This is a genomic window from Paenibacillus lautus, assembly GCF_050482385.1.
Lineage (GTDB): Bacteria > Bacillota > Bacilli > Paenibacillales > Paenibacillaceae > Paenibacillus_AQ > Paenibacillus_AQ lautus_B.
Genome location: NZ_JBCNHV010000026.1, coordinates 1 through 57,671 on the forward strand (window position 1 = coordinate 1; position 57,671 = coordinate 57,671).

Annotated in this window: 47 protein-coding genes (1 of these 47 running past the window's edge); all 47 read left to right on the top strand. The window is 45.3% G+C overall.

What is annotated here, in order from left to right:
* Positions 1–1,186, top strand: a 1,186-nt coding sequence (gene spoIID, locus ABEW73_RS27705; RefSeq protein ID WP_430206407.1) for a stage II sporulation protein D, incomplete at its 5' end; no start/stop codon positions are given.
* 60 nt (positions 1,187–1,246) lie between these two features.
* Complete coding sequence (locus ABEW73_RS27710) at positions 1,247–1,987, top strand: peptidoglycan DD-metalloendopeptidase family protein (RefSeq protein ID WP_430170553.1); 741 nt, start codon at positions 1,247–1,249, stop codon at positions 1,985–1,987.
* A gap of 263 nt (positions 1,988–2,250) precedes the next feature.
* Entirely contained in the window at positions 2,251–2,535 is a 285-nt protein-coding gene (gene spoIIID, locus ABEW73_RS27715; RefSeq protein WP_009594246.1) for a sporulation transcriptional regulator SpoIIID, read from the top strand.
* A gap of 196 nt (positions 2,536–2,731) precedes the next feature.
* Positions 2,732–3,730, top strand: a complete 999-nt coding sequence (locus tag ABEW73_RS27720; RefSeq protein WP_430170559.1) for a rod shape-determining protein — start codon at positions 2,732–2,734, stop codon at positions 3,728–3,730.
* 270 nt (positions 3,731–4,000) lie between these two features.
* On the top strand, positions 4,001–4,882 hold the full coding sequence (locus ABEW73_RS27725; RefSeq protein ID WP_430170558.1) for a flagellar hook-basal body protein: 882 nt from the start codon (positions 4,001–4,003) through the stop codon (positions 4,880–4,882).
* 66 nt (positions 4,883–4,948) lie between these two features.
* Positions 4,949–5,773, top strand: a complete 825-nt coding sequence (locus tag ABEW73_RS27730; RefSeq protein ID WP_430170551.1) for a flagellar hook-basal body protein — start codon at positions 4,949–4,951, stop codon at positions 5,771–5,773.
* Positions 5,774–5,782: 9 nt separating this feature from the next.
* Positions 5,783–5,983, top strand: coding sequence for a DNA-directed RNA polymerase subunit beta (locus ABEW73_RS27735; RefSeq protein ID WP_430170549.1), 201 nt, complete (start codon positions 5,783–5,785; stop codon positions 5,981–5,983).
* Between the two features lie 504 nt (positions 5,984–6,487).
* Positions 6,488–6,919, top strand: coding sequence for a 3-hydroxyacyl-ACP dehydratase FabZ (fabZ, locus tag ABEW73_RS27740; RefSeq protein ID WP_098749219.1), 432 nt, complete (start codon positions 6,488–6,490; stop codon positions 6,917–6,919).
* Between the two features lie 45 nt (positions 6,920–6,964).
* Positions 6,965–8,683, top strand: coding sequence for a phospho-sugar mutase (locus tag ABEW73_RS27745; RefSeq protein WP_430170547.1), 1,719 nt, complete (start codon positions 6,965–6,967; stop codon positions 8,681–8,683).
* 119 nt (positions 8,684–8,802) lie between these two features.
* Positions 8,803–10,827 (top strand): DUF5693 family protein, encoded by a 2,025-nt coding sequence (locus ABEW73_RS27750; protein ID WP_430170545.1) that lies wholly within the window; start codon positions 8,803–8,805, stop codon positions 10,825–10,827.
* Entirely contained in the window at positions 10,797–12,053 is a 1,257-nt protein-coding gene (gene csaB, locus ABEW73_RS27755; RefSeq protein WP_430170544.1) for a polysaccharide pyruvyl transferase CsaB, read from the top strand. Before ABEW73_RS27750 ends, csaB begins: the two co-directional genes overlap by 31 nt.
* 5 nt (positions 12,054–12,058) lie before the next feature.
* Entirely contained in the window at positions 12,059–12,817 is a 759-nt protein-coding gene (locus ABEW73_RS27760) for a WecB/TagA/CpsF family glycosyltransferase (protein WP_430170542.1), read from the top strand.
* 113 nt (positions 12,818–12,930) lie between these two features.
* Positions 12,931–14,055: a glycosyltransferase family 4 protein gene (locus ABEW73_RS27765; protein ID WP_430170540.1), complete on the top strand. Its 1,125-nt coding sequence runs from the start codon at positions 12,931–12,933 to the stop codon at positions 14,053–14,055.
* A gap of 217 nt (positions 14,056–14,272) precedes the next feature.
* Positions 14,273–17,911: an S-layer homology domain-containing protein gene (locus ABEW73_RS27770; protein WP_430170538.1), complete on the top strand. Its 3,639-nt coding sequence runs from the start codon at positions 14,273–14,275 to the stop codon at positions 17,909–17,911.
* Between the two features lie 250 nt (positions 17,912–18,161).
* Complete coding sequence (locus ABEW73_RS27775) at positions 18,162–18,506, top strand: hypothetical protein (RefSeq protein WP_127596360.1); 345 nt, start codon at positions 18,162–18,164, stop codon at positions 18,504–18,506.
* A 367-nt stretch (positions 18,507–18,873) separates the two neighbouring features.
* Positions 18,874–22,113: an S-layer protein gene (locus tag ABEW73_RS27780; protein ID WP_430170536.1), complete on the top strand. Its 3,240-nt coding sequence runs from the start codon at positions 18,874–18,876 to the stop codon at positions 22,111–22,113.
* 185 nt (positions 22,114–22,298) lie between these two features.
* Positions 22,299–22,808 (top strand): hypothetical protein, encoded by a 510-nt coding sequence (locus ABEW73_RS27785; RefSeq protein ID WP_430170534.1) that lies wholly within the window; start codon positions 22,299–22,301, stop codon positions 22,806–22,808.
* A 184-nt stretch (positions 22,809–22,992) separates the two neighbouring features.
* A complete protein-coding gene (locus ABEW73_RS27790) occupies positions 22,993–23,280 on the top strand; it encodes an alpha/beta-type small acid-soluble spore protein (protein ID WP_098749209.1) in 288 nt (95 codons plus the stop codon).
* A gap of 226 nt (positions 23,281–23,506) precedes the next feature.
* The gene (metK, locus tag ABEW73_RS27795; protein ID WP_430170533.1) at positions 23,507–24,712 is read left to right on the top strand and encodes a methionine adenosyltransferase; all 1,206 of its coding nucleotides are present in this window, start codon (positions 23,507–23,509) and stop codon (positions 24,710–24,712) included.
* Between the two features lie 453 nt (positions 24,713–25,165).
* The gene (locus ABEW73_RS27800) at positions 25,166–27,868 is read left to right on the top strand and encodes a stalk domain-containing protein (protein ID WP_430170532.1); all 2,703 of its coding nucleotides are present in this window, start codon (positions 25,166–25,168) and stop codon (positions 27,866–27,868) included.
* A gap of 45 nt (positions 27,869–27,913) precedes the next feature.
* Entirely contained in the window at positions 27,914–29,068 is a 1,155-nt protein-coding gene (locus tag ABEW73_RS27805) for a sensor histidine kinase (protein WP_213647022.1), read from the top strand.
* Between the two features lie 4 nt (positions 29,069–29,072).
* On the top strand, positions 29,073–29,795 hold the full coding sequence (locus tag ABEW73_RS27810) for a response regulator (protein ID WP_076324006.1): 723 nt from the start codon (positions 29,073–29,075) through the stop codon (positions 29,793–29,795).
* A gap of 289 nt (positions 29,796–30,084) precedes the next feature.
* Complete coding sequence (locus ABEW73_RS27815) at positions 30,085–30,507, top strand: hypothetical protein (RefSeq protein WP_430170531.1); 423 nt, start codon at positions 30,085–30,087, stop codon at positions 30,505–30,507.
* A gap of 130 nt (positions 30,508–30,637) precedes the next feature.
* Positions 30,638–32,536, top strand: coding sequence for a helicase-related protein (locus ABEW73_RS27820; RefSeq protein WP_430170529.1), 1,899 nt, complete (start codon positions 30,638–30,640; stop codon positions 32,534–32,536).
* Between the two features lie 601 nt (positions 32,537–33,137).
* Complete coding sequence (locus ABEW73_RS27825) at positions 33,138–33,614, top strand: ComF family protein (protein WP_430170528.1); 477 nt, start codon at positions 33,138–33,140, stop codon at positions 33,612–33,614.
* Between the two features lie 113 nt (positions 33,615–33,727).
* Positions 33,728–34,138 (top strand): TIGR03826 family flagellar region protein, encoded by a 411-nt coding sequence (locus ABEW73_RS27830; RefSeq protein ID WP_098749203.1) that lies wholly within the window; start codon positions 33,728–33,730, stop codon positions 34,136–34,138.
* 87 nt (positions 34,139–34,225) lie between these two features.
* On the top strand, positions 34,226–34,522 hold the full coding sequence (gene flgM, locus ABEW73_RS27835; RefSeq protein ID WP_098749202.1) for a flagellar biosynthesis anti-sigma factor FlgM: 297 nt from the start codon (positions 34,226–34,228) through the stop codon (positions 34,520–34,522).
* A complete protein-coding gene (locus ABEW73_RS27840; protein WP_260069447.1) occupies positions 34,519–35,019 on the top strand; it encodes a flagellar protein FlgN in 501 nt (166 codons plus the stop codon). Before flgM ends, ABEW73_RS27840 begins: the two co-directional genes overlap by 4 nt.
* Positions 35,020–35,037: 18 nt before the next feature.
* Entirely contained in the window at positions 35,038–36,612 is a 1,575-nt protein-coding gene (gene flgK / locus ABEW73_RS27845) for a flagellar hook-associated protein FlgK (protein ID WP_430170525.1), read from the top strand.
* A gap of 12 nt (positions 36,613–36,624) precedes the next feature.
* Positions 36,625–37,518, top strand: coding sequence for a flagellar hook-associated protein FlgL (flgL, locus tag ABEW73_RS27850; protein WP_430170523.1), 894 nt, complete (start codon positions 36,625–36,627; stop codon positions 37,516–37,518).
* A 12-nt stretch (positions 37,519–37,530) separates the two neighbouring features.
* The gene (locus ABEW73_RS27855; protein ID WP_430170521.1) at positions 37,531–38,106 is read left to right on the top strand and encodes a DUF6470 family protein; all 576 of its coding nucleotides are present in this window, start codon (positions 37,531–37,533) and stop codon (positions 38,104–38,106) included.
* A 73-nt stretch (positions 38,107–38,179) separates the two neighbouring features.
* Positions 38,180–38,644, top strand: a complete 465-nt coding sequence (fliW, locus tag ABEW73_RS27860; protein WP_430170520.1) for a flagellar assembly protein FliW — start codon at positions 38,180–38,182, stop codon at positions 38,642–38,644.
* A complete protein-coding gene (gene csrA / locus ABEW73_RS27865) occupies positions 38,622–38,858 on the top strand; it encodes a carbon storage regulator CsrA (RefSeq protein ID WP_430170518.1) in 237 nt (78 codons plus the stop codon). The genes fliW and csrA overlap by 23 nt, the downstream gene beginning before the upstream one ends.
* 167 nt (positions 38,859–39,025) lie before the next feature.
* Positions 39,026–39,853, top strand: coding sequence for a flagellin (locus ABEW73_RS27870; RefSeq protein ID WP_430170517.1), 828 nt, complete (start codon positions 39,026–39,028; stop codon positions 39,851–39,853).
* 75 nt (positions 39,854–39,928) lie between these two features.
* Positions 39,929–40,264 carry a flagellar protein FlaG gene (locus ABEW73_RS27875; RefSeq protein WP_430170515.1) on the top strand — a complete coding sequence of 112 codons (336 nt, stop codon included), beginning with the start codon at positions 39,929–39,931 and terminating at the stop codon, positions 40,262–40,264.
* 17 nt (positions 40,265–40,281) lie between these two features.
* On the top strand, positions 40,282–41,745 hold the full coding sequence (gene fliD / locus ABEW73_RS27880; protein WP_430170514.1) for a flagellar filament capping protein FliD: 1,464 nt from the start codon (positions 40,282–40,284) through the stop codon (positions 41,743–41,745).
* Between the two features lie 44 nt (positions 41,746–41,789).
* A complete protein-coding gene (gene fliS, locus ABEW73_RS27885) occupies positions 41,790–42,182 on the top strand; it encodes a flagellar export chaperone FliS (protein WP_430170512.1) in 393 nt (130 codons plus the stop codon).
* On the top strand, positions 42,175–42,519 hold the full coding sequence (locus tag ABEW73_RS27890) for a hypothetical protein (RefSeq protein WP_430170510.1): 345 nt from the start codon (positions 42,175–42,177) through the stop codon (positions 42,517–42,519). The genes fliS and ABEW73_RS27890 overlap by 8 nt, the downstream gene beginning before the upstream one ends.
* Positions 42,520–42,538: 19 nt before the next feature.
* Positions 42,539–47,065, top strand: coding sequence for an IPT/TIG domain-containing protein (locus ABEW73_RS27895; RefSeq protein ID WP_430170509.1), 4,527 nt, complete (start codon positions 42,539–42,541; stop codon positions 47,063–47,065).
* 58 nt (positions 47,066–47,123) lie between these two features.
* Positions 47,124–48,227, top strand: a complete 1,104-nt coding sequence (locus tag ABEW73_RS27900) for a tetratricopeptide repeat-containing glycosyltransferase family 2 protein (protein ID WP_430170507.1) — start codon at positions 47,124–47,126, stop codon at positions 48,225–48,227.
* 17 nt (positions 48,228–48,244) lie between these two features.
* Entirely contained in the window at positions 48,245–50,143 is a 1,899-nt protein-coding gene (locus ABEW73_RS27905) for a glycosyltransferase (protein WP_430170505.1), read from the top strand.
* Positions 50,140–51,879 carry a glycosyltransferase family 4 protein gene (locus ABEW73_RS27910; RefSeq protein ID WP_430170504.1) on the top strand — a complete coding sequence of 580 codons (1,740 nt, stop codon included), beginning with the start codon at positions 50,140–50,142 and terminating at the stop codon, positions 51,877–51,879. The genes ABEW73_RS27905 and ABEW73_RS27910 overlap by 4 nt, the downstream gene beginning before the upstream one ends.
* A gap of 27 nt (positions 51,880–51,906) precedes the next feature.
* The gene (locus ABEW73_RS27915) at positions 51,907–52,689 is read left to right on the top strand and encodes an FkbM family methyltransferase (protein WP_430170502.1); all 783 of its coding nucleotides are present in this window, start codon (positions 51,907–51,909) and stop codon (positions 52,687–52,689) included.
* A 117-nt stretch (positions 52,690–52,806) separates the two neighbouring features.
* On the top strand, positions 52,807–55,137 hold the full coding sequence (locus ABEW73_RS27920) for a fibronectin type III domain-containing protein (RefSeq protein WP_430170500.1): 2,331 nt from the start codon (positions 52,807–52,809) through the stop codon (positions 55,135–55,137).
* Between the two features lie 362 nt (positions 55,138–55,499).
* A complete protein-coding gene (locus tag ABEW73_RS27925; protein ID WP_009594275.1) occupies positions 55,500–55,697 on the top strand; it encodes a cold shock domain-containing protein in 198 nt (65 codons plus the stop codon).
* Between the two features lie 197 nt (positions 55,698–55,894).
* Entirely contained in the window at positions 55,895–56,461 is a 567-nt protein-coding gene (gene hpf, locus ABEW73_RS27930; RefSeq protein WP_430170498.1) for a ribosome hibernation-promoting factor, HPF/YfiA family, read from the top strand.
* Positions 56,462–57,174: 713 nt separating this feature from the next.
* Positions 57,175–57,671 carry the 5' portion of a preprotein translocase subunit SecA gene (gene secA / locus ABEW73_RS27935; RefSeq protein WP_430170497.1) on the top strand. Its footprint extends 2,017 nt past the window's final position, so 497 of the gene's 2,514 nt are visible here — the first part of the coding sequence; the start codon lies at positions 57,175–57,177; the stop codon falls past the right edge of the window.

Here is a 57,671-nt window from a genome sequence, read left to right on the forward strand (position 1 = left end):
GGGCCCGCATCCCGCGGCCGAGCCGCAGCGCTTCGCGCCAGCGGCAGCGGGCCGCGTGCCGCGCGGCGGCCGCACGTTCCGTGTGCGGCCTGCGCGCTGGGGGCGCCGCGGCTTTGCCGCGCGGCGCCCGGCCGCTGGAAGGCGGCGGGTGCGAGTGCACCCCGCCGTCTGGGCGGTGGCGGTGCTGCTGGCCTTGGCGCTGGCGCTGCCTCTGCTGGTGGTTGCCCCCGGCAACAACGCACCAGAGCCGCTGCCGCCCGGGCCGGCCCCGCTGCCTTCCGCCGAGCCGCAGGCGGCGGAAGAGCCCACGGTATCCGTCTATGTAACCAAGACGGATACCGTGGAGGAATTGCCGCTGGAACAATACCTCGTCGGCGTCCTGGCCGCCGAGATGCCGGCCGAGTTCCAGCTGGAGGCACTCAAGGCCCAGGCCATCGCGGCACGGACCTATATCGTGCAGCGGCTTGCATCCGGCGATCGCAGCGGCGTGCCGGACGGCAAGGCCGTGGTGACCGACACGGTCAGTCACCAGGCTTATATTGCCCAAGACGAACTTACGAAGGAATGGCAGCGACTGGGGAAGGTAGCAGAGCTGGCGAAGCTCCAGCAAGCGGTGAAGGAAACGGCAGGACTGGTAATGACGTATGAGGGGCAACCGATTACGGCTTCATTTTTCTCCACCAGTAACGGGTATACCGAAAATTCAGAGGATTATTGGAAGAACGAGATTCCCTATCTGCGAAGTGTAGAGAGTCCATGGGATAAACAGATTTCGCCGAAGTACAAGACAACAATCACGATGCCCCGTTCGGAATTCATAGGAAAGCTTGGCCTGACGGATGGAGCCGTACCGGTATCGGCAGGCGGGGATGGGGGGGCTTCTTTTTTGAAAGTACTCTCGTATACGCAAGGTCATCGAATTGAGAGGGTACGGGTTGGCGGCAAGAAGTTCACCGGTCGCGAGGTGAGAGAGAAGCTGGGGCTTCGATCCAGCCAATTCACCTTTCATATGAAAGACGGCGAGATGGAGATAACGACCTACGGCAACGGCCACGGCGTAGGCATGAGCCAATACGGAGCAGAGGGCATGGCCCGCGAAGGATATGAAGCTAAAGAGATTTTGGAGCACTATTATACGAATATTTCTTTTGACAAAACTTCAAATCTTCTCTCTTTAAAAAAATAATAGTTAGATTACGTATAAAAGAGTTGACCCCGGTAACAATGGTTACTGAGGTGATTGCAAATGAATGAACAGAACAAAAATAGTAAACCCCACGAAGAAACTCCTAAAACTGTGCAAGGAGATTCGGCGGTACCGTCATCTTCGTGGAAGAAAGCATTATCCAAACGGTGGGTGTTCCCGGCAGCATACTTAGCAGCAGCGGCAATTATACTAACCCTCGTGTGGGTCTACCAGGACGCCAGCCAAAAAACGCTGACACCACAAGGGGAAGAAACAACCGTATCAGAATCCGTACAAGGTTCAGAGAAACCTGCTGCAACGGAAGGCAATGATGGAGAAGCTGTAGAAGTGACGGCCAATGCGCAATCCATGATCTGGCCGGTAGCCGACGACGTGGCAGTCAGCATCGTCAAGCCTTACTTTGACGAGACGAACCCGGAAACGCATCAAGAGGCGATGGTGCAATATAATGACACCTTTACGCCGAATCTGGGAATCGACTTGGCTGCTGCGGATGACACGATGTTTGAAGTTCGTGCCGCACTGACAGGTAAAGTGACCCGTGTCGAGAATCATCCGGTTAACGGCAACGTCGTGGAAATTACGTCGGGTGATACGAAAACTGTGTACCAAAGCTTGAACGAAGTGAAAGTGAAGGAAGGCGCTGAAGTGAAGCAGGGCGATTCCATCGCGACTGCCGGACGCAGTGAGCTTGAGAAGGATCTCGGCAACCACGTGCACTTCGAAGTGTACGAGGGCGGGAAACTGGTCAACCCTGTGAGCGTGCTTCCGCAAAAATAATTTCATTTCTTTGTAGCCATGCGCCCACCGCGCACTTGAAGAGGGCAGGATCTTGTGATCCTGTCTTTTTTTTGTTGCGGGTTTGGACGGCAAGTCCAACCCTTGCTGCGCCTTGCATTGTGGACATTTTAGACTTGTCCGTCACGAGCATGTCCAGAAAATAAATGAGTCCAAGTAAGCTTGTCAGCCTTTGAAACCGCGAATATCCCGTCATGCCCCTCATATAATGTACCAAACTATCCACACAGTAGGGAGGCGGGAGCGTGCACGATTACATCAAAGAGCGGACCATTAAGATCGGACGCTGTATCGTGGAAACGAGGCATACGGTTCGAACTATAGCCAAAGAATTTGGCGTGTCGAAGAGCACGGTGCATAAGGACTTAACCGAACGTCTGCCGGAGATCAACCCGGACCTGGCGGATCAGGTGAAGCACATTCTCGAATACCACAAATCCATCCGCCATCTGAGAGGCGGAGAAGCTACCAAGATCAAGTACAAAAAAACCGGTAGCAACCGTGAACCGGTGGCCACGGCGAAATCCTGATTTTTTAGGGCTTTGGTCGCTAGATTGGCGTTGAATCCCTCCCCTAAAGTATGATATGTTAAAAGCTGGTATAGGATCGAAATATGGGACCTGTTTTGCTGAACATCATCATCGCTTGCTAGATTATGTCGAAGGATGGTTCGGTACAGAGAACAGACTCTTTTACCATAAAATAACACTTTGGGGGCTTTTCATGATGTTGAGCAAGGATATTGGAATCGATCTCGGAACGGCGAACGTGCTCATTCACGTAAAGGGGAAGGGGGTAGTGTTAGACGAACCTTCCGTTGTCACTATTGAGACCGACGCCAAACGAGTCCTTGCCGTCGGTGAGGAAGCACGGCGCATGATCGGGCGCACTCCCGGCAACATTACGGCGATCCGCCCGCTGAGGGACGGGGTCATCGCCGACTTCGAAATAACGGAAGCAATGCTGAAGTACTTTATTGATCGCGTGGGCGCGCGCAGTTGGCACAGCCGGCCCCGAATCCTCATCTGTGCACCGACGAACATTACTTCGGTGGAGCAGAAGGCGATACGGGAAGCGGCTGAGCGCAGCGGCGCAAGGGATGTGTTCCTGGAAGAAGAACCGAAGGCAGCGGCAATTGGCGCAGGGATGGATATTTTCCAACCGAGCGGTAACATGGTTGTGGACATCGGGGGCGGCACCACGGATGTGGCCGTCCTGTCCATGGGCGATGTTGTCACCGCTTCTTCGATTAAAATGGCAGGGGACAAGTTCGACGAGGCGATTACTAAGTACGTGAAGCAAAAATATAAATTACTGATCGGGGAACGAACGGCAGAAGATTTGAAGATGGCGATCGGAACGGTTCGTCCAGGCGGTAGACAAGCTGAGATGGATATTCGCGGACGCGATATGGTATCGGGACTGCCGTTTACCGTAACGGTGTCCTCAGCCGAAGTGCAGGAAGCTCTGTGGGATCCGGTGTCATCGATCGTACTCGCAGCCAAATCCGTATTGGAGCGGACGCCGCCGGAGCTGTCGGCGGACATTATCGATCGCGGCGTCATATTGACCGGCGGTGGCGCACTACTTCATGGTTTGGACGAGCTGTTGACCGACGAGCTGCGGGTGCCGGTGCTTGTGGCGGAGGATCCGATGCACTGTGTGGTTAAGGGAACGGGAATTATGCTGGATAATTTGGACAAGGTCGTAAAGAAAAAGTTCTAACCTTCCGATATAGATGATAGGAACGTGATGTTTGATTTTAAATCTGTATCCATACGATGCAGCTACATAAGTCTGCAACATACAATGGTCATGCTGAACAGCAGCGAAGAGGACGGAATTGTATTGGAAAAACGAAGTGGTCGCCTTTGTTTTCGGATTTCAACACTTGGGAAAATCAAACGAGAAATCCGAAAACAACAGCGATTGGAAATACAATCCGTCAGCGCAGCGGCCATTCATGCATCTATTTTTGGAAGGGAAGTGCCTTCATTGTTAAGAGGTCTATATACGGCAGCTTCAGGGATGATGACCCAGGAGCAGCGACATAATACGGTGACGCAGAACATTGCTAACGTCAACACGACGGGTTACAAGGCAACGAACAGCGTACAGCGTTCATTCCCCGAAGTGCTTGTCTCCATGATCGGCGGCAATGATTCGGCGAACGCGGGACGGAAGCTGGGCAAGTTCAACACCGGTGTTTACGCTGAGGAGAGCATATCGCTTTATACCGAGGGCGCGCTCCGGGAAACGGGCAAGACAACAGATTTTGCGCTGGTATCCTCTTTTACGGTACAGAATCCGGCAACGGGCCAAGCTTATCCGTTTGATGCTTCCGGCAGATATGTGGATGAGAACGGCGAGGTGATTTATCGGCCGGAAGGTTTTTTCACCGTTCGGAATGAGAACGGGGATATCCGTTACACCCGTAACGGCAGCTTCCGGGTTAGCCCGAATGGCAGCCTCTTGAGCGATAGTGGCTTTCAGGTTCTGGATAACAATAACAGACCGATTGTATTGACAGGTTCGGCGAGTAACTTTACAGTGAATGAGCAAGGAGAAATCATGGACGCAAAAGGCAATGGGACAGGCATCATTCTCGGAGTCAGCATCGTGAGCGAGCCTCATGGACTGATTCGTGAAGGTCACGGCGTGTTCCGCATGGCCGATCCGGACGGGGAAGTGCGTTTTATGGCACGCGGTGATAACGGAGTCATTCGTCAGGGATTTATTGAAGGGTCCAACGTGGACCCAACGCAATCGATGGTGGAATTGACTGCTGCGCTGCGCGCGTATGAAACGAACCAAAAAATCGTTCAGTATTACGACAGAACGCTGGAGAAGGCGGTCAATGAGATCGGCCGAGTCTAAGTTTGTCTGTAAGCAAGTAGGCAGCGCGCTGCTGTATGAAAATGTGAGCCCAATGGGAGGTAAGTGATGAACAACTCGATGATTAGCGCCATGGTGTCGATGAATGCCCTCCAGCAGCGGTTGGATGTCATTGCGGACAATATAGCAAACGTCAATACGGCTGGTTATAAAAAAAAGGAGGCTTCCTTTGAAGATGTGCTGACGCAGGTTCAGCGGCATCACAAGGATTTCGACCGGACGGGCCGTGCGACACCGCTTGGCTATACACTCGGGTATGGCATGAGACTATCTTCCGTTGTGCAGAACATGGAGCAGGGAGCCATGAAGGAAACCGGAAATCCGCTTGATCTGATGATTGATGGACAAGCCATGTTTGCCGTTCAGGGAGATGGCGCGATTGGATATACCCGCGAAGGCGGATTCCATGTATCTCCGGATGCTCGTAACCCTAAAAACCTGCTCCTGGTCAATTCACAAGGCTATCCTGTACTTGACGTGAACAATAAGCCAATCTCGCTTCCGGCCAAAGGGAAAGTTGCCATTAACGAGAAAGGACAGATTATCGTGGAGACCCCCACGGGACGTACGGCTCCTTATGCAACCTTGAAGCTGGTCGAGCTTGAGCGTCCGGAGGGCTTGGTCGCTGTCGGCGATAACCTGTTCGTCGTAGGAAACGGTTTGGCGGAAGGCGATGTATTCGATTTGACACCGGCGGCTCCAGGTGAGCCTCTTAAATCGAAGGTACTGTCCGGATTTATGGAACAATCGAATGTCAATTTGACCGACGAGATGACCAAAATGATGGAAGTTCAGCGGGCCTACCAGCTGACAGCACGTGCGCTTAGTTCAAGCGATACCATGATGAACCTTGCCAACACAATGCGAGGGTAGGTGGGCATCATGAGTGAAGCAAACGCCAATAAACGTTCCAAGACATCCGGATGGAAAATCGCTGTCCGTATCATGATTCCTGTATTGCTCGTATTGGCATTATTCGGAGGTATGGTCTTCGGATATGTTGTCCTCGGCGATCAGGAGCTCAGTGAAGTGTTTGAATGGGGCACATGGAGGCATGTTTTTGATTTGATTTTCGCACCGTGACGAGTGGTCAAGGTGAAACACAATTTCTTGAGATTAGATACCAAACTCCCTTTAAGGGAGTTTTCTTTTTTTGGGGTTAAACGGTATAATGGGATGGGACTTGCGTATTAACTTTGTCATTTCATGACAATGGACGGATGAATGTAAAATAACCCCACAAAGTGGAGCCTATGCTGCGATGCTTATTCCAAATACTTTGCGGGGACCCCAAAAAACTTGTAAAAGGGCCCTCTCCTCGTACACAAGTGTCCGATTGGAGAAAGCCCCTTATCTAAAACCTTCACTTCTGCAGCGGTGAAGGATATCCATCATTTTTTCCGCAGATCCTTCTTTTTATGCATATGATCTGAAATTCGTTAAGAAAACCTCAAGAGAAAGCATGATACAACCGTAAATAATACCTCCCGCGGCTTGAGAAAGCGGCACAGCGGAAGCAAATGGAACGAACACCCCTTTTCAAACGCTATGCTTGGCGGGTACGTACATAAGGAGGATTTTAATACTATGTTAAACATCAAACAGATTCAAGAAATTATTCCCCATCGCCCCCCGTTTTTGCTGGTCGATAAGATTGTGGAGATTGAGGACGGCAAACGAGCGGTTGGCATTAAGAACGTGACAATCAATGAACCTTTTTTTGTCGGGCATTTTCCTGAATATGCTGTTATGCCGGGAGTCCTGATAGTAGAAGCTTTGGCGCAAGTCGGCGCTGTCGCGATTCTCAATGTAGAGAGCAACCGGGGAAAGCTTGGCTTCTTGGCGGGCATTGACGGTTTCCGTTTCCGTGGGCAAGTAGTACCGGGAGATACGCTGCGGCTGGAAGTCGAGATCACTCGCTTGAAGGGCATGATTGGTAAAGGGAAAGCAACCGCGACGGTGGATGGACGTGTAGTTGCCGAGGGAGAGATTATGTTTGCTCTCGCGGATAAGGAGTAATTTTCAGACTATTCTTGTTTGGATGAGGAAGGGAGACTTTTTTTCATGTCAGAGATGAGTCAGAGAACAATCGATACGGTGCAACGTTGGTTGAATGATCCTTATATTGATGAGGAGACGAAACAGGAACTGCGTTCACTCGAGCACGATACCAAAGAGCTGGAGGAACGGTTTTATCGTGATCTGGAATTTGGAACGGGCGGTCTGCGCGGCGTCATTGGTGCAGGCAGCAACCGGATTAATAAATATACGGTAGGTCGCGCAACACAAGGCTTTGCACAATATATTCTGGAGGCTCATGGCACCGCAGAGGGCAAGCCTTCTGTGGTCATTGCCCATGATTCCCGGCATTTCTCGCCGGAATTTGCGTTAGAGGCTGCTTTGGTTCTGGCCGGAAACGGGATTGTAGCGAAATTGTATCCTTCCCTGCGATCAACACCGCAATTGTCATTCAGCGTGCGTCACTTGGGTGCTACCGGAGGGATTGTCATCACGGCAAGTCATAATCCGCCGGAATACAACGGTTATAAGGTGTACAACCGTGAAGGCGGTCAGTTGGTACCGCACGAAGCAGAGAACGTAATTGCCCGGATCCAGGAGGTCGATTCTTTCTCCGCGGTCAAAAGGCTGTCTCAGGCTGATGCAGAGGCTCAAGGCCTGCTGGTTTGGCTGGGGGAAGCAGAGGACCAGGCTTTTGTGGATACGGTGACGAATGTCAGCGTGAATCGGGAACTTATCGCATCCAAGCTTGGCGAGGATTTCAAGATCGTATTCACGCCGCTCCATGGAACAGGGCAAGCACCTGTAGAACGTGTGCTGCGCAACATCGGCTTTAAGCATATTCATGTTGTTCCGGAGCAGGCAGAGCCGGATGGAAACTTCTCCACCGTCAAGTCTCCCAATCCGGAGGAGCGGGAAGCTTTCACACTGGCGATGAAGCTTGGTGAGGAAGTGGGAGCTGACATTTTGATCGGGACGGATCCGGATGCGGATCGCATGGGGGCTGTCGTGAAGAACAGCCAGGGCGAATACGTCGTGCTGACAGGCAATCAATCCGGCGCAATTATGATCCACTATTTGCTGGGTCAATTGAAGGAAGCGGGTAAGCTGCCTAATAATGGTGCGGTTATCAAGACGATTGTAACGAGTGAGATGGGAGCGGCGATTGCAGAGCATTATGGAGCAACCGTCTTGAATACATTGACGGGCTTTAAATACATTGGGGAGAAAATGACCCAGTTTGAGGAGTCCGGCAGTCATACGTATCTGTTTGGTTATGAGGAGAGTTACGGCTATTTGGCTGGCAATTATGCCCGTGACAAGGATGCGGTATTAGCCTCGATGCTGATATGCGAAGCAGCCGCCTATTATAAAGGGCAAGGCAAGACCTTGTACGATGTGCTGCAAGAACTGTATGAGCAGTTCGGTTATTTCCTCGAGACACTGGAATCCCGGACGCTCAAGGGTAAGGATGGCGTCGCCCAGATTCAAGCGAAGATGTCCGATTGGCGCGACAATCCACCTGGGGAAGTCGGAACCGTGTCCGTTAAGCAGGTGCTTGATTATGCGGAAGGCCTGGACGGATTGCCAAAGGAAAATGTGTTGAAGTATTTGCTTGAAGACGGATCTTGGTTCTGCCTGAGACCTTCCGGTACCGAGCCGAAGATCAAAGTGTATTTTGCCGTGCGCGGCGAATCCATCACCGATGCGAAGCGCAAAATTCAATCGCTCTCGGATCAAGTCATGGCCCGGGTAGACGCTTAAACATAGATACATTTAATGAGAGAAGAGAACGAAGGGAATTTACGATGGTTGCTGCAAGGCCCAAGAGGACTGTTGCCCTCCATCGTAAATTTCCATAGGTTCGATGAGGAGGTACTTTCGTGGTTCAGAATTGGAAACGCTGGAACACAGCAGCCCGCAAGTGGCTGTGGATTCTGGTTGTTCTTGGCGTTGCAGCGGCCCTGCCGGTAGGTTATGACCGACTGCAAACAGAATCAACATCAAAAAAGGTAGAATTGGTGTTTGATTATCGGGATTTGTTGGATGTCGCGGTATATCAATCCAAGCCGCAGGATTTTGTATCCGAGCAGCTGGATCGCCTGAAAGATGCTGGCGTAATTAGTATGGCGCTATATGAAAGCACGCTGGACGAGCTGGTGAAATCGCGGCGAATATCGGTATATGACGGGCAGCAGGTCGCCGATCTGACAGGTACGACGGTCTCCCCGAACGAGAATTTTACGTATGTTTCGTTCCTGAACGAGGAAAGCGCGACTTATATTAAACCCATTATCGAAGAAGCCTACACAAGATTGGGTATTCCGGTAAGATCTTGGCAGTTCGAGCGTGGAGTAGATGGATTGGTGCTGGAAACTCCGCGATCCAATGCGGTCATCAAACCGTTGTCTCCAGACCCGATTACCATTGGCATGCTGCGAGAGAAGGGCTTTAACATCGTGCCGCGTCTGTCGGACAGTCTTCCGTATGATCAGGCCTATATGGAGAAGTTGATGGCGTACTTCGCGGAAAACGGCGTAAAACGAATTTTGTTTGAAGGTGATTCCGCCAAAGGCTTCAACGATAATGCCGACATGAAAAGCTTGGATTCCTTTGGTGAGCTTTTGAACCAACATGGTATCGGCCTCGTGGCGATTGAGAATATCAAGCGTCCGCAAAAAGGATTTACGAAGCTTGCCTATTTAACAGATTACAATGTCACCCGTATTTATTCCTTAAGCGAGCGGGATGCTAATCTGGAGCCTGAGGTTATTGGAGACCGTTTTGCTCTGGCTTCCAAAGACCGTAACATTCGAATGTTCTATTTAAACGCAGAGCCGAGCCGGGATATGACCAAAGCGTCCGTTACCCACCCGCTGGATAATCTGATTGACAGTTTGACAGGTTCGGGTCAGGCCATTAAGCAGATGGAGGACAATGGTTTCACCATGGGTCCAGCAGAGCCGTTTAAGGTAACCGACTCTTCCTTGCAGCGTTACTTCAAGCTTGGGGCTGTCGTCGGAGCTGTAGCTCTGATTTCGCTTATGGTTTCCTATTACATTCCTTTCCTTACAATTGCCGCTTTCCTGATCGGGCTTTTGGGCAGTGCGGGATTGTATGTTCTGAAACCGACATTACTGGAACAGGCCTTAGCTCTATTAGCCGCAATCAGTGCTCCAACGGTTGCCGTCATTCTGGCCATTCGCAAAGTCAATGAAACGCAGCAGAGCATACCAGAGATGAGTTCGGGCAGAAGAGTGACCCATTCGATCGTATTATTAGTAAAGACCACGATCTTGTCGCTCGCTGCTGTACCAATCGTTGTAGCGTTATTGAATAATGTGACCTACATGCTCGTTCTGGACCAGTTCCGCGGCGTGAATTTGCTGGCTGCGGCACCGATTGGGCTCATTGCAATCTACGTAGTTTTGTACCGCGGTGGATCGACTTACAACTCAATCCTGAAATTGCTTAAAACACCGATCTCACTGACATGGGTCATCGCGGCCGGTATTGTAGCTATCGTTGGTTGGTACTATCTCACACGTACAGGTAATGCAGGCACGGTGTCCCCGATCGAAATGACATTCCGTACATTCCTGGAAAATACGTTTGGCGTACGTCCGCGTAACAAGGAGTTCTTGCTAGCCCATCCAATGATGGTGCTTGGCGTCTTCCTGTCATTTAAATACCGTCACGCCGTTTACCTGCTCATTATCGGTGTGATGGGGCAGTTGTCGATGGTCGGAACATTCACGCATATTCACACGCCACTCTATATTTCGGCTATTCGCGTAGTACTGGGTCTTGGACTCGGCCTGATTATCGGATTGATCGCGATATTGGTATGGCAAGTGGCAGAAAGGATCTGGAAACGATGGTCTCCACTTCTAAGACAAAGACAATAGTCATTTCCGGATACTACGGATTCAAAAATAGCGGTGACGAGGCGGTCCTGAAATCTATCCTGACCGCCCTGGAACAGGAAGGAAAGGCGGCGGGAGTTGATATCGATCCCGTTGTACTTTCCATTGACCCGGAATGGACCTCAGCGGTATATGGGGTGAAGTCCGTACACCGGATGAAGCTGGGTGAAGTTCGACAGGCAATCAAGGAAAGTGACGGCTTGATCAGCGGCGGAGGAAGCTTGCTGCAGGATGCTACCAGTCCGAAGACGATCCCGTATTACTTGGGCGTCCTCAAGATCGCGCAGTGGCTCGGTAAACCGACGTTTATTTATGCCCAGGGCGTAGGTCCGGTCAACCGTAAGCTGTTTAATCCGATGATTCGCTCGATCTTCCGAAAATGCACGTATATCTCGGTGCGTGACATGCAGTCTGGCGAATTGCTTCAGTCCATGGGAATATCAGGGGAAGCCATTCACGTCGTGCCTGATCCGGTGATGGGCTTGCCGCTGCCAGAGGGCGAGGGCAAGGGTGTTCAGAGTGATTCCAGCCCGAGATCGACTCTGGAAGAGAACGGTGCTGCATCAGTTTCTTCTATAGAAGAACATCGTGAATCATTCGAAGAACCTTTCGTGCAGTCCTCATTATCAAATCGTGAGGTGGAAGGGGAAGATTCCCTACCGATTATCGGTATTTCGGTTCGGTATTGGCATCCGGAACGCAAAGAGCTGAAGGCTGCTGCGGAAGGGTTAAAGGCATTAGCCGCACAGCGTCGGGTACATCTTCGTTTTCTCCCTTTTTATCAGCCGGAGGATCTTGAGGCTTCGCAGTTTATTGCTAGCGGCATTGGCGATATTTCCACGAATGGTTCGAAAATCAGTTTCTATCGTGATGAGAAGCAGCCGCAGGACATGCTGCGAGAGGTTAGCCGTTGTGATATGATATTGGGCATGCGTCTGCATAGCCTGATCTATGCCGCGAATCAGCGTGTGCCGTTGCTCGGAATTTCCTATGATCCGAAAATCAATCACTTTTTGAAGCGGCTTGGCAGCGAACCTGTGGGAAGCAGTGAATTCCTTGACGCAGATACGTTAAAGGATCAGATGCTGAAGCTGCTGGATGATGCAGCGGCATGGAAAGCGGAGCACGGCGAGCAGATTACCTTATTGAAACAAGAGGCTGCTATGCCTGCACGCCACATTGCCCAATATTTACGCCATAGAGGATGATAAACATGAAACAGACCTATCCATTTCCTACCGTATCGGTGTTCGATGTTCCTTTTTCCAAGCTTAGTATGAAAGATACGGTGAAATTCCTGACAGAAGCCGTGCAGTCGAGACAGCCACACCATGTCATAACAGCAAATCCGATCATGGTGATGACGGCCGTAAACCATCCGGAATATAAACAGATGATGCAAAGTGCCGAAATCATCGTTCCGGATGGCACGGGGATCGTCTGGGCTGCCAGTGTGGGTGGCGAACCGCTGGAGGGGCGCGTAACCGGCTTTGAGCTGTTACATGAATTGTTGAAGGTCGGGGAAACCTATAGATGGAAGTTCTTTCTGCTGGGAACCACCGCCGAAGTGATTCAGGAAGCTGCCGAAAGGTTACAAATGCAATATCCGGCTGCCATTATATGCGGCTATCGGGACGGTTTTTTTGGACCTGATGAAGATGCTGCCGTCATTGAACAGATTCGGGCAGCCTCACCGGATATTTTGTTTGTCGCCCGTGGTGCGGACACTCAAGAGCCTTGGATTGCCCAGCACAAACAATCGCTTCAAGTTCCGGTTGTTATGGGAGTCGGGGGATCTTTTGATATTATCTCCGGCAAACTGAAGCGGGCACCGAAGGTATTCCAAAAGCTGCGTCTCGAATGGTTTTACCGCCTTCTGAAGGAGCCTACCCGTTACAAAAGAATGCTTGCGCTGCCGAAATTCGTAGTGAAAGTGCTGCGCGAGAAAGAAAACGTAACGAAATCGAGCTAAATGGCTCATTTCTGTGGGGATAATCCGGGATTTCACCGGAAATTGGTATTGGTTTTCGGACCCGAAGGGAGTATAATTCAACCGGTAGACAATATTGGGGGTCGAATGATTACATGTTAATGATATACATCATCGGGTTTATCGTATCGCTGACGCTCGCTCTGCTCTTAACGCCGCTTGTGAAGAAGTTTGCTGTTAAGATTGGTGCCGTTGACGTTCCTAATGCCCGCAAGGTTCATACCCGGATCATGCCCCGACTCGGGGGACTCGGCATTTATCTGGCTTTTATTATTGGACTAATTGCAGTTCTTCCTTTTCTTCCGGATAGCCTGTCGCCTCGCGATGCCAACTTTATGAAGGCATTTCTGATCGGCGGTTCCATGATCGTATTGATCGGAGCCTTGGATGATCGATTTGAACTTTCGGCCAAAGTGAAGTTTTTGGCTCAAATTGCAGCTGCTTGCGTAGTTGTATTCGGATTTAATATTACCGTGGACTTTGTAAATATACCTTTCCAGGACCGGTACTCCATGCTGGAGAGCTGGGTATCGATTCCACTGACGATCTTCTGGATTGTCGGCGTAACCAACGCGATTAATCTCATTGACGGACTGGATGGACTTGCGGCTGGTGTATCGGGCATTGCCATCGGCACGATTCTGGTCATGGCCGTCTTGATGGGCAATACCACCGTAGCCCTGCTCTGTCTGCTGCTTCTCGGCAGCATTATCGGGTTTCTGTTCTTCAACTTCCATCCGGCCAAGATTTTCATGGGGGATACGGGCTCATTATTCCTTGGATTTTGTTTGGCCATGCTATCCCTGCTCGGATTTAAACAGATTGCGATTGTATCCTTCATTACGCCGCTGATTATTATCGGTGTTCCGTTGTCCGATACGTTTTTCGCTATCATCCGTCGTAAAATCCAGAAGAAACCGATCTTCGCTCCAGACAAAGGACATCTGCATCACTGCCTGCGTGAGCTTGGGTTCAGTCACCGTCAGACGGTGTTGATCATTTATGTGATTGCTGCATTTTTCGGCGTACTGGCTGTCATTCAATCTTCGGCTGCCATGTATGAAGCAAACTGGGTGACCTTCGTCGTTATCTGCGTTATGATGTGTTTCATGCAGATCGGTGCTGAAATTATCGGACTGGTCGGCAAGACCAAACGACCGATTCTGGGACTGATCAATCGTATGCGAATGAAGGCAAATCCCGAAAGCCGCTCGAAGTAGAACTTATTCTTTTTCATGATGTGTCCGGATCGGACATGCCAGCCTCACCCAAAAAGGGTGAGGCTTTTTTGTGATTTTTGCTAAATAATAGGACACTCGTTTCCGATATATGAACTATGTGATAGAACCAATCTGTCAGTGAAAGCGAGGGGACACAGTGAACGACGTAATACCCAAAACGGACTCCCACGTCCGAATGATCAAGGAGGCACAACCGTTGAAGAAAAATTTCCGTACAATAGCAAGCCTGTTATTGGCCATTGCTATGTTCTTTTCCCTAATTCCGGCATTACCGGCTTCAGCAGCAAATGGAGCCTTGTATTTTCACTTTTCAAATCTAAGTACGGATCCGAATTCTCCAACACCGGAGAACCGGAATTCTATTTCGGTTTCGGGTACCTATAACGGCATTAACCCGAATACCATCTCGTATGAGATTAAACGCTTCGATGATACAACCACAGGCGGAACAGGTGTTAAGCCAATTCTGGACGAAGCAGCGAATACGTTCGAGTTCCTGAATGTGCAATTGAATCAGGGCGTGAATAAAATCATCGTATCCGGTATGAGTACGCAAGGTCAGCAGATGAGTGCCACGGCTTATGTGAAATTCTCCGACGTACCGGCTGTTTATGAAGTAGCGCTCAGTGATGGACGTGTCCTGGAAGAGAATGCTTCCAAGCCGGTTGTCGTTACGACGCAAACCGTCAGTATCTCAGTAAAAGCAACTAATGGCTCGAAAGGCGTGACCGTTAACGGCATGGCTATGTATCCGGGCGGTGGCGATACGTATTACTCCGCAGGGATCCAATTGCAGAAGGGTGTCAACGATCTGGTGATCGTCGTTAACTCGGAATCAAAAACCCAGACCATTAATAGACAGGTCGTTTATCATCCGACAGGCTCCTTGACGGTCAATCAACTGCAGATTGGCAACACCAAGATTGATGGGCAGGCCGTTGTAACCGGTACTGTTGACGGCGTCATCTCCGGTTATGTTATCATGGATGCTCCTCCGGCTGGTACGCCGGCGGTACCTCCAACTCTTGAAGTATCCGTATTTCCGACAGGATCCACGGTGCCAATCATGAGCTCAAATGCTACCGTAGGTGCAGCAAGCATCCTGGGAAACAGCTTGATGTATCCTTTTACAACTACTGGTACGGTTAGCATCACACAGAGCGGGGAGTATTTTGTTTATACAAAGGACTCTACTACTGGTTTCGATGTGAAAAATCCTTTCACTTATCGCGATGTCAATGCACCTACAATTAAGCAGGTGTATCAGCTATACGGTGTGACAGAGAGTGGCGGAACGGTAACAGCTACCTCCCAGTCCATTTTTCCAAGCGGTAACAATACCGTCCTTAACGAATTGCCGATCTACTTAATGGTGGAACAAGTGAACGCAGGCAATGCCGAGATTGAATCCAGCAAGGGCGGAGGCACGATTGCCCAGAAATTCACCTATAATGGCCACACGGTTTTTAAAATCACGAATCTGCCTTCTGGACAACAAAACCTGATCATCAAGGTCAGCAATGGATCGGGCGTCTCCGATACCAAGGTGATCCCGGTAACGTTCCTGTCCTCAACTTATATTGATATTTATCATTTGTATAACAATCAGGTGTTTAAGAATAGTACAGATTTCAATCAAGTAACGGGTCGGATTGTGAACTACACGGGAACATCAGGACTTACGATTTCCTTGAATGGTAACACTAAAGATTTGTCAGTGAATGGAAATGGTGAATTCAGCTTTACAGATACGGCGTTCCTGCAGCTGATTCCAGGTCCGAATACTTTGGTGGTCGCTGACAAGAGTGGGAAAATCTCGACAAAGCTTACACTGCTGTATTTTAGCGACACCCGTTCGGTGATCAAGAACATGATTCCTTTCCCGGTTGGTTCTGGAACAGAATCGGATCCAGATGGATTGTTCAGAGAAACGGCTGAGAATGCTTATAACACATATGAAAAGGCTCTGGGACTTCGCTTTGAGGTGGAATACACCGATGAGATCACAGTGAACCTTAGCCATCCAACGCCATCCATCTTTGCAGTGTTTACAAAAGACAATACAGGAACCTGGACTCTCTCTGGCGGGGCACTGAAGACGCAATTGGATGCCATTAATCAAGCAGATCACAGCCTGTACTATTCCATTGTTAATGGTTCAAACTCCAGCTCGGCTCGCGTTGTATTTAAAGAGCTCGCGCTTCCAGAGGTTGGATTGCAGGCAATCAGCATCGGTTCGCGTTATCAGTCGGTTACAACCACAGATACCATTGAAATTACTCGTGAGCGTGCGCCTTACGAAGTCCTTTCTCCTAGGCTCCCTAACGAAGGCGTATTGAAGCAGAACTTTGTAGAGGTAAGCATCAAGGCTGAAGGAGCTAGTTCCATTCTGATTGGCAAAACGCCAATGGTGAAATCCGAAATCAGCGACATTTTCCGTCTTGAGGTCAAGAACCTGAAAAACGGTAAAAATACGATTAAGTTCACGATCGAACAAGGCACCAAAAAGACGAGCGGGCAATTCGTTGTAACGTATACCGATGATGCAACGGAAGGCTCCCAGTTTAAAACGAATATTTCGAAGTCAGGTAAAGTAAAAGTATTTAAGGGTGATTTGTCTCTGTCCTTGCCAAAAGGCACGGTGCTTCAACAGGCAAAATCAAGTCCGAATGCAGAAGTGCCTACGATCAATTTGCTCGGCGAGCATGACATCCTGTTTGGTATTGCCAACCAGATCGATGGGCGGACCGTTAAGGCTTACAATCGAATTGGTGAAATCGAGAACGGTGTAGAAATGGATGGACGCCTGTCCCTCATTCCAGGGGATAACAACAATGCGTTCCGTTTCACTCCGGCAGCCCATTACGGCTATTCATCACCTCTTTACTGGCTGGATGCGGGTTCGCTTAATGCATACAGCAGCAACGTAGAGGACTTCAATGTAAAAGCAGCAGCGCATCCGTATGCGAAAGGGAACGAATTCCATCAACGCTTGATTCCCCAGAACTGGATGGAGTTGTCCCAAAAAGGTACAATTACCTTGAAATATGATTCTGCACTGGTGAATTCGGCTTCCAGCAACTTGGGCATTTGGTGGTATAACCCGTCCCAAGGAACTTGGATCAACATCGGCGGGAAAGTAGATGCCAAGAAGAAAACTGTGACGGCTCCATTTAAGGGATTTGGTTATTACGCAGTTAAATCCTTGCGTTATAGCTACTCCGATGCGATCTCGCATAAGACAGCCCGTAACGATATTGAATTGATGCTGGCGAGAGGATACATGAAGGCGTCGAAGACGGATGCATTCGGCGTGTATGATCCAATGACTCGCGGTGAATTAGCTACTATTATAGTGAAGCTGCTGGACATTCCGTTGGATTATGATACCGATAAGAACAAGCTCACTTTTGATGACATTTATCAGGAAAGTGTTGTCAATAGCATGCAGTGGGATTACCGTTATATTGAGACAGCTGCTAGAAAAGGAATCATTCGCGGCATTGCGCCACGAAGCTTTGCTCCGAATATGGAACTGACTCGTGAAGAAGCGGCCAACATGATTGCACGTGCGCTCAACCTGAAGATGGGTGAGATCGAAAAAGATAAAGCAGCACTTCAGAAGCAGTTCGAAGATGTCGGCAAAATCAAATCGAATTACTCTTATCCAGCCATTCTTGCTGTAAGTAAGGCCGGCATCATCACTGGTGTTGCCAACAGCTTGAAAGAAGGCGAGAAGAAACCGACGTATAACTTCAACCCGGATGCTGTTCTGAATCGTGCAGATACAGCGACGATCGTGAAGCGCATGATGAACAAACTTAAAATGATGTAGGCTATATAATAAGAAGAAACTGTAGGACAAAAGGAACGAGAGCAGACGGCTAACTTCTGGTGGCTGTGCTCTCGTTTTCTCATGTGTAAATTATGATGAATAAGGTTATATATAACATAATTAACAAGATCTTAAGGACGGTTTGATGGACCAAGAAACCGTTTACCAATATCTAATGTTTTGTAATTTCATGTAGAATACGCTACAATAGCGGAAGCACATACTATTTTTAGAGGGTGAAGATGAATTTATGAAGCCGATATTATCAAAAGCGCAGCTCGACTACATGAAGGCGAAGACCAAGTTCGAGGAAAAAGCCAAAGTGATGGAGAAGAAGATTGAGTTGGCTCGTGCCGCTCATGATGAGATAACTCAGGAAGTCATGGAGGGACTCGTTGTTGAGACAGGCTTTCATGATTCATTTAACGAAATGACAGCGGCTGAGAATGCGTTGATCCAATGGTCTCATACAACAATAAAACATGACAAAACATATCGTACGAATAAAGCGGAAATTGATATGATGTACGAAACGCTGCACAGCAATCCAGAGATGCGTGCACGAATTATCCAGCTTGCTATGAAGATTCGCTAGGATTCTACAAAGGGCGCCCACAGGGCGTCTTTTTTGTTGTCGTAATATGTAATTGACCTAATGTTATCCGAATCGAATATGATTTTGAAAATATTTTTAAAAAAACTTTGCAACAACCGCAACTTTTTGAGAAATCAAACGTTTATAATGTAGAACGCAATGAGGAACCCAAGATTATCCGAAACAAGAAACTTGTCTATTAATTAGAAAAATGTTCTTTACGGAGGTTGGGACTCGTTGTATAATACCTAGGTAGGATTAGGAATCTATTCTAGTTTGTAGTGTTCTCTCGTTAACAAGATTCTGTGATATCGTCACAGACATCATTTATGATTTATGCTCAACTCGGGAAAGGAGGTGCAGGACAATGAGTGATAAGAGCTACCAAATTAAAGAAAACAATCAAGTGATGATTCAAGGAGGAGAAAAAAAGGTTATGAAGAAAATTTTATCCGTAGCACTGTCTACAGCAATGGCATTCTCGATGTTTGCTTCTGTTGCATTCGGTGACGATGCGCTTAGCACACAACAGAAATTTGATGTACTGAAAGAAAAAGGGATCTTCGATGGTTATCCAGATGGAACTGCTGGTCTTGACAAAGAAATGACTCGCGGTGAGTTCGCGAAAGTTTTGGTAGGCATCATGGGTCTTGAGCCAATCCAAGGCAAAGCGTCTTTCAAAGACAAAAACTACAAAGCTGACAAATGGCCAGCTCCTTATGTAGAAGCAGTATACTCTGCAGGTATCATGGAAGGTAAGAACTTGACGAAAATGATCTTCGACTTTAACGGTAAAATCACCGTTCAAGAAATGGCGAAGGTTCTCGTTACAGCTCAAAAGCTTGATGTTCCAACAGAAACGAACAACAATGCTTCTGACTGGGCTAAAGGTTATGTTCAAGCAGCAATCAACGCTGGTTTGGTAGATGCTAAAACAAACCCTAAAGCTAACGCTTCCCGTTCCCAATTGGTTGAAGTTGCTTATACCATCTACCTGACTCAACAAAAACCAAAAGTGGTTTCTTATGAAGTAACTGAGAGTGGTAAAGTTGTAACTTTCAAACTTGCTAACAACGAAGAAGTGAAAGTTGAACTGGAAACAGCTCTGAAAGCTAACACTGCAACTGAAGTGAAGTTCAAACATAACAACTACGAGTACACTGAAAACGTGACTTGGGTTGTAACATCTGCAACTAAAGTTGAATCGGCAACTTCCACTAACTTGAAAGAAGTTGAGGTTGTATTTGACGGTAAAGTAGACAAAGCATCTGCTACTGACAAAAACAACTATGTCATCGATTCCAACTCTAAAGGAATCAAATCCATTACCGTATTGGAAGATGGCAAAACTGCACGTATCTTGTTGAACGAATCCAGCAAATTCGTACAAGGAACAACATACAAGATTGTTGTGAAGAATGTTAAAGGCGAGCAAGGCTCTACACTCCCACAAGGTGAAGTGTCTTTCACATCGTCCGACAACACGCTGCCAACAGTAACTGAAGTAAAAGCCCTCGGAACTAAAGTTATCAAGGTGACTTTCTCCGAGCCTGTTATCGCTCCATCCAGCAGCAACTTCCAACTGGATGACAAAATGTTTAGTGGAACTGTAACACAAGGCCCTAACCAAAGAGAAGTTATCCTTAGAGACTACACAGGTGGAATCTCTGTTGGCGCTCATAAGCTGACAACTTCCCTGGTTGAAGACTATGCAGGATTGAAATCTTTGGCTGACACTAAAGAATTCACGGTTGCTGTAGATACTGAAGGTCCAAAAGTTACTGAAATCTCCGCTACTTTGGAAAAAGTAACTGTAACATTCAATGAAGAAATCGACCCTGCTTCCGTAACAGAAGATAGCTTCTACTGGAAGTCTGGCGACAGCAAGAAAAAAGGTAAAGCAACTCAAATCGAATCAAACGTGTATGAAGTTGACTTTACTGCAAATCGTCTGCCAGGATATGAAACTAACCTATTCATTGAGGTTAAAGACTACTCCGGCAATGCAAACCCAGTGAAAGAACATAAAGTTACAGCAAGTATTGATCTGGTACAACCACGTGTACTTGAAACTACATTTGGCGTTGACAGAAAAGATACACTGACAGTTCGTTTTGACAAAGCAGTAGATGCTGCTGACAAAAAGTACTTCACTGTTAAAAAAGGTAGCGATGTTATTCCTGTGAACAATGTAGTGGCTGCTGATGCATCGAACAAAATCTTCTACGTTAGCTTCTTCAGTACTCTTGAAGGCACTTACGACCTGAAGGTTAAAGATGTAAAAGACAGAACAGCATTGCAAAACACTATGGTTGAATACGATGGTACATTCGTAGCTGCTGATAATGCTAATTTGAGAAACTTCTCTAACTACGATTGGAATGACGCAACCCGTAAGCTTGCTTTGCACTTTGGCAAAGAAATGGATATTACCACTACCCAAACCAAAGCTAACTACTACATCGATTTCCAAAAGAACGGTGGCGATGTACAACAGATCGCTTTGCCAACTGAAGTTGTACCTTCTGCAGTAAACGATGGTAAATCGGTTGTTCTTCAGTTCCCAGAGTTCATTAACGGAACTAGAGTAACATTTGGTGAGAATGGTACTGTTAAAAGAGTGTATGCATCTGGTCTTAAATCTAAAACTGGTCAAAACGTAGCTTGGATTAACGAACCATTGCTTCAAGCTAAAAACCAGCTGACTTGGACTGGAGCAAAACAAAAGGATGCTAAAACTTTTGAACTTGAATTCACTAATGTAATTGCTCATGCTTCAGTTAGTGATTTCACTGTCGATGGTTCCTACCCATCAGAAGTAAAAGTAGATGGAAACAAAGTAACATTGAAAACAAGCAGCGAGTATACTGGAGCAACAATCACCGTGTTTGCTAACAACTCCATTCAGACTTATTCTAACAACAAGCTTAACTTGTCTGGTAATGCTGTAATGACAGTTAAAAATGTTGTTGCTCCTAAAGTGAGCAAAGTTTCGAATAGAGTGGGTAACTCGTTTACAGTTACATTCTCTACTTATGTGGATGCTGTAGAAGGTTCTAACGTTGGAGATTTGAAGAATGACTTCATTCTTAGAGATCTTTCGAAGGATAACAACCCAGTCATTCCTGTAACTCAGTACACAACTAGTTATGCTAATGATACTGCGGGCAGCGTAGTAATCACACTTACTGATGCTAAACTGCTTCAAGATAATCCTCCGATTTCTGTGAAAGTTCGCAAGGATGCTCAGTACATTGTAGCTAAAGATTCAACTACTAAAGCTCTTGAATCGGATGAGTTTACAGTAAATGCACCTGCTGCACCAGCTGTAGAACCAGTAAAAGTTACAACTACAACTTATGATACATTGACTTCTACACTGACTGTTAATGTGGATAAGACTTTAAAAGGCATCGTTAATGGTAAAGTTTCGATTGGTACTAATAAAGGAACAACTTCTTATGATGCAGAATTGGCTGCTGACGGAAATTCCTTCAAAGTAGTAGTTCCTACGGAAGCTACCATTAATGGTGGAGAGCTGACTGCTAGTGTTGTTCTGAAAGGAAATGATAAGACAGTTGATTTGAAAGGTACTATTCAGTACTAAAATCGACTAGCTAAAATAAAGCTTAGCATCTAAGCTTTGACACACCGGAGAACGAAATGTTCTCCGGTGTGTTTTTTTAATTCTCCAAAGAAAACAATCCGTAGCCTTACCTATAGTAGGGTTGTTCAGTTCGAGTGTTTTCTTTATAGTTAAATAGAATAGAAAACTTAGGAGGAACAGATTATATGAAACCCTATTTGAAGGTTGGCTTGGCGGCGCTGACGATTGGAGCTGGCATATGGATTGGTGCAAGCTTTAACAACACCGCAACCGGCGCAGGGACCACCCCTGGCACCACCGACGACCCGGTCGTCACCAAAAGTTACGTAGACCAACAAATTCAGCAAGCGCTGAATGGCGGTGGTGGAGGGTCTACGAACCCAACAAATCCTACAAATCCAACTCAGCCATCACAAGGTACCGACGAAGTTAAGAACGTAGCGTTAAAACCAGGAAAGATTCTGATTGCCGATGCAGGAACAGAATTCATTGTTCGCTCAGGTAACGCTGTGATTTACACAGAAGTCGCTAGCGGCGTTGCAGACCTTACGGACGGCAAAGACCTGTTAAATGGAGAAACGGCGCCTAAGAACCATCTGCTTTCTTTTCCGCGTGAAGGTCGGGGCATCCAGGTGAAAGAAGGGCAGACAAGCAATCTGATTGTCATGGTCCGCGGCGGGTACACCATTAAGTAGAATCGACTAGGATACATTTGACTCCTGCTAATACTTGCTCTAACCTGCTGAGAGGCACGGCAACTTTTTTTCGGTATAATCCTCTTTATAATTATTGCCAGCTGTGACAACGTTTTATACGTGTGAGTGCTTTGAAATCGACAAATACTACTTCTGTAAAAACCAATACAGGAGGTGTATTTTCATGGCACGCAGCAGTCGTAACCGTCAAGTGGTACCGGAGAGTCGTGAAATGCTGAAGCAAATGAAATACGAAATTGCAGCAGAGTTTGGATTACCCGTGGGATATGGTAGCGGTTCCAATGGAGCCGATACGGAATTTGGTTCTGAGTTAGGAGCCATCGGAGGTGGATCCTCCAGCCGTCGTCCTGGATGGGGACATCTAACCTCCCGTGAGAACGGATCCGTTGGTGGAGAGATCACGAAACGTTTGGTTCGAAACGCTGAACAAAGTCTCTTCGGTAGACTGTAGTCGTTTTTTAGTTAAAAGCGGAACTTATCTTAGACTAACATCCGATTGAAAAACCCAAGAAAATCCTTGGAAAACAGCTTACTTACTGGATTGACACCTAGTAACAAATAAGTTAATATGCATGTTGAGGATTGTACATTTCAAACCTTTTCCTGTCGGAAAAGGTTCATTTTTTGTGTAGGACCTTTTGATATATCACATACTATTCATATGGGAGGTTGATCTCATGTCTTTAACAGGGCGACGTTTATTTACATCTGAGTCCGTAACTGAAGGACATCCGGATAAAATCTGTGACCAGATTTCTGATGCGGTACTCGATGCTTTTTTGGCTAACGATCCGAACGCACGCGTAGCTTGTGAAGTTTCCGTTGCGACTGGTCTTGTTTTGGTCATTGGTGAAATTAGCACTAAATCTGAATACGTGGATATTCCATCCATCGTACGCAATACTGTGAAGGAAATCGGGTATACCCGTGCAAAATACGGTTTTGATTACAATACATGCGCGGTGTTAACATCGCTGAATGAGCAATCTGCCGATATTGCACAGGGGGTAAACGCTGCACTGGAGAATCGTGATCCTTCCCAAATGGACAAGGAAACCGAGAACATCGGTGCTGGTGACCAAGGTCTGATGTTTGGTTTTGCAACCAACGAGACTCCAGAACTGATGCCTCTTCCGATTGCATTGTCTCACCGTATCGCTCGTCGTTTGTCCGAGGTTCGTAAAGACGGTACGCTGGACTACCTGCGTCCGGACGGTAAAACCCAGGTAACGGTTGAGTATGACGGGAATACACCGGTTCGTGTGGATACGATCGTGGTATCGACTCAACATGCCGAAGAAGCAACGCTGGAGCAAATCCAGAAGGATATTAAAGAACAAGTCATTCTTCCTGTCGTGCCGGCTGATTTGCTGGACGCAGAAACTAAATATTTCATCAACCCAACCGGACGTTTTGTTATCGGTGGCCCTCAAGGGGACGCTGGTCTGACAGGCCGCAAAATCATCGTGGACACCTATGGCGGCTACGCTCGTCATGGCGGTGGCGCATTCTCCGGTAAGGATCCTACAAAGGTTGACCGTTCCGCTGCTTACGCGGCGCGCTACGTGGCTAAAAACCTGGTTGCGGCAGGACTTGCGGACAAGTGCGAAATTCAATTGGCTTACGCTATTGGCGTCGCTAACCCAGTGTCGATTAGTGTTGATACTTACGGAACAGGTAAAGTGAGCGAAGAGAAGCTGGTTGAGCTTGTGCGTAACAACTTCGACCTGCGTCCGGCTGGAATCATCCGCATGCTGGATCTTCGTCGTCCGATCTACAAGCAAACTGCTGCTTACGGACACTTTGGACGTACAGATCTTGATCTCCCTTGGGAACGCGTAGACAAAGTGGACGCGCTGAAAGAACAAGCTGGGGTAAACTAAGGTAATCTTAAGATATGTTCCAGATATAAAGATTAGGCATGTGCAGATTTACTTTTTCTTCTGAAAAAAATCGGCACATGCCTTTTTCTGCTTCCTAATTCTCATCGTAAGTTTAGAGATTCAACTCAGCTGGATGCGAAAATATGACAAAAATGCAATAATTAAAAAAGTTAATATCCATGATGGATATCAGCTTTTTTATTGAATAAATGGAAAACCAGGAATAAAGTATGACAAACTAGTTACTTTTACATGAAAATATAGTAACATAGGTTTGATTTACATAGGCTCCTAAAAAATGCCGCTACAAATTTTACGAGACTTGATGTAAGATACGCGAAAGTGTTTTTTTATAACAAATTCGTAACTTTTCCGCAAAAATGAAGTCTATTAATTAGAGACTTTATATGTTCGGCATCCGTGTTGAACGATAGATGGGAGAGTTACGATTACATGGTTAGTCAGGGGAAAACACTGAAGTCTACAACATCAGGCGTAGGCAAGAAATGGTTGATTATTACATTAGCAGGTGTCATCTGGGTGGGTCCTGTGCTGAGCAGCGGAATACCAGTGATAGGGAATCTATCAACTTCATCGGTAGCTTATGCGGCATCAACATCGGCTAAAAAGCTTGGGGAAGAAATCATTACTTCCGGTGCGGTCTTAATGAAATATCAGTATATCAACAGTACTGGTGCAAAATCGCTGGCGAATGTCATTCAGGTGGATCTGAACAACAAATACGTGAAACTGGATGTCATGACAGGCCAAGGGAATAAATTTACAACGAGACAAAGTACGGGCGGAATGGCTAAGGAGAACGGCGCGGTAGCTGCTATTAACGGTGACTTTTTTAATACCGGAAGCGAAGGGGCCCCAATGGGGGCTCAAGTATCGAATGGTCTGTTGATGTCAACTCCATCTGATCTGAAAGGCATGTATGCTTTTGGAGTGACGAACGATGGAACGCCAATTCTGGATGAGTTTGTATTCTCGGGGAGTATTACAGCTGAGAATGGGGCCTCATTCCCGCTCGCGGGTATGAACAAAACGTCCTATGCGCCAGAGGGTAGCGGATCTACGTATAGCCATGCGAATTCAGCTTATATCTATACCAGCGCATGGAAGGCTATTGAGCGTCCTAAGAACAGCTCGACAACGCCAACGGAGGTTATGGTAACGGATGGGGTCATAACCGATATTTCAGTAATGGCAGGATTGCCAACAGCGATACCGGAGGGAAGCTACATTTTGCGAACCCATGGGGCTGCGGCAGAGTTTGTGAAAAAAAATCTGGCTGTCGGTCAAAAGCTCGAAGCGAATTATGCTCTGGTGTCCAAAAAATCAGGTAAAGAACTGGACCCGTCTACACTCCAAATGATGATTGGCGGCCATACGATTCTGGTGGATAACGGCAAGGCAACATCATTCTCTCGAAACGTGAATTCGATTGGAGGGAGCAGGGCACGTACAGCCGTAGGTTACTCCAAAGACGGACGATACGCCTACCTGATTGCTACGGAGAGCAACGATAACAGTAAAGGCATGACGCTGCAGCAGCTTCAGGATTTCATGACGAAGGTTGGAGTATGGAAGGGTATGAACCTCGACGGCGGCGGATCGACAACGATGGTAAACCGTCCACTAGCTGAGATGAATACCCAGTTGACCTTTAACACGGAATACGGCACCACGCAGCGCAGCATCGTTAACTCACTTGGCGTGTTCTCCACAGCACCTCAGGGCAGCTTGAAGGGTTTGAAAGTAAGCGGCAGCAACACGCTCCTGATCGGTCAAATGGGCACGTATGAACTAAAAGGCTATGATACCTACTATAATCCAATTGAAGCAGGTTCGATTAAACCAACTTGGAAGTCCAGCAATGGCAATCTAGCGGTCAACGGCCAAAGCATTAAAGCGACGAAGCCAGGAACATCGACTCTGACGGCGGTAAGCGGCAGTACCAAAGCTACGATGCAGGTCAAGGTGTTGGGCGCGGACGATCTTGTTGCTTTGACTACCGGCGTATCAAGTGCACCGCTGCAGGCTGGAACGAGTGTTTCCGTACCGGTGACAGCCGTAACAGGCAATGGCCAGAGCTTGGAGGTTCCGAGCAGCGCGCTGAAATGGGAGTTTATCGGATTTAAAGGCAGCGTGAAAGACGGCCGCCTGACCGTATCCTCCGTGAACAGCAATACGAAAGTCGGTTATGCCATCGCACGCTATGACGGCTTTAGCACGGTCGTTATTTTATCGACAGCGGGCGAGAGCACGTGGGAGAACTTCGAGAATGTGAATTACCCGGTGAAGTTCACGACCAATGTGCCGGCAGTTACCGGGACTGCAGCGATCAAAAATGGCAGCGGAGCAAAAGCATCGTCCAAGGTCTTGAACTTGACCTATGATATGACAGGCGGATTAGGACAAAAAATGTACGCATACGCTGAGTTGAATGGCACAACTGGCAAAGTGATCCCTACACAGGCTACGGCCATGACCATTGATGTAGAGGGAGATAACAGCCTGAACTGGTTGCGCGCTGAACTTCAAGACAATAACGGGAAAACCGTGTATGTCGACTTGGCAAAAGCGATTGATTGGAGCGGTTGGAAGACACTGAGCCTCGATCTCAGCGGATACAACATTGCATTCCCGGCACAGATGAAGCGGCTGTATGTGGTGAACGTGGAAGAAGGCCAGGACGAGCGTGCATTGACAGGAGCTATATCTTTTGATGATATCCGCTTCACGATGCCATCTTTATCCGGAAATGAAGGACTTCCAACCGGTAAAGCGGTTATGACCATTGGGCAAAAATCACTTATGCTGAATGGTTCGAAAGTGGCAATTGATTCGGCGCCAATCTTGAAAAATGGAACGACCTACGTTCCGATTAAACACGTGCTCGATGCGTTCGGCGGACATGCAACCTGGAACCAATCCGCTCAACGGGTAGGCATCCTGAGAGGCGGCATGCTCATGGAACTAACGGTCGGCAAGAAGGAATTCATTCTAAACGGTAAGCGCAGTTCGGCGGCTGTAGCACCCATGGTTCAAGGTGGTAGGACTTTGGTCCCTCTTCGTCTCGTTTCCGAGCAATTAGGCCTTAAAGTAAAATGGGACAAGAACACGAAGACCGTTACGATCGAATCGTGATATGGTATGATATGTATATGAAACGTTAGAAATGGAGTAGAGTGCGTGGATTATCAAGCCGATGCCATCGACCGTGTCATAAAAAATGCCATCAAAGTGATGGAGGACAGCAAATACCAAATGTTCGAAATATTGGAGGCGTCGCGGCAAGAGCTCACGTCTCTCAATCATGAACTGCAGCGGACATTAAAAGAAACGACGGAAACCTTAGAGAAGGTAGATCAGTTGGAGCTGAACTACCGCCGTTCCCGGATCCGGCTGACCGAGGTCAGCCGGGATTTTGTCCGGTACAAGGAAGAGGACATCAAGCAGGCGTATGAGAAAGCAACGCAGCTTCAGCTTGACCTCATGATCTACCGGGAGAAGGAAATGTATCTGAAGGCAAGACGAGATGAGCTGCAGAAGCGGGTTCGTAATGTCGAGAACTCCGTGGAGCGTGCAGAATCGATCGGATCTCAGATGGGCGTGGTATTGGAATACTTGTCCGGAGAGCTGGGCCAGGTATCCCGAATCATCGAATCTGCGAAAAACAGACAGGTCATTGGTCTCAAAATTATTTTGGCGCAGGAAGAGGAACGGAAGCGCATCTCCAGAGAGATTCATGATGGACCTGCACAATTGCTGGCGAATCTGGTTCTTAGGACGGAAATTGTAGAAAGAATGCTCGCAAAGCAGGAATTTAAGATGGTGCAGGACGAAATAGTAGATTTGAAGGGCCAGGTTCGATCGAGCTTGGAGGAAATGCGAAAAGTCATTTTCAATCTGCGTCCAATGGCACTCGATGATCTAGGATTAATCCCCACACTGCGTAAATACGTGCATGATTATGAAGAGAAATCGAGAATCCGCACGATCTTCGAGACACGGGGAAAAGAGCATCGTCTCTCTTCTGCGATGGAGGCTGCCATCTACCGGTTGGTGCAGGAAGCACTTTCGAATGCTGCAAAACATGCTTACCCGACTTATGTGCTTGTTGAAATCACGTACCAGGCGCAATTGGTCAAAATCGTTGTACAGGACAATGGCCTGGGATTCAATGTCGATTTGCTGGAGCAGAAAAGCAAGGACCACTTTGGGTTAATTGGCATGCGGGAGAGGGTTGAGCTGCTCGAAGGGAGAATGGAGATCGATTCAGCTGAGAATCAAGGAACCAAGATCGTGATTCATATCCCGACGAACGTAGAAAAGAGAAAGGAGTAATCGGATGGAACATTTGGAAAAAGAGAACGCGATTATAAAGGTATTATTAGCGGATGACCACCAGCTGTTTAGGGAGGGTCTGAAGCGTATACTGAATATGGAGGACGACATTGACGTTATCGGAGAATGCGGCGATGGAATTCAAGTGCTTGAGTTCTGTAACGAAGTGAAGCCGGATATCGTGCTGATGGATATCAACATGCCCACCGAAAATGGCGTTCAAGCAACTGAGAAACTACGTGAAATGTTTCCTGAGATCAAAGTTATCATTCTGTCGATTCATGACGATGAGAGTTATGTGTTTGAAACGCTCCGTAAGGGAGCAAACGGTTACCTCCTGAAGGATATGGAAGCCGAGTCACTGATTAATGCGATTCGTTCGGTACATGAGGGATATGCATTTATCCATCCGAAAGTTACGGGTAAGCTCATTCAACAGCTCCGCCGGATGACTTATGTAAACGAAGCAGGTGCTATGGCTGAGGGCGGTTCGCGTGAGGCTGGAGTTAAGTTTGTGGCAGGCGAGAATAACCCATTGACAAGGCGCGAAGCGGAAGTGCTTAGACTAATGGCCGAAGGCAAGAGCAACAAGATGATAGGGGAGTACCTGTTCATTAGTGAAAAAACTGTAAAAAACCACGTCAGCAGCATTTTGCAGAAGATGGAAGTGGACGACCGTACGCAAGCGGTTATCAACTCGATCAAATATGGCTGGGTGACGTTGTAATCGCCGATCCGAATGCACGGACGCGTCTTACATAGGGAGGGAACTGCCAAGGGCGGTTCCTTTTTGTTATGATATGGAGTTTATAAGTTTTCAGCGAGGCTGAACAAATTCGATAGTCGCAGAAAAATATCTTAGGCCCCGGTCCGGCTATTTTTAAGTAACACGATAGATGTTTTTCTTATGGTGTTTGAGCCGTTCCCATTAAGTTCTGTGTGGGCGCTGGTTACATAACTGTCACCGTACCCTCCTGATCAGCATATATTGTTGATAAGAGAAGGAGGTGAGTCTCATGGTTGCCCAATTGCTGTGGATACTCGCGGTGTACGGGATTGCTGTTGCTCTGATTCATATCGTGCATGCCCGTCAACTTAGAAGAGCCGGTGAAGGCACGGGGCGGCGCAGGCATTATGTGTTGATCACGTCCAACCATGAGCGGCAGGTGGAATGGTATTTGAGAGCCCTTTCATGGTATGCCCTGCTGAGCGGGACGCGCGTGCGTGTCACCGTCCTTGATGATCAGTCGTACGATGATACGCTGAAGATTGTCCAGAGATTGACTCATTTGTCCGGAATTGAACTGGTATATGGGACTTGGAAGTCCGATGACTCGGCATCACGGAAAATGGGTGCCGGTCCGAATGAAGAAGAAGTGATACGGATCGATCTAAGAAACCCGATGGAGGCTGTTCGGATTCCATATGTACAGGGTTAAACATCAGCAAGTTGTTTTGGTTACCAGGTTCGTATTCATATTGTTAAAGGCGTGAAGCACACTCCAAGCGTAAGCGAAGGGTGTGTTTTTTGCGTTTCTGGAGAGATGTCTCAATATTGGAGTTGATGTCATGCAGATTGCCATATATGCCATTCGAACATCAGAGAAATGGAAGTGTTATCTCTCGCTGGATATGCGGGTGGATTTTCAATGGTGGTATGGAGTGAAACGATGGACGGATGAGAAAGCCAGCGCACGCTCATTGGTGCTGTTATCAACACAAGTTCCATTAGGATGGGGCGTTGTCATTCAAGAGAGATTTCGATCCAACCAAGACATGGATCAATGGGGGAAATCGGAATGGCAGAAATATTTGTACCAGAGCTTAAGTTCGTTTTTACTACAAGAGCCTGAAGGAAACAAATCACAATGGAGTGTTTTGTTTACGGAGATTCAGCTGTTGGACGGATCGTATATAAATTCCCTTATCGAAAAGAGGGACATGGCTGAGGATTGGGCGTTGTTGATACAGCAGGCGGAGCTGCTGATTCAGTGCATGGCAGGACGAGCCTTGTTTGCCGGCGAGGTCGAGGCTTTGTTGGGGGAAGTCGCCGGGGACACCGGCGACTGGCGCTCCGCGGCCCAGCTTGGCGTCCTGCTGGGCCGCCTGCGTTTGGAAGCGGGGTTGGCACAGCCCGCCCCGCAGGGTGCGCCCGGCTGGCTGCGCCGCCGGGCCGTGGCCCTCCGCTGCCGACGATGCGGCAGCGAGGCCCGAAGCCGCACGGCATGCGCCGCGTGCGGCTCGGCGGCTTGCGCCTATTGCGAGGCCTGCCTCGCGATGGGGCGCAGCCGGGCCTGTGCCCTGCTGCTGCATGGCGCAGCAGGGTCGGCCGTACGGGGCACGGCCGGGGGTTCCCTCACCGGGGCCTTGGGCCGGTGGGGGCTTAGCGCAGCGCAAAGCGCCGCCGCTGGCGCTGCGCTGCGGTTTTTGGCGGAGCCGCCCGCAGGGGGCTCCGCGGGGCCCGCCCGGTTTCTCATCTGGGCGGTGACAGGTGCCGGAAAGACCGAAATGATCTTTCCGCTGCTGCAATCTATTCTGGATGCGGGTGGGCGCGTGCTGGTTGCCGCGCCAAGACGGGACGTGGTGCTGGAGCTGGCACCACGATTATCCAAGGCATTTCCGGAGGAGACAGTGGTCACGTTATACGGGGGTAGTCCGGAACGATGGAAGCGGGGGAGCATCACACTGGCAACGACACATCAACTACTGCGTTTCAGGGGAGCTTTTGACCTGGTCGTGATCGATGAGATTGATGCGTTCCCTTATCATAATGATCCGATGCTGGATTACGCGGCCAAAGGAGCTTGCAAAATTGGAGGGAAGTATATCTACCTGTCAGCCACTCCACCAACGCCTTTACAGCGTGAGGCTGCCGCAGGCCGATTGCCGCATGCCAAAGTACCCGCACGCTTCCACGGTCATCCGTTACCCGTACCACAAAAGCTAAAAATCTTGACGGTGAACCGCTGTCTACAGGAAAAAAAGCTTCCCCCACCCTTGGTTCGTAGTCTGAGTGCATCTCTTTCCCGTGGTGCTCAAGTGTTCCTGTTCGTTTCCCGCATTAAGCATATTGATCCGATGCTGGAGCTGCTTCGCAAGGCCATTGCCAATATGCCGATTGAAGGAACTTCATCCATCGATCCGGAACGGGCAAGCAAAGTGATGTCCTTTCGTAACCGTGAGATTCGCTTACTTGTGACAACAACCATTCTTGAACGTGGGGTAACGGTTCCGAAGAGTGACGTGTTCATTTTAGATGCGGACAGTGAGCTTTTTGACGAAGCTGCATTGATTCAAATGGCCGGCCGCGCGGGCCGATCCAAGGATGATCCGGCAGGACGGGTGGTATTTGCGGCGTCCCAATGGACTCGGAGCCAAAGCTCGGCAGTCCGGCAAATCAAAGCGATGAACAGAATCGCACGTAAAGGCGGTTACTTACGCTCTGCTCAGGAATTGTCGAATGACTAGGGGGTTGAGTTAAACATGATATTTAGTGTTAGCTTTCATAGACTCTCATAGCTCTTACAGATCCCCATAATTCATGAAACCTCCCTCATAGAGCCTCATAATTGATCGGCAATCGTGCAATGGGTGTGCGATGTGCACGCGCTGTATGATTTGTACTCTTTTTATTTCGTTGAACGCTGTTCTTTATTCTACCTCTCTGAGAAAGGAAGGAGCATATTTGATACCTAATGTCTTTAATCATCTGCTCGGGCATATACATCGTTTGCTCAAACCGATTGACGAAACCTGTCTCACTTGTGGAAAAACAGGTTCATTCACCCGGGAACTTCCGGGAATATGCCGTGCCTGTTATCGGAATATCCCCTGGATTATGAAACCTAAATGTTGGCGATGTGGGCGGGGAATCGGCTGTCCGGACTGTATTCGATCAGGCATGAATGAGCGGAGCTTTATTTTAAACCGGAGTGCGGTAAGCTATGATACGCAGATGAGAGAGTGGTTGGCCCAGTACAAATATAGGGGGAATGAGCGTTACGCTCCTCTTTTGATAGAAATGATGTTACGGTCATACACGCTTCTCCATCGGGAAGCGAACATCCAATTGGGCAATAAGGGGTCACGGAATTCTGGCAACATACCATGGAGTATACACGCCGTCACTTCGGTTCCGGTAAGTGAGGAAAGGCTTCAGGAGAGGGGGTTCAATCAAGCGGAAGTGCTCGCACAGGGGCTTGCACTTAGAATAAAGGCACCTTGTGTTCATCTGCTGGAACGTAGACGTCACACGGATAAACAGAGTTTCAAGAGTCGGATGGATCGGCTAAAGGATATGGAGGGTGTTTTTGGTGCGTTGCAGGATGCACCCGATGTACTGTGGTCCATAAGCAGGCAGGCCGTAGAGCATACCCGATCTCAAGTCGGGACATCACGGATCAAAGGACCTTTCCGTATATTATTGGTAGATGATATCTACACAACCGGGAGTACGATTAACGCTTGTGCTCAGGTTTTGCGAAGATATGAATCCATTGTAGAAATGCCCATCGAGATCTATAGTTTAACCTGGGCTCGTTCGTAAATGATTAAAACAGGAAAAATGTGTGGATTCTGTTACCGAATGATAGACGTAAGGCCTAAGATAATGTAATCTAGGGGTAATAAAGGTTCTATGTGGTATGGAGGTTGTTGAGCATGAATCTGGGGAATTGCCCTCGGTGCGGCAAGTTATATACGGTTAATATTCGAGAATTATGTCCTGATTGCATGAAGGTTATTGAGAAGGAATATGAAAAATGCGCAACCTTCCTTCGTGAGCAAAAGGGTGCAACAATTCATGAGGTATCTGAGGCTACGGAAGTATCTGTGCGGCAAATTACGAAGTTTATCAAGGAAGGCCGGATCTCGATTGCGAACGCGCCAAACCTGGCGTATCCTTGCGAAGTATGCGGAACGTTGATTCGTGAGAGCAATATGTGCGAGTCCTGCCGGACGCGATTAACGAGGGAGTTAAGGCAGGCTGCTGCTGGCGACCAGGAACATCAGCCTGGGTCCAGAAAAGACAGAGAGACTTACAGTGCAGTCGATAAACTGCGCAAATACTAACTTTTGAACTATTAACAATGTTTCATATCCGACCGATAAACTTAGTAAAGCTTATCGGTCTTTTATTTTAAGTGAGGTGAATAGGGCGTGAAGATTAACGAATCGGGACGTGTGAACGGCATCAATTCGTATCAACGGAATATTGAATCTCGGGAGATGCAGCATATCGATAAGAAGAAGCGCCGCAAGGATGAAGTATCAATCTCCTCGGAGGCGATGGAACTGAGTGCACAGAGTAAAGTACAGGATCCGGAACGCGCGGAGAAAATTCAGCGTTTGAAGGAATCTGTAGCTAATGGTACTTATGAAGTGCCAGTCGACCGTTTGGCAGACAAATTGCTCCCGTATTTTCAATCCTACAATAAATCAGGTGAGTCCAAGTGAGTGCTAGATCCATAATCGAATATATGAAGCGTCAGGATGAGCTGCATCAGCAGCTCATAGAGGCAGGGAAAGATAAAAGGCAAGCCATTTTGGATAATGATGTAGAACGGCTTACAGCGGTCATGACCAAGGAGAACCGCCTGCTGAAGCAGGTGGCGGAAACGGAAGCGCTGCGCCAAGGTGCCGCAGATGATTTTTTACGTGAGAAGGGCATCCGCTCCCAGCTTCAGCTGACGGTTACTGAAATGACTCGTCTTGTATTTAACCCGGAGGAAAAAACAGAGCTGCAGGATGTGCAGCAGCAATTAATGGACAGGCTCATGGAACTCAAAGAGCTGAATGCGATTAACCGGGAGCTAATTGAGCAATCCCTAGCGTTCATTGATTACAGTTTGAATTTGTTAGTCAGCCGTCCGGAGGATGATTTGCTTTATCAGCATCCGAAGCATCAGAATCCTGCCGGCAAGGGCCGAAGCATGTTTGATACCAGGGCATAAGCAGAAAGGAAAATGTAGATGAGATCCACATTTCATTTGCTCGAAATCGGAAAGAGGGGCTTGATTGCCCAGCAAGCTGCAATTAACACAGCTGGTCATAACGTTACGAACGCCAATACGCCGGGATACTCTCGCCAGACTACTCGTCTTGTTGCAGCCAACCCCATTGCTTTCCCGGGATTGCAGCGTTCCCAAGCGGCCGGTCAGCTCGGGATGGGCGTAGAAGCGGAAAGTATTCAGCGGGTACGGGACTTTTTATTGGATATCGAATACCGCAATCAGAATACGAATTTGTCGACATGGAGCGTTCAGCAAGAGACGCTTTCGAATATTGAGGGGATTTTTAACGAGCCTTCGGACAGCAGCTTGAGTGCAAGTATTGCTGAATTCTGGACGGCTTGGCAGACGCTGAGCAAGAATCCAAGCGACACCGACTTATCCGCCCGTATGGCGGTTCAGCAGAAAGCGATCGCTTTGACGGAAACGTTTAACCATATTTACTCCCAGTTGGATACCCTCAGTAATAACTTGACTTCTCGTATCGACACTAAGGTTGCTGAAGCTAACAACTATATCGACCAAGTTGCAGAGTTAACCCAGAGTATTAAACGGATTGAGGGTCTTGGTGACAATGCGAATGATCTGCGTGATAAGCGGGACCTGCTCATCGATCAGCTCTCCTTGCTCGGGAACGTAAATGTTACCGAGACAGGGGACGTCTATCAAGTGACGTTCGGAAATCAAGTTGTGGTGGATGATATGACTTCTACTCCGATTACGAACGCCATTGCCGGCGCATTGACCGGCGGGGAGATCGCTGGTTATGTGACCTCTCGCGATGTGCATGTTCAAGGATATATCACCCAGCTGAACATTATGGCCAACACACTGGCTACAGGCAAAGTGGAAGTGACCATACCGGCTGGAACAATTCTTCCTCCAGGCGTGAATATCCCGAAAGCGGTTATGGATGCGAATAATCCTCGCAAGCTTGCTCAGGATGTGAAGCATACGGTTGATGGCCTTAACGGATTACATAAATTGGGTTATACCCTTAATGAGCCGGCCACAACCGGGGGCGACTTCTTTGTATCTGCTAACGGCGGGCCAATTACCGCTGGGAATATGAGATTAAGCCAGACGATCCAATCCGATCTGAAGAATATCGGAGCTTCCCTGCGAACAGAAATGAAGACTGATCCGGATAACGGTACGACCTCTGAGGTGGTTCTGAAAGGGAACGGCGGCATGGCGCTTCTGATTGCGCAACTGTCAGAACGAACGTTTAATTTCAATCCGAATAACAACAGTGGTTCAGTAACGGACATCACGAATTTTGAAGGATATCTTCAGTCCGTTATCTCAAAATTGGGTACGGACAGCAGCAATGCCAAAAAGATGGTGGAGAACGGCACGTTGCTGGTTGAGCATGCCGATACACTACGTCTATCGATTAGCAGTGTATCACTTGATGAAGAAATGTCGGATCTGATCCGCTTCCAACATGCATACAGCGCATCATCACGTGTGGTTACTACGATTGATGAAATGTTGGATAAATTAATTAACGGTACCGGCGTCGTCGGCAGATAGGAGGAATAATTTATGCGCATAACCCAATCCATGATGACTAGCTCCATGATGAGTGGTTTGCAAGGTAACTATCGCAGACTGGATAAGTATCAGGAGCAGATGATGACCCAGCGCCGGATTAATCGTCCTTCCGACGATCCGGTGGGTGTAGCCAGTGCGCTCCAGTATCGTGGCCAGATTACTGCTACAACACAGTTTGAGCAAAATGCGGATGATGCGGATGCATGGCTAAAGTATGGAGATACGGTAATGACCGAAGTTACACAGATTATCCAGAAGCTCTCGGAGCTGGCGGTGCAGGGTGGAACGGACACTGTGCCGAAGGATGCTAGGGAAAACATTGCCGCTGAGGTGGATCAGTTATTCCAGCAGCTGGTTTCTCTCGGTAATTCGCAATTCAAAGGAAAGTATATTTTTAACGGTGAGAGAACCGATGAGAAGCCATTCCCTGATGACCCAACCCAAACCGCCTATGCATTGGATGATGGTGAAGTGAGATATCAAGTTGGTGCTGGAATCACCGTGTCCGTGAACACCTTGGGAGAGCAAGTGTTTGGAACATTTGGAGACACTTCGGGCATATTTGCTGTGGTAGACAATCTTAAGAAGGCACTGCTTGCTGACGATACAGCAGGTATTCAAAGTGCCATACCTTCACTGCAGAAGAATCTCGAGACGACAATTACTGCTCAAGCAGAGATGGGCGGTAAACAAAATCGTCTGGAATTTACTCTTAGCAGACTTGGCGATCTTAATTTAAACTACATGGATTTACAATCCAAAGTGGAAGACGCAGATATTTCAAAAGTTATCATTGATCTCAAAACATCAGAGAGTGTGTATCAGGCTTCCTTAGATACCATGGCTAGAATTATTCGTCCAAGTCTTTTGGATTTCTTAAGATAAAGGAGGATATGTATGAATATCCCCCGAATACAAATTCAGCAAGGGTACTCACAAATCGGCCTTCAATCGACGAAGGGGCAACAGAACATAGAGCAGCCTAGACCGTCCATGAATATGACCCAGAAGCAGGCTGTTTTAGAGGTGGTACAGGCTAAAGGTACATTGGAGATTGATTCACGTAAGGCATGGTCAGCGTTAGGTAAGGCTCGCTTTGAAGAGGCTACCGATAGAATAGCCCAGTCTTCTCTCCAGATTTCAATGCAAAATATTGGGGAGATAGCTCAGAACGGGGACCGGATGATGGCCACTCATGAAGGTGGTAATGTATTTGCAGAAATTGCGAGGAATAACGTGTTCAAGGAACGTCCTAGGGTCGAGATAACAGGTGATCCTGGATATGATAATGTAGACATTACTTATAGCCCTGGTCAAGTACAGACCAACTATATACCCGGTAATGTTAGTTTTAATCCGGAAACGTTTAAACCAATAATAGATTACTATCCAGGCAAGATAAATCCATATTTAATTAATCAAAATTTTATATTCATGTCGGCAACAGGTAAACAGCTTGATGCAGTTGTCTAGTTGTAGATATACAATAGCTATAATGAAACTTGTTTCATTATAGCTATTGTTTTTAACGAAGGAGGAATAACCGATGATTGTAAATACAAAAAGATTCGGCAAAATCGAGATAGATAACAACCAAATGATCGTATTTGAGAGTCCGATATTGGGATTCGGAGATTTCCAGAAATATATTTTGCTTCAATCAGAGGAGAAGACGAGTCCCTTTGAGTTCTTGCAGTCTGCGGAGAATGAAGATCTGAGCTTTATTGTTACAGACCCCTTTGTTTTTTTTCCTCAATATGAATTTCAGCTGGAACGACATTGGCTTGAGTCATTAGCCATTACTAATGAATCTGACATAACGATCATGGTTATCGTTACGGTCCGGTCTTCAGATGATATATCTTGCAATTTAAAGGCGCCTGTTGTTATCAATAAATCTAACAATAGCGCAGCACAGATTGTTCTGGATTATGGGGGATATACAACACAGCAACCTTTGTTAAGAGAGAAGAAGGGGGCTGGAATTAATGCTGATTCTGTCAAGAAATAAAGGACAGAAAATTATGATCAATGATAACATTGTTCTTTCTGTTATTGAAGTAAATGGTGATCAGGTCAGAATTGGTATTGAAGCCCCTGGGAATGTGACTATATATCGTGAAGAAATTTATGAAGCTATCAAACAGCAGAATCAAAATGCAGTTGAATTCAATGATGATATACAAGATATTTTACAAACTGTCATTCCAAGAGAAAAGAATTAATTTTTTATTTATAAATTAGTATTCTGCTATAAACAATAGAGTAAAGTTTCCGATAAATATAATATGGGTCGAAAGGCATGGCAGTAACGGCCGAACACCATGTCCCGATCACAATAGGGTGAAGCAAGGATGCTAATCACCAACACATTCCAAGGAGGAATTTAATCATGCGTATTAACCACAATATCAGTTCTTACAACACACAGCGTCAATTGACCTTCAACAACACTCAACAAGGCAAATCCCTTGAAAAGCTGTCTTCCGGTTACCGTATCAACCGTGCAGCTGACGATGCTGCTGGTCTTGCAATCTCTGAGAAGATGCGTAACCAGATCCGTGGTCTGGAGCAAGCTTCCAAGAATTCATTGGATGGTATCTCCCTGATCCAAACAGCTGAGGGTGCTTTGAATGAAACTCATTCCATGCTGCAGCGTATGGCTGAGCTGTATACACAAGGCGCCAACGAAGTTTTGACAACTACGGATGCTGCTAAAATCGACTCGGAAATTGCCCAACTTACTGCACAAATCGGTTCGATTGCTTCGCAAACACAATTCAATACTAAAAAATTGCTTGATGGAACCACAACTTCCGTAGTATTCCAAGTGGGCGCTAACAGTGGGGAAACAATCACTCTTGACCTGCAGGCCGCTCTTGCAACTTCTTTGGATATTGCTGGCCTGACAAACTTGGCCGGATCTAATGAGATGAACACGACAGCTAATGCAAACTTGGCTTCCGTTCAAGCGGCTATTAACACAGTTTCCGCAATTCGTTCTGACCTTGGTGCTGTTCAAAACCGTTTGGAACATACAATCAATAACTTAGGAACGACTTCCGAGAACCTGCAAGCTGCTGAATCCCGTATTCGTGACGTTGATATGGCAAAAGAAATGTCCGAATTCACGAAGAACAATATTCTTCAACAAGCTGCAACAGCGATGTTGGCTCAAGCAAATCAGCAGCCGCAAGGCGTTCTGCAATTGCTTCGTTAAGATTGAATTTAGCCGGCCGGGAAACCGGTCGGCTTTTTCATTTCGGCCTGATCTTAGGGCACTAGGAGGTTTGAGATGAGGGTTGATTCGAATTCAGGTTCTTCTCACAAATCTTTGTTGCTCTGGTTTAATAAAATTGCTAGTGAAGCATCACAAGACATACAAGCCCAGACACATCCAATTATTCAGGAGAAGACGGTTCCTGAACTTGTGAACCAGGTCAATAAGAAGCTGGAGGAGCTAGGGACTTACATACAGGTAAAGGTTCACGATAAGACCAATACCATTATGGTGATGGTACTTCAAGATGAAACGAATGAAATTATCCGTGAAATACCCAGCGAGAAGATGCTGGACCTGCTGTATAACATAAGCCAAAAAGTAGGCGTCTTTCTCGATGAAAAAGCTTAGAAAGTGAGGTGGGTTTCGTGGCGATCAATGGTCCTATCCGATTAACGGGCTTCAGCGGCGCATTGGATACTGATTCGCTCATTGCAAAGCTAATGCAGGCTGAGCGATTGCCTTTAAATAAAGTTCAGAAGCAAAAGCAATTTGCTATGTGGCAAAGGGAAGATTATCAGGCAATGAATACGGCGCTGCTGTCTTTCCGCAATGCGGCTAACAGCCTTCGTTTCCAAAGTAATTTTGAGAAGACAATTGCGACCTCGTCTAATACATCAGTGCTGGATATTACTTCGAGTGGAACTACGGCAGGTAGTGCTACGGTTGAAGTTACAAGCTTAGCCGCATCAGCTACTCTGATCAGTGGGAAGATTGCATCTGATTCTGCTCCAGTTAATCAGACAGGTACAGTCAAGATTAATGATGTGAAGATTAGTTTTGATGCTCAATCTACAGTCAGCTCGATAATTAAGGATATTAACTCAAAGACTGCTCAGACTGGGGTTAAAGCAAATTTTGATAATTCGAGCGGAGCGGTGTATTTAACTACGACTGCCTCTGGTAAGGATTCGAAGATCGAAATAACCAATGGTGACGGTGAACCAGCTTCCAATTTGGACACGTTTAAGGATATTCTTAAATTGTCCAGTCTATCTGCTAATGGCGCTGATGCCGTTTATAAAGTTAACAACGTTGAATTAACCTCTTCATCTAACAATATTAGCGTTAATGGTGTTCAGGTCACTTTAAAGAGTGCCGGTACAGCTACGATTGGAACCTCTACAGATCGAAGCGGCATTGTTGATGACATCAAAAAGTTTGTCGAACAGTATAATTCCCTTATAGATTTGTTTAGCTCAGCTTCAACTACAAGAAGAAATAGAGATTATGAGCCTTTAACCAACGAAGAGAAAGAAGCAATGACAGAAAGTCAGATCGCGCAGTGGGAGAAGAGAGCAAGACAAGGGACTATGTACAGAGACAGTATCCTGACTGGCGCGCTTACTTCACTTCGAACTTCACTTAATACACCGCTGGATGTACCAGCAGGGCAGGTTCAATTACTGGCCAATATAGGGATTACGGTTCGAAGTGATTATAAGGAAAACGGCAAGCTAGTTATTGATGAGAATAAACTTAGAGAAGCCGTGAATACGAATTTTGAAGAAGTTAAAAACCTCTTTACCATGTCATCCAAAGATGAGGCAGCACCTGGAAAAACCAATGTCGGTATTGCAGATCGGGTCTACAATATTGTTAATAAGCAAATGGATGCTATCAAGAAAAAAATAGGAACGGGTTCCCTAGAAACAATGGACGAAAGCATTATTGGTAAGCAGCTTCGGACATTAAATGACCAGGAATCGAATTGGAAATCTAAGTTGCTTGATATTGAAAACCGGTACTATAAGAAATTTGCAGCGATGGAACAAGCGCTTCAAAAAATGAATAGTCAGAGTTCTTGGCTTGGATCTCAGTTAGGATCCTGATAACTTGTTTCTTCTAAAAAATGACTGATGGAGAGCGAATAACTATGCATTACGCACAACAACAGCAATATTTGAAAGTACAGGTAGAGACAGCAAGTCCTGGGGAGTTAACGTTGTTGCTTTATCAGGAAATGGTCAAATCATTGCTTCTAGCCAAAAAGTTATATTCTCAAAATCAGTTCGAAGCCATGAACGAGCCTCTTTATAAGGTTCGTGCAATTCTAAATGAATTAACCGTGACTTTGAACATGGACTATGATATTTCTAGAAATCTAAGGAGTCTTTACGAATTTTATTATGGTCACATTGCTGAGTTTATAATAAATAAAGACCATTCAATGCTGGACGCTGTCATCGAATTTGCACGTGAAATGGCTAAGACGTGGGCGCAAGCTTTGCAATCATTAAAATCAAGCGGAAATCAAATCCATGAATAAATCACATCACACGCAAATTAGCCAGACAGAATTGCTCCTTCATCTATATCAGACTGTTATGAAGAACCCCTCCTTTGATTATTACAGTCAATATGAAGGGGAGTTCAGTCGCTTATATGAGGAACTGGCTCACACGACGATGACTAAGGATGATCTTCGAGTTCTGGCAGAGGTTCAGATACTTCATGAGCAGTTGGTCCATGTCATTTTTGAAGAAACCAATGTATTGAATGAGGAAATCGGAGTATTAGAGAAAAAAAAGAAGATTTCTGATCATTATGGGAGGCAATCGAACAATTATAATGTCGGTGCCTTTTTTGTAGATTATAGGAAATAGTTAAACGGGAGGATTGCTAATGAAAAATATATCACCAATATCTAAAGTGTTTATCCTCATGATAACATTTGTATTGTTACTACAAACATTCGATTATCCTGCTGTTATAGCCGCTCAATCGAATAAAGAGTCTGTTCAAGTGACAAAACAGGTGAATCCATCCGAGATTCTCGTGGGTGGCGAATCAGAAGTTATTCTGAATGTACAAGGATCTCCGGATGATACATTTATCAAACCCAATGATATCATTCTTATTATTGACCGGTCGGGCAGTATGGGCCCTACCTACGGTCCAAATAACAAAGAAGATAAGATGAAAAATGCAAAAGAAGCAGCTAAGGGATTTATTGACTTAGTTGATTTCAGCAAGCACCGGGTAGGTGTTGTTGATTTTGCAAGTAATGTGAACTTCAAAGATTTAAGTTCAGATCCTAACGAGTTGAAGCAATACATTAATGGAATTCAAGCAAATGGCGGTACGGCAACCAAGTCCGCAATTGAAAAAGCACGGGATCTGTTGCGTAGTCATAGAGCAGATGCCCAGCCTGTGATTATATTGATGACAGATGGACAGGCAACGGAGCCAGCTCCTGAAACATACGCTCGTCAAGTTGCGTTAGAACAAGCAGAAGCAGCTAAGGGTGAGGGCATCGTGTTTTATACGATAGCACTACTACTGCCAAGCGAAAATCCAAATTCCAGTGCTCCAAACCAACTAATGAGAGAAATGGCTACTACAGCACACCACCATCATTTTGTCTTAGGATCGGTTGGACTAGCTGAGATTTATGAAGCCATTGTAGATGAGATTGGAGTTGCTAGTGCTTATGATGTGACAGTAACCGATAGTGTAGGTCCAGAGTTCGAAATTGTACCAAATTCTTATTTGGATAACATTCCACAACCTGTAGTTAATGGCAACACTTTAACGTTTAGATTTAATGAGTTAAAAGAACAAACGTTGACTCTGACTTACAAGATTCGCCATAAGACTGGCGGGAAAACAGGTAATGTTTCCGTTGGAGCAGAAGATATAAATGTAACCTACAAGGATTACGCCGGAGCACCACATCAGTTTAATGTTCCTCATCCTACCATTAAAGTTTCTTATCCTGCGCCGGAGATTACTTCAGTTGTAAAGGATAGAGGGGGAATCGATGGCGGGGAGAGCGTTGTTATTACAGGTAAGAATTTTAGGCCAAACCCTACAGTTTTGTTTGGATCAAATTCTGCAACAGACATTCAATATATTGATGCGACTAAATTGACTGTTAAGGCACCTAAAGGTGTCCAAGGTGATACTACGATTAAAGTAACGAATACGGATGGGCAATTTGCAACAGCTATTTACAAATATGTTGCCAATCCGATCGTAACTTCCATTACCCCAAATATTGGACCATTGGCTGGGGGAACCAGAGTCGTTATAAATGGGGATTATTTTCTTTCAGGAGCGGAAGTTAAGTTCGGTGATAAAGCAGGAACCGTAGTTTCTACGACATCAAAGCAAATTGTTGTCAATACTCCTCCATCTGCTACTGCTCAAACCGTAGACGTGATAATAACTAATCCGGATGCAACTGCTGTGACTGCTGAACAAGTTTATTCATATGTAACTGGACCTGGAGTCGAAAGCGTATCCCCGAATAAAGGGTTAACGTTTGGGAATGAAAGTATAACAGTACGAGGCACTCATTTCATTAATGGAGTGAAAGTTTATTTTAATAACACGTTGATTACTTCTGAATTTGTTTCGAATACTGAATTATTGGCAACAACGCCTAACTGGGCTAATGCAGAATTCGTCAAGGTGAAGGTTGTGAATCCGGATGGCCAAGAAGCGGTACTAGATTCCGGATATCAATATGTTTATCCCAAACCGGTAATAGAAAGTATTTCACCTAATCAAGGTATGGTATCAGGTAATCTTTCAGTGGACATTAAGGGGCAACATTTTTTGAATGGTGCCAAAGTATTTTTTGATGGTGTACAACTTCAAAATGTGGTGTTCTATAGTAGCAATCAACTTAAAGTCAGGACTCCGGTCTGGGCAAATGCCGATATTGTTGATGTAAAGGTAGTTAATCCTGATGGACAAGAAGATATTGAGATTGATGGTTTTACCTATCAACTGCCTTCTGCACCAGAAGTCTCGGGGATAAATCCAGTTGAAGGTCCTTTAAGCGGAGGAACTTCAGTAAGTATTACAGGATCTAATCTTGGATCAGTGACTGAGTTATATCTGGATTCTATGAAAGTAGAGATTAAATCCAATAGTGGCACAATATTAACATTTACTACACCTAAAGCTACAACTCCAGGGGAAGTTGATGTAAAAGTAATAGACCAATACGGCAGAGAATCCATTTTACCTGGAGCTTTTGAATATTTGAGTCCGCCACCTCCACCAGTGCCGACGATTACTACAATCACTCCGAATGAAGGCGCTATGAAGGGTGGGTATACTGTTGTAATCAAGGGCACTAATTTCGAAAGCACATCGAAAGTATTTGTCAATGACGTTTCTGCTGAGACTTTATTTTACAGCAGCAATGAACTTCGTATAACTATTCCAGCCTCTACTACGAGTGGTGCAGTTGATGTTAGAGTGTTAAATATGAGCGGTGAAGAAGCCATTGCACCTAAAGCATTTACTTATCTGGCCCCGCCACCGAAGGAAGTACCTGTTATATCCACGGTAACCCCTAACGAGGGAGCACTGCAAGGCGGGTATTTAATAAAGGTGCTGGGAAGTAACTTTGATTCAACAGCAAAAATCTATTTTAATGGTTCATTAGTGGAAACTACATTCTATTCCAGTGGTGAACTCCGAATGAGGGTTCCTGCTTCTCAAACTCCTGGCGGAGTGGATGTTAAAGTAGTCAATTCGGACGGTCAAGGAGCACTTGCACCTCAAGCCTTCACTTATATGGCCCCACCGCCGAAGAAAGCACCTGCTATATCTTCAGTAACCCCTAACGAGGGAGCACTGCAAGGCGGATATTTAATAAAGGTACTGGGAAGTAATTTTGATTCAACAGCAAAAATCCATTTTAATGGTTCATTAGTAGAAACAACTTTCTACTCCAGTGGTGAACTTCGAATGAGAGTTCCTGCTTCTCAAACCCCTGGAGAAGTGGATGTTAAAGTAGTCAATTCAGACGGTCAGGAAGCTATTGCATCTGGTGCGTTTACGTATTTGGCTCCTCCGCCAGCGCCTGCACCAACCATCACCTCGGTAACACCTAACGAGGGGTACCTTGAAGGGGGATACTATTTAACAGTCAAAGGAGCTAACTATACAAGTTCATCTATTATGCAAATTGACAACAAGCCGATTCAGACTGTTTTCTACTCAGCCAATGAACTAAGAGGTAAGGTTCCGGCTTCTCCGGTAGCGAAAGTAGCGGATGTCAAAGTAGTGAATTCCGATGAACAATTTGCAATTGCGGCAGGTGCGTTCAGTTATATCACACCACCACCACCACCTGCGCCAATGATAACTTCATTATCTCCTGATAGCGGTATAACGACGGGAGGATATTATAGTTTCGTTAATGGAGACAACTTTAGTTCCAGTACTAAGGTATATTTTAATGATACATTATTGAACTCTGTGTACTATTCGCCTAAACAAATTAGGGTAATGGTACCTGCTAAAACAACTGTCGGCCCGGTTACAGTTAAAGTTGTTAATAGTGATGGGCAAGAGGGGCTCCTTGTAGACGGATTTACTTATTTATTGCCTCCGCCGCCGTCGGTCACGGAAATCAGGCCAAACACAGGTGAAATGGCAGGAGGATATCTAATTGTTATAACAGGAGCTAACTTTAATAGTTCATCTGTTGTATATATTAATAATGTGGCAGTACAAACCATTCTATACTCTGGCAATGAGTTAAGAGCAAGGGTGCCACAAGCATCTCAGCCTGGTCCGGTAGATGTACGGGTAATGAATAGCGATGGACAGGAAGTTACTGTTACCGGCGGCTTTACCTATAATGCTCCACCACCACCGCCATCTCCTGTTGTAACTTCCATAACGCCAAATACGGGACAAATAACAGGTGGTTATTATATTAGTATCAAAGGATCCAATTATGATGCTAATTCGAAAGTTTGGATAAATAATGTTGAGGTGCAAACCGTATTCTATAGTGCCAGTGAAGTGCGCGGTAGGGTACCTGCTACTAGCGTGATTGGCCCAGTTAATGTTAAGGTTGTCAATAAAGATGGACAATATGCTGAAGTCATTGGTGGTTTCACTTACGAAGCCCCTCCACAAAAACCAGCGCCAGTGATTACCAGTGTAACTCCTAACACAGGTGCTCTTGCAGGCGGTTCCTTCATTTCTATTAAGGGCACGAATTTTGAGTCCGCAACAAAAGTGTATATTAATAATATAAGCGTTCAAACTTTATTCTATTCGACCGGAGAAGTGAGAGCTCGTGTTCCAGTTAGCACCGTAGCTGGTCCGGTTGACATTAAAGTAGAGAACAGTGACGGCCAATCTATAGTATTGGCTGGTGGATACACCTATCAATAATTTTAATAAATTTTGGGAGTGGGCGCTTTTCGCCTGCTCCTTCTTTTCTGGAGGGTATATGGTTACTGCTGGATTATCGCTTTGCATGATTGTGAAAAATGAATCAGAATTTATCGAACAGGCAGTGCTTTCAGCTAAACCGTTTGTGCAAGAGATCGTCGTAGTAGACACGGGTTCAACAGACCAAACTCCCGTGTTGGCTGAAAATCTGGGAGCAAAAGTATTTAAGAAGGAATGGAATGATAATTTCTCTGAAATGAGAAATTACTCCATTGAAATGGCAACGCAGCGCTTTATATTGGTTATGGATGCGGATGAGATGATCATTGAAGGCAATACAGAAGCACTTCAGCGTCTGTGTGAAAAAATAGAAGGAAATCCTGGTTCCGCCGGAACAATCACAATATTAAATGAAACGATGTCTGGAGATACTTCTTTTACAACAATTGTCCGCATTTTTCCAAGAGATGAGCGTTATCGATATACAGGAAAGATACATGAGCAATTAACTTTCTTAGGGAAACCAATTCAACTCACAGTCGATTCTCAAATTCAAGTAAATCATTTGGGTTATTCGGCATTACAAATTACGAAGAAAAATAAATACGAGCGCAATTTGGCATTATTACTGAGTGAACTTTCAGAACACCCTGATCCAAGCTATATTCAGTTTCAGATAGGAAGAACTTTTTATGTCATGAAAGATTATGTTCAAGCAGAGCATTTTTTAAATAAATGTATCGAAACCGAGCTTCAAAGTTCAAGGAGAAATTTCCTGAGTTCAGCCTTATTGACAATGGGATATTGTTGTATCCCCATGCGGAAATTTAACGCTTTATCGGAATATTATCAGTTGGCTATTGATTTATACCCTGATTATACCGATTTATATTTTATGTATGGTGTAGGACTTATTGAATCAAGAAACATACATGCGTTCAAAGAAATACCGGATGTATTTAAAAAATGCACCGAAATGGGTGAAGCGTCAAGCATTAAATATGAAACCGTCAAAGGAGTTGGCTCATTTAAGGCTCATTATAATTTAGCTCTATTCTATGAATTAACTGGTCAACTTAAAAAAGCAGTTCATCATTATCAATTAAGCAGCAGGGACGGTTACACGCAGGCAAAAGAAAGATTGCGAAGGCTCCTGCACTAAGAAAGGAAATTGGACCAATGAATCGTAATTCGGTTTCGTTATGCATGATTGTCAAGAATGAAGAAAGCTATTTGGAACGATGCCTTGAAAGCGTTCGAGGATTTGTTGATGAGATAATCATTGTGGATACAGGTTCGTCAGATAAAACTAAAGATATAGCAAAAAGATATACCGATAAAGTATTTGATTTCAAATGGATTGATGATTTCTCGGCAGCGAGAAACTTTGCGATAGAGTTTGCATCATCGGAGTATATTCTTCAGTTGGATGCAGATGAAATACTTCGTTTTCCTCAAAAAGATCTTCTTCAGCAGTTGAATAAAGACTTCTATTACATTCGAATAAAGAATGATTTGGGATCGGGATTATATCTATCTCACCAATTTATTAGATTATTCAGGAACTCTTCAGATATACGTTATAGGGGAGCATTGCATGAGCAGGTTCCTTCTGATTTCGATATTGAACGGTATGGATTTCTATCTTCTATGGAGATTTTTCACGAAGGGTATAAAACACATCTCGTAAAAAGTAAACAAAAAGCTCAGAGAAATTTGAAGATTTTATTAAAAGAAATCAAAACGAAACCAACAGCGTTCAATTACTATAATTTAGGTATGCAGTATATTTTGGAAGAGAAGCACCGTGATGCTTTAATTGCCTTGAAAAAGTCCTACTCTTTAGGTACCCAATATGCTTTTTCTCAAAAAGTAGTTTTGGATATTATGAAGTGTTTGCAGGCGTTGGGGCAATTTCAAGAAGCTATAAAAGTTGGTGAAGATGCTGTCGTTCTTTATGAAGACGTTCCGGATTTCTGGTACCAAATGGGCCTTGTATTTATGGAATGGGGACTTATTAAGGATGGACAAAAATGTTTTGAACAATGTCTAGAGATCGGGGAGGAGAATTCATATAAGCTAGTCCAACACTATGATGGGACAGGCTCTTATATGGCTCAAGCTAAATTGGCAGAGATTAGTCTAGCTTTGGAAAATCATGAAGAAGCTTTAAAGTATATTGTGCAAGCAGCCAAAGCCTCGCCGGATACATTGGCGATTTTTGATATATTCCTATCTATTTATCCAAACGCAAAAAATAGCGAGATATTTCAGACAATTAGTTCGATTTGGCCATTTTCATCAGAAAGATACATTCAATTTATAAGCTACCTGTATCAACAAAGAAGTCCTTTACTAAATGAGTTTTTGATTTATTTCGGAATGGAAGTCGTTTATCCGGTTTCTACTTTCTATTATATCGTGGCTGGTAAGTATGAAGAAGCAATTTCGGATTTCTTAAGCAACAAGGAGCAGTCTGTTGAAAAAGATCCGCAAATCAATTCCAATCTATTATTTTTGGCGATGGCAACTGAGAATTCTGGTTTATTGGATCACTTTAATTTACCACTATCATCCAAAGAATTAAAATGGTTCAAAAATTTAGTGGATACTAAAAAAGTTAGCGAAATTCCTGTTAATCGTTCGATTCTAGTTATATGGAAGCAACTCGTTACAGATATTATTCAACTGCAAAAATACGAATTTATGGATATATTAATTAATGCAACTGATCAGCCGGAATTGAAATTAACCATTGCAGAATGTTTACAATTGTACGGTTTCGATGAGTTAGCGCTTGATGTGTTGGTTGAAACCAGCAATCAACAGATTAACCGAAAAATATATATGGTCGCAGCTAACTCTCTCAGAAAACTAGGTGCAACGGAAGACGCTTTGTTTTATTTCAAAAAAGCAGAGAAAATAAAATTGGACTTTAATGTTTTGTATGAACAATGGAGAATTTATAGTGATATGGATGCAAAAACGGGTCGTGAGCTTCTTCAAAAGATAAACAGTCTTTACCCCGATTCAAAGTGGGTTAAGGAAGAGGCTTATAAAAGAGGAGTTATTATATGATACCTACACTAAGACAAAATGAGTATCGAGCAAGAAATTCCCGGTTACCTTTAGCAAAACCACAAGAGGTTGAGTTATCAATAGAGAATTCTCAAAAATCAAAATTGAAGGTAGTATATGTGATGACTCATGTAAGTGTTTGTGGAGGAGTTAAAATCATTTTTGAACACGCAAATCGACTAAAGGAACAAGGGTGGGAAGTGTGCATTATTTCCCATTTTCCTAAACCCGATTGGTATCCCATCTTTGTAGAATACAAGCAAGTCCCTTTTGGAATAGAACTAGCACAAGGCATTCCTATATGCGATGTTATCGTGGCAACTTATTGGGATCATATCCAAGCCTGCATAGAGACGGGGATTGCACCGGTTGTATACTTTGAACAAGGTGATGAACATTTATTTCAGATACAGCGATTACCCGATGAGATGCAAACATTTGTTAAAACGCAAATGAAATTACCGCAGTTTATCATGACAGTATCACATCAAGCCGCTTCACTGTTAGAAGACAATTATGGGCGAAAATCAGCTGTGATTCCTAATGCAATAGACCATACCATTTTTAATCTAGGGCAAAATAATATTGGAAACTCTCAAGTTGCCCCATATATCCTTATGATGGGAAATGAATTCATTCGATTCAAAGGCATTGCATCAATTGTGAGAGCAGTGCAAAGGGTGAAGGAGAGTTATCCTGAAATTAAGCTCTATTGGATAAATCCCAACAACCCAAGTGAATCTTGGATGAATGTTGCGGATCAAATTTTTGTGAATCCCCCTCAAGAAAAAATAGCCGAACTTTTTAGAAATGCCACGTTATTTGTTTCGGGATCGGAATTTGAATCATTCTCGTTACCTGTACTCGAAGCTATGGCCACAGGATGTCCGGTTATTTCGGCAAAAAATACTGGAGTTATGGAATATGGTATTGATAATGAAAATATCATTTACGCGGAAATTGGCAATGAGGAAGATTTGGTTCAAAAAATTTTAATCGCACTGGAAAATAGTGAGCTTCGAGATCGGATTTCAAACAATGGATTAGCTACTGCAAAAAAATATAATTGGCACAATTCTATAACCCAATTATCAGATTACTTCATGTCTGTTTCTAATTATGCAGTAATTCCACATCAACAGATAGAAGATTGGGATATTAAATTTGATGTGGAAGATTTCAAAAATTATGATGAATTCTATAAATTCACCAAGGCATTACAGAATGTTTCTGAAGATATTATATATATTCCGGTTATCTATGATTGGATCGAAAATCACCCCATAGCACGTTGGGAAATTGCTGCAACTAAAAGGATAACTACTAGTAAAAAATCGATTCAAATCTTTACTCCGGCTATTGGGAGACTCGAGGATATGCGGCAGATCATTTTGGGCGAGGGCATACAATATGTTAAAGAAGAAAAATACAATGAGGCCCTGGATTACTTTGTTACCTATTACGCGTCTTTGAGTGATGAGTGGAAGCTTTCTTGTAGTAAATGGATTATTCTTTGTCTTATTGAACTAAACCGAGATAATGATGCGCTAAAGGTAATTCAGGATGTATTGCAGGTAAATGACAAGTTTTCAGATGCTTACTACCTATATTATTTATTGTTATGTCTAAATCATTCTGAGGAAGCAAATCAAGTAGCTCAGGTTATCAGCTTGCTTGGCGACAGTGTTACTGAGAACGAGTGGTTTTTCGATGTTAATTCTCAATTAAATAGATAAACATGAATTAGTGAAGGGGATTGAGCTATGAACGGGACATATATCGGCGATAACAAAATGCTTGTTAAACTGGCTTATAATGGATATCTGACTATTTCCTCGAAAGACCTAAGTATTATGCCTACATTGGTGACTACGGGTATGTTTGAAGTTCCTTTAACTAAGTACTTTATATCCATTATCAAACAAGGTTTTACTGTAGTCGATGTCGGAACAAATGTTGGATACTTTACGATTTTGGCTTCCAAGTTGGTAGGCAGTGAAGGGAAAGTCATTGGCTTTGAGGCTAATTCAGAGCTTGTGGCCAATGTTAAAGATAATCTAGCTATGAATTGGCTTACAGAAAATACGACAATTGTTAACAAAGCGGTTTATTCAGAAAATACGGTTCTACAGTTTTTATCATCAGAGAGATTTCACGCATATTCTTCAATACATGAAAAGCCCAAAGACGGTAATGTCTTGGATTCTTATTCTTCCGGGAATGTTGATGCGGTATCACTTGATTCAGAGCTTCATGATATCGAACAGATTGATTTGCTGAAAATCGACATTGAAGGTGGGGAATACCATGCTTTTTTAGGCATGATGGGACTGATTGAAAATAAAAAGATAAAAAGAATATCATTTGAATGGAATAGACCGATGTTAGGAGAAGACGTACAGCCTTTCCTTCTCTTAATCAGTGATTTACTTAATCGGTTAGGAGGGCGTCTATTCTTTCTTGATGCTGAGGGCAACCCGGTTCCAACCACTTTAAAGGAAATTTCAAGTACGGAATTTTATCCTTTTGCACTATTGGAATTTTAATCAAAACCTATCAAGAATTATTCTCATTATATGTAAAAATTTGTATGGACAGGGATAGTATTGAATGCTAAATTACTAGTATAAAAGAACCAATATAATACTATAGGAGGATAAAAATTGAAGAAAAATAGTAATTTATTACTGATTCTATCCCTGTTTTTAAGTTTAGCTTTTATCAACCCAGCAGTAGTAAATGCAGCATCTCAGTATACAGGGGGGCTACTGGATGGAGAGACGGTACAAATTGGATCTTCCGTGGGAAAATCATCATCTCTAGCTACACAGTTGACAGACAATGATCCATCGACCTCAGTGCTTCTGACTAATGGAAACCTTGCTTGGTACACTTTTACTACCCCAGTTGAGATTTCTGCGGTGATTGCAAAATATAGTAGCCCAGTAGCAGTTGAGTTCTATGACGCAACCAATAATCTGTTGCAAAAATATGAACTATTAAGCAGCGACGGAGTTCAGACGCTTCCCGCTCCGGTACAAGATGTATCGACAGTAGCTTTAAAATATACGGGAGCTAATTCGAGAGTTTACGAGTGGAATGTGTTTGCAGCTCCGTTAACTGCACCATTGCCCACAGCGATTACCTGGATTCAAGGTCGTGACCAGGTAGCCAAATTGGAATGGACGGCGAATGGAGCGGAGTCGTACAATGTTAAGCGCGCTACTTCTCTAGGTGGACCCTATGCCACGATTGCGAATGTTAGAGGAACCTCATATTCAGATAATGCCGTAACCAATGGAACGACTTATTATTATGTAGTTTCTGCGGTAAATCAGGCAGGGGAAAGCAGTAACTCGCCTGAGAAGAGTATTAAAATTGAGGCAACGAAGTACACGGGAGGCTTGCTTGATTGGGTTACTTTGCAAGCAGGTAAATCGATATCCAGCCCTACAGGTAATACGCGAGAACTGACAGACAACAATGTGTCAACTTCTAAGCTCATGACCAATGGTGAATTTGTCTGGCATACCTTTACTTCCCCCGTGGAGATTTCTGCAGTCATTGCGAAGTATAATAATCCAGTGGCGGTTGAATTTTATGATGTAAACAATAACCTGCTGCAAAGATATGAATTATTAAGTAGTGATGGAGTTCAGACGCTTCCAGCCCCAGTACAAAATGTTTCAACAGTTGCGTTAAAATATACGGGAGCTAATTCGAGAGTTTACGAGTGGAATGTGTTTGCAGCACCATTAACGGCTCCGTTGCCAACAGCGATTACCTGGATTCAAGGCGGTGATCAGGTAGCGAAACTGGAATGGACGGCGAATGGAGCAGAGTCGTACAATGTTAAGCGTGCTACATCGCCAGGCGGTCCCTATAGCGTAGTTGCGAATGTTAAAGGAACCTCATTTTCAGATAACACCGTAACCAATGGAACGACTTATTATTATGTTATTTCAGCAGTAAATCAGGCAGGGGAAAGCAGTAATTCACCTGAGAAGAGCATTAAAGTTGAAGCAACGAAGTACGCGGGAGGGTTGCTTGATTGGGTTACATTACAAGCAGGCAAATCGATATCCAGCCCTACTGGTAATACGCGAGAACTGACAGACAACAATGTGTCAACTTCTAAGCTCATGACCAATGGTGAATTTGTCTGGCATACCTTTACTTCCCCCGTGGAGATTTCTGCAGTCATTGCGAAGTATAATAATCCAGTAGCGGTTGAACTTTATGATGCAAACAATAACCTGCTGCAAAGATATGAACTATTAAGTAGTGATGCGGTTCAGACCCTCCCAGCCCCAGTACAGGATGTGTCGACAGTTGCGCTGAAATATACGGGAGCTAATTCTAGAGTTTACGAATGGAATGTGTTTGGGAAAGGCGGGGAACTGCCTCCAGAGGGACCGTTTAATTTAACTGCTACTGCAGGTAATAAAAATGTTGTTTTAAATTGGAGTAGTTCTGTTAATGCCGTTACAAGCTATAATATAAAGCGAGCTACAGTATCTGGCGGACCGTATACTATAATTGGAAGCGTAACAGGCAGTACTTACAGTTACACAGATAGCAATGTTATTAATGGCACTACATATTATTATATTGTTACCGCGGTTACTGCAGCAGGTGAAAGTGGCGATTCAAATGAAGCTTCGGCTACACCGAAGGCAGTAAATCCTCCCGATCCTGGTGATGGTCAAGAAGGAGAGCGGGCCTTGCTACGTCTTATCCTTTTAAATGGCATCGATAGAGAGTACGATTTATCCATGACGGAGGTCAATGCCTTCATTAACTGGTATGAAGAACGCGCCAACGGGATTGGAACGATTATGTTTGGTATTAATAAGTACAATAATAATAAAGGGCCGTTTGTGAATCGTAAGGATTATGTTTTCTATGATAAGATTGTTACGTTTGAAGTGAATTCATACGATACAGGGAAAAGTATTCCGGAGACCCCGCCCTATACTCCCGGTGACCATTAAGGCAACTGCTGTCTAAAATAATTGATGCTCTTGGCGATGCAGACGGCGTTGCCAAGAGTTTTTTTGTATGGCTTCATTTTAGCTACTTGAGAATCTGTTCTTTTGTATCATTTAAGTAGATTTTTTTCTAAAGGAACATGGTTCATGACATTTATTATTGGGTAAATAACCATAAACCTATTTTGTCCGCGAACTATTTACGCTCGCCAACTCAGTCATGAAGCCAAGTCGACATTTTTCTGGTTTTTTTGCAAAAGAAAACCTTTTCTTTGGTAATTGACAGTGGATAAGGCGGGTGCTATAGTCGGAAATGTGGACAATTAGTGTCACACTTTATTTGACAATGAAGGGAATGTTAGTGCATGCAAGGTAAAGTGAAATGGTTCAACGCAGAGAAAGGTTATGGCTTCATCGAGACTGAGGACGGCGGCGATGTATTCGTACACTTCTCCGCGATCCAATCCGAGGGCTTCAAGACTCTGGAAGAAGGACAATCCGTAGAATTCGAGATTGTTGAAGGCGCTCGTGGCCCGCAAGCAGCTAACGTAATCAAATTATAATCATCCCGGCATAGCCGACCTACATAAACGGTATAGATGGTTAACAATTCGAGATTCGCTAGCCCAAGACTCCGGTTCAACCGGAGTCTTTTTCTGTGCGCCGTCCCCCGAAAAGTATTGTGCTAAAATTCACAATTCTGACTTTTTACATAGCCTTAACAAAATGCTATAATGAAGGTGCAAAGGAGGAGTGCCCAATGCAATTCACTATCCGAGGTCAACAAATTGAAGTGACCGATGCTTTGAAGGACTATGTTGACAAGAAACTCAGCAGGCTAGATAAGTATTTTGATGCACCCCCCACCTCCGAAGGATATGTCACACTGAATGTCATTCGAGGATTGCACACAGTGGAAGTGACCATTCCGCTCACAGGCGTGGTACTGCGTGCGGAAGACCGAAGCGACGATATGTACGCTTCCATTGACGCTGTTGTGGACAAGTTGGAACGTCAGATTCGCAAGCACAAAACCAAGCTGAACCGTAAGATCAAGCAAGAGGGTGGATTGAAAACGCTCATTGCGACGAACGGAGCAGCGGCAACCAGTCAGATGGAGGCAGAGCAAGTCGAGTATGACGAGGACAATTACGAAGTTGTCCGTACGAAACGTTTTACCATGAAGCCGATGGACGTGGAAGAAGCGATCCTGCAGATGAACATGGTAGGCCATAATTTCTTTGTATTTTCCAACATTGACACACAAGAAGTAAATGTCGTTTACAAGCGTGATGACGGCAAGTACGGATTGATCGAGCGGGACTAAGCCTTAGCGGTATTCCAAGCGGAGTGCAGAAGCAGCTGGACCTGATTCGAATTTTAAAACGGTGAAATGAAATCGAAATGTAAGATGAGCCTTCATCCGTGTAAGCGGGTGGGGCTCTTTATTTGGATATATACGTTTTAGATGCGGTAGGCATCCTAAGACGGTGGCATTTGATGGTAAACCCATCGGACTATGCTGAATAGTGCAGCCATTATTTTAATGAGAAGGCTCATAGGGGTCTTCGGAGCCGTTTCTGAACAGCTTCAGGTACAACGTCGAAAGGGACTTCATATATAAGGGGCTTAGAGTTCATTTACCGATTATTGAACCCAGCTCCGGATCTAAATTCCGGTTATTTCTGGACAATGGTAAATGAATATTTCACGCCCATTTAGATGTAGAGTTTCATTTATGAAATGAATATAATTCCATTGTTTAACGCTGGGTAAATGCTCAACGCAACTTTTTTGAGCCTTCCCGCGTCTCATAGAGTAGGGCTTCACGTAACAGACATCTCTTGTGATAGCACATATTGTTGCGGCATCCCTTACAAACTGTTACAATTTATGCAAACCCTCATTTTATGGGACGGGCTTTTTAGCCTGCAGGAAATGGGACCATCATAAGGAATCAATGAATCGATTTCATCATTTAACCCTTTGGCATTTAATGAAGTTGATTCTATCACTTGTTTTGCACGAAAGGGGTTAACCATGCTAGGACTTGTCAAAAAGATTTTCGGCGACACCAACGAGCGTGATGTCAAACGTCTCATGAAGACGGTCGATGTAATCAACAAACTGGAACCGGATTTTGAGAAGCTCTCCGATGAGCAGCTGAAAGCCAAAACCGAAGAGTTCCGTGCGCGGATTGAGAAAGGTGAGACGCTGGAGGAATTGCTTCCTGAAGCGTTTGCGACAGTCCGTGAAGCTTCCAGACGGACACTTGGCAAGCGTCACTATGACGTGCAGCTGATTGGAGGAATGGCCCTCCACGAAGGCAGAATTGCAGAGATGAAGACCGGTGAAGGTAAGACCCTTGTAGGTACGCTGCCGGTTTACTTAAATGCCCTGCTTGGCAAAGGTGTTCACGTTGTAACGGTCAATGATTATCTGGCGCAGCGTGACAGCCAAGAGATGGCGCAAATATATAATTTCCTGGGAATGTCGGTCGGGGTTAACCTGAGCGGTATGGAACACCCGGATAAACA

Bases quoted from the DNA above. Each gene is read 5' to 3' on its own strand.
- ABEW73_RS27915 (WP_430170502.1), top strand. From the start codon at position 51,907: ATGAACGGGACATATATCGGCGATAACAAAATGCTTGTTAAACTGGCT.
- ABEW73_RS27730 (WP_430170551.1), top strand. From the start codon at position 4,949: ATGAACAACTCGATGATTAGCGCCATGGTGTCGATGAATGCCCTCCAG.
- ABEW73_RS27910 (WP_430170504.1), top strand. From the start codon at position 50,140: ATGATACCTACACTAAGACAAAATGAGTATCGAGCAAGAAATTCCCGG.
- ABEW73_RS27855 (WP_430170521.1), top strand. From the start codon at position 37,531: ATGAATATCCCCCGAATACAAATTCAGCAAGGGTACTCACAAATCGGC.
- fliS (WP_430170512.1), top strand. From the start codon at position 41,790: ATGCATTACGCACAACAACAGCAATATTTGAAAGTACAGGTAGAGACA.
- ABEW73_RS27925 (WP_009594275.1), top strand. From the start codon at position 55,500: ATGCAAGGTAAAGTGAAATGGTTCAACGCAGAGAAAGGTTATGGCTTC.
- ABEW73_RS27810 (WP_076324006.1), top strand. From the start codon at position 29,073: ATGGAACATTTGGAAAAAGAGAACGCGATTATAAAGGTATTATTAGCG.
- ABEW73_RS27780 (WP_430170536.1), top strand. From the start codon at position 18,874: ATGAGTGATAAGAGCTACCAAATTAAAGAAAACAATCAAGTGATGATT.
- fliW (WP_430170520.1), top strand. From the start codon at position 38,180: ATGATTGTAAATACAAAAAGATTCGGCAAAATCGAGATAGATAACAAC.
- ABEW73_RS27815 (WP_430170531.1), top strand. From the start codon at position 30,085: ATGGTTGCCCAATTGCTGTGGATACTCGCGGTGTACGGGATTGCTGTT.
- csaB (WP_430170544.1), top strand. From the start codon at position 10,797: ATGGTCTCCACTTCTAAGACAAAGACAATAGTCATTTCCGGATACTAC.
- ABEW73_RS27895 (WP_430170509.1), top strand. From the start codon at position 42,539: ATGAAAAATATATCACCAATATCTAAAGTGTTTATCCTCATGATAACA.
- csrA (WP_430170518.1), top strand. From the start codon at position 38,622: ATGCTGATTCTGTCAAGAAATAAAGGACAGAAAATTATGATCAATGAT.
- ABEW73_RS27785 (WP_430170534.1), top strand. From the start codon at position 22,299: ATGAAACCCTATTTGAAGGTTGGCTTGGCGGCGCTGACGATTGGAGCT.
- metK (WP_430170533.1), top strand. From the start codon at position 23,507: ATGTCTTTAACAGGGCGACGTTTATTTACATCTGAGTCCGTAACTGAA.
- ABEW73_RS27760 (WP_430170542.1), top strand. From the start codon at position 12,059: ATGAAACAGACCTATCCATTTCCTACCGTATCGGTGTTCGATGTTCCT.
- ABEW73_RS27830 (WP_098749203.1), top strand. From the start codon at position 33,728: ATGAATCTGGGGAATTGCCCTCGGTGCGGCAAGTTATATACGGTTAAT.
- ABEW73_RS27870 (WP_430170517.1), top strand. From the start codon at position 39,026: ATGCGTATTAACCACAATATCAGTTCTTACAACACACAGCGTCAATTG.
- ABEW73_RS27710 (WP_430170553.1), top strand. From the start codon at position 1,247: ATGAATGAACAGAACAAAAATAGTAAACCCCACGAAGAAACTCCTAAA.
- flgK (WP_430170525.1), top strand. From the start codon at position 35,038: ATGAGATCCACATTTCATTTGCTCGAAATCGGAAAGAGGGGCTTGATT.
- ABEW73_RS27800 (WP_430170532.1), top strand. From the start codon at position 25,166: ATGGTTAGTCAGGGGAAAACACTGAAGTCTACAACATCAGGCGTAGGC.
- ABEW73_RS27735 (WP_430170549.1), top strand. From the start codon at position 5,783: ATGAGTGAAGCAAACGCCAATAAACGTTCCAAGACATCCGGATGGAAA.
- ABEW73_RS27905 (WP_430170505.1), top strand. From the start codon at position 48,245: ATGAATCGTAATTCGGTTTCGTTATGCATGATTGTCAAGAATGAAGAA.
- ABEW73_RS27875 (WP_430170515.1), top strand. From the start codon at position 39,929: ATGAGGGTTGATTCGAATTCAGGTTCTTCTCACAAATCTTTGTTGCTC.
- ABEW73_RS27890 (WP_430170510.1), top strand. From the start codon at position 42,175: ATGAATAAATCACATCACACGCAAATTAGCCAGACAGAATTGCTCCTT.
- ABEW73_RS27900 (WP_430170507.1), top strand. From the start codon at position 47,124: ATGGTTACTGCTGGATTATCGCTTTGCATGATTGTGAAAAATGAATCA.
- ABEW73_RS27745 (WP_430170547.1), top strand. From the start codon at position 6,965: ATGTCAGAGATGAGTCAGAGAACAATCGATACGGTGCAACGTTGGTTG.
- ABEW73_RS27765 (WP_430170540.1), top strand. From the start codon at position 12,931: ATGTTAATGATATACATCATCGGGTTTATCGTATCGCTGACGCTCGCT.
- flgL (WP_430170523.1), top strand. From the start codon at position 36,625: ATGCGCATAACCCAATCCATGATGACTAGCTCCATGATGAGTGGTTTG.
- ABEW73_RS27720 (WP_430170559.1), top strand. From the start codon at position 2,732: ATGTTGAGCAAGGATATTGGAATCGATCTCGGAACGGCGAACGTGCTC.
- fabZ (WP_098749219.1), top strand. From the start codon at position 6,488: ATGTTAAACATCAAACAGATTCAAGAAATTATTCCCCATCGCCCCCCG.
- ABEW73_RS27790 (WP_098749209.1), top strand. From the start codon at position 22,993: ATGGCACGCAGCAGTCGTAACCGTCAAGTGGTACCGGAGAGTCGTGAA.
- ABEW73_RS27775 (WP_127596360.1), top strand. From the start codon at position 18,162: ATGAAGCCGATATTATCAAAAGCGCAGCTCGACTACATGAAGGCGAAG.
- hpf (WP_430170498.1), top strand. From the start codon at position 55,895: ATGCAATTCACTATCCGAGGTCAACAAATTGAAGTGACCGATGCTTTG.
- ABEW73_RS27820 (WP_430170529.1), top strand. From the start codon at position 30,638: ATGCAGATTGCCATATATGCCATTCGAACATCAGAGAAATGGAAGTGT.